The following is a 57,671-nucleotide window of genomic DNA, read 5'->3' as shown; positions in this document are numbered from 1 at the left end:
GCCGTTCTCCCGCGGTCGTCAGTTCGCCGCTGCCCTCGACCACGCAGAGGAGCACGTCCAGGTCCGGCTCCACATGGACGACACCGCGGGTGCCGGGCAGGAGGCGGACGATGTTCGCGTCCAGTTGGCGCGCGACGGGATCGAGTCGCCAGACGGCGCCTGCCCGGTCGGCGGGAACGGCGAGCAGATCCGCCTTCCCGGCGAGCACGCCGGCCTTCGGGGGCACTGCCATGCCGTTCCTCCAGAACACGCGGACCACGGAGCCGGAACATCATTGCACGGTGCAATCCATGTACGTGACCGGTGGTGGCGTCGTACGTGACCGGTGGAGGCGGTGACGTGACCGGTGGAGGCGGCCCGGGAACGCAACCCTGACGCAGGAACGCCATGGACGCCCATCGGCCACATGATCATATATTTTCCGTCAGTGACCAGATCCGCAGTGAAATCCACCGCTTTGGCGGTCGTCGCCGCCGCCCTCGCCGGATGCGCCGCGTCCGTCCCCGGACCCGGCACCGCTCCGCGGCCCGCACCGCCCTCCGCCTCCTCCTCCCCCGCCACCCCGGCCGCCCCCGCCGCCGCCCCGACCATGGCTCCCGGACCCGGCGGACTCGCCCCGGTGTTCGCACGAAGCGCCGCGGACCCGGCCACGGCGGACAGGACGGTGGCCCTGACCTTCGACGCCGACATGACCGCCGGCCAGGGGCAGCGCGCCGCACGCGGCGAACGGTTCGACAACCCGGCCCTGATCGACGCCCTGCGGCAGCTGAAGGTCCCGTCCACCGTCTTCATGACGGGCCGCTGGGCCGAGGAGTACCCGGCCCAGGCCAAGGCCCTCGGCACCGACCCCCTCTTCGAGATCGGGAACCACTCCTACAGCCACCACGCCTTCAGTTCCCCCTGCTACGGGCTCCCCGAGGTCGGCGCGGAGGACATGCTCGGCGACGTCCGGCGGGCCTTCGCCGCGTTCGAGAAGGCCGGCGCACGCAATGTGGTGCCGTACTTCCGCTTCCCCGGCGGCTGTTACGACGACGCGGCGCTGCGCGCCGTCGCCCCGGCCGGGGTCACCGCGGTGCAGTGGGACGTCGTCAGCGGGGACGCGTTCGCCTCGGACGCGAACGCCGTCGCCGAGCAGGTGCTGGACGGAGTGCGGCCCGGTTCGCTGGTCGTCATGCACTGCACCCTGAGCGCCGCGCCCGCCACCGAGGCGGCGGTCCGCCGCATCGTGCCCGAACTCCGCCGGCGCGGCTACCGGTTCGTCAAGGTCTCCGAGCTCATGCGGGGATAGTCAGCAGGCGATCAGCCGGAACAGGCCGTGCGCTCCGCCTCGCGCCACTCGCAGACCGGGCACAGCGGCGCGCCCTTGACCGACGCCGGGTACTCGGTCGGCTCACGGCACAGTACGCATTCGGCGAAAGGCTCATCGGCCGTTGCCGTGGCCGGCTCGGCCACCGTGTGCTCCGCGGTCCCGCGGTACGGCTCGTGCTCGTCCATACATACGATTCTAGTGCTGTGACCGGACAGGTTCACGGGCTCGCGGCTCTCCCACCGTCCGCATCGCGCAGGGGCGCCAGTGCGGACGCGAGGCCGACCGCCGCGGCCGCGAGCACCGCCGCAGCGAGCAGGGACACCAGCGGCAGCGTCACCGTCCCGGTCCGCGAGCCCGTGACCAGGCAGGTCACCGCGTACCTGGCGGGCGATCCGCCGACGACCAGGGCCAGCAGCGCCAGCAACGCCGTTGCCGTCAGCGACCAGCCGCGTGCGTGCAGCAGCGGCCTGGTGCACAGGGCGCCGACCGCCGTCCCCAGCAGTACGCACACCGCGGCGGCGAGAAGCCCGGCGGCCGCAGCGGACGGCCGTGGCACCGCGACCCGGTGGTCGGCGCTCGCCGGATCGCTGATCAGCGTGACGACGGCCACGGCCACCGCCCCCAGCACTGCCGCACAGACACCAGCGGTGATCAGCGAGGCCAGATGGGCGCGGCGCGCGCCGCCGGCCGCGGCCGTGACGCTGCGCGCGGCCGCCGGCTCCTGCGTGGCGCAGACCCGCACGAGCCAGGCCGTGGCCGGCAGCAGTGCGGCGGCCGTCCAGCCGAGGGAGTCCAGGACCGGTCCGCCGCTCTGGACGCCCACACCGAGGGCGGCGAAGTACAGCAGCACAGGCGGCAGCCAGCGCTGGGAGCGCAGCAGCATGGCGAGGTGGTAGCCGAGGAGTGCGGTCATGCGGTCGTGTCCTGTCCGGTCGGACGGGCGGCCGTCACGGCGGCCACGTCCACCTGCCGGATGTGCCACGGCGGGCGGGCGGTCAGGAGCGCCCGCAGCAGCGCGTCCGAGTACACGGCCTCGACGGTCAGCACGGTGCCGCCGTCCTCGCCCGCGGTGTGCTCCGGGTAGCCGGGCAGATCGCCGGGCACCGGGGCGCCGGGGGGCCTTACCGCCACGATCCGGACAGGCGGCCCCGGTGGCCGTTCCGGCGAGGGACGGTCGGCCGGCCGCTGCTCCAGCGTGCCGTCCCGTACGTGGAACACGGCGTCGGCCGCGCCTGCCAGGCGGCGCGGGTCGTGGTCGACGTACACGACGGCCGCCCCTGCCGCGACCCGCTCCGCGACCGCCAGGTCGAACTGCTCGCGCGCCGCGGCGTCCAGACCGGTCCACGCCTCGTCGAGCACCAGCAGTCGCGGCTCGGCGAGCAGCGCCTGCGCCACGGCGACCTTCTGGCTGGTGCCCTTGGAGAGTTCGCCGAGCGGGGTACGGGCGTGGGTCGCGGCCCCGAGGCGTTCGAGCCACTCGGCGGCACCGTCGGCCGCGGCCCGCCGTCCCATGCCGTGGATGCGGCCGAGGTGCGTCAGATAGCCGACCGCCGTGAACGGAAGGGCGGCGGGGAAGCGTTCGGGTACGTGGGCCGTGCGGGGGCGGCCGGTGATCCGGCCCTCGGTCGGGGCGTCGATGCCCGCGAGCAGTCTCAGCAGCGTCGACTTGCCGCTGCCGTTCGCGCCCTGCACCCGGACCAGGCTGCCCGGGCACAGGACGAGGTCGACCCCACGCAGCACCCACGGGCCGCGGAGGCCGTACCGGCGGCCGACCTGCCGGAGTTCCAGCGCGGCCGCCGTCAGCTCTGCGCCGCCTTCTGCGGGCTGAGCTCGCTCGGCCGGACGATCACGAAGCCCTCGCCCTCCAGCTTGAGCTGCACCGCTTCGCCCGAACCGCCGCGGATCATGGAGCCGACGGACTGCGAGCGGTGCAGCGAGGTGTGCAGATGGGCACTCCAGCCGACGACGGCGTCCGTGTCGACGAAGACCGGTTGCTGGTGGGAGACCGGAATGACGATCGGGCTGCCGTCGCAGATGACGCCGAGCTTTCCGTAGCCGGTGAAGAGGCTGTTGAACAGGCCGCCGCCGGTCATGCCGGCGCCCTTGACCGTCTTGATCTCGTACGACAGCGTCGGGTCGAAGCAGAGCACGTTGCGGCCGTTTATGGTCAGCGCGTCGCCCTGCTCGATGTCGACGATGAAGCAGTTGGCCGCCTCGTGCGCGAACCACGCCTCGCCCTGACCGCGGACGGCCATCAGCGGCAGGCCCTCGCCGGTGACGGCGCGCTTGAGCATCCCGCCGATGCCCTGGCCCTTGCGTTCGAACTGGAGATTGCCCCGGAAGGCGATCATCGAGCCCTGCCGTGCGTGCATCTCGCCGTTGACCGCGTATTTGATCGACTTCGAGTTCTGCAGCGTCATTCCGGGCACGGTGGCCTGCTGTGCCATGTTCTCCGTGGAGAAAAGATCGCTCTTCATGGGATGCATCGTCGCCCGGAGGGATCCATTCCGCCAACATCCCTCCGCCCGGCTGCTGGCAGACTGGCCGCGTGAGCAGCGAAGAACCCCGTGAAATCTCGTCCGACAGCCCCTTCGGCCACGCGCGGACGTCCCGTGACGCGGCACCGCAGTTCGTGCTTCCGCTGGTGGTGCGCATCGAGAAGACGGCACCGCCGGTCCGTACGGACGCCCTGGAGACGGCCGCACGAGCGGTGCTGGAAATCCTCGCCGACGAGCGCTCCACCGGCGACGGAGAGTGGGCCCGGGCGATGCGGGACTGGCAGGACACCCGGATCCGCAAGGTCGTGCGACGGGCGCGGGGCGCGGAGTGGCGCAAGGCGACCACCCTGCCCGGCATCACGGTGACGGGCCGGAGCACCGACGAGGCGGGCCGGATGCCCGCGGAGGTACGGGTCTTCCCGCCCGTCCCGCTCGACGGCTGGCCCAGGGAACTGGCCAAGCTCCAGGTGTCCGGCACGGAACTCGACGACCCGGAGCCGCCCGCCGCCCCCGACCCGGCACACCCCGTCCTGTGGCTGAGCCCCGAACTCGAGATGTCGGCCGGCAAGGCCATGGCGCAGTCCGGTCACGGCGCCCAACTCGCGTGGTTCGACCTGTCGGAGACGGACCGTGCGGCATGGCGCGAATCGGGCTTCGCGCTGTCGGTCCGCACGGCGGAACCGGCACACTGGGGCGCGCTCACGGCGGGCGGCCTGCCGGTCGTGCGCGACGCGGGCTTCACGGAGATCGCTCCCGGCTCGTGCACGGTCGTCGCCGACCATCCGTCGCTGCGGGGGCGTGCCGTCCGTTGAGCCTCAGGTGTGTCCTCTGGTGCGCATCCGGACGTGCGGTCCGTTGAACAACACGGCCCCCGGCCGCGTACTTCCGGGTACCGCCCAGTAGTTTGACCGGCTAAGTTCGACCGGCAGTCGGCCGGCGGGCTGACCGGCCATTCAGTTGGCGGTTGGTTGCCGTGTAACGCATCGGCTCTGGAGGCACATTGTTGCGGCGCATCAACGGAACAGCACTCATCATCGCGGCCCTGGTCGTCACGGTCGGCGCACTCGCCTTCCCCGTGTGGTCCTACGCCGACCGTTCCGGCACCGGTCAGGACAATCTCAACGCCTCGAGTGTGGCGACACAGTGGGGCCCGCTGTCCGCCACCGACCGCGACTTCCTCGTCAAGGTGCGGCTCGCCGGGCTGTGGGAACTGCCCGCAGGGCAGCAGGCCATCGAACGCGCGCCCACGGAGGCCGTCAAGGCCGCGGGCGACCACCTCGTCGTCGGCCACACCGACCTGGACAAGCGGGCGCGGATCGTCGCGGCGCAGCTCGGCGTGGAGCTGCCCAACCAGCCGACCGAGCAGCAGCAGGGCTGGCTGCGGGAGCTCTCCGCGGCACAGGGCGAGGAGTACGAGCGCAAGTTCGCCCAGCTCCTGCGTACCGCGCACGGCAAGGTCTTCGCGCTGATCGCCGAGGTCAGGCACACCACCCGGAACACACTCATACGACAGCTCGCGACGGACGCCAACCAGACGGTGCTCGACCACATCACCATGCTCGAGCAGACCGGCCGGGTCGATTTCGACGCCATCGCGGACGGCGAGGCGGCGGGAGCGACGGCCAGCCCGAGCGGCCCGCCGCCGCCGGACGGCAACCTGCCTCCGTCGCCGTCGGCGGCCGTGCCGACGGGCGACCAGTCGTTCACGTCCCTCCCCACACCGCAGCCGGGTGCGCCGACCGCGGTCAACACCGACCGCCCGGATCCGCAGGACCCGATCCCCGCCGGGTGACGGCACCGACGCGAGGTTCCGGCCACCGCGGCCGGAACCTCAAATCAACCTCTGAACGTCCCCTCCGACGGATTCACCGCGTCTCCCAGGGGTCATGACCCTGGCACCGTCACACGCGGTGCGTGGACGAGCGGAGGAGGGGGAGCATGGAACTCGGTATCGGAATCGGCTGGCGCCCGGAGATCTCGGACACGGTGGAACGACTGCCGGAACTCGACTGGGTCGAGGTCGTCGCGGAGAACGTCTGCCCCGGCCATCTGCCGCCCGCGCTGACGCGGCTGCGCTCGCGCGGCATCCGTGTGATCCCGCACGGCGTCTCGCTCGGACTCGGCGGCGCGGACCGGCCGTCGAAGCAGCGCCTGGCCGATCTGGCCGAGCGCGCCGAGGCACTGGGCGCGCCGCTCGTCACGGAGCACATCGCGTTCGTACGGGCGGGCGGTGCGCTGACCGCCTCCGCCGCGCTGGAGGCCGGCCACCTGCTGCCCGTCCCCCGCACCTGGGACGCGCTGGAGGTGCTGTGCGAGAACGTGCGCGTCGCGCAGGACTCGCTCCCCGTGCCGCTGGCGCTGGAGAACATCGCGGCGCTGATCTCCTGGCCGGGCGAGGAGCTCACCGAGGGCCAGTTCCTCGCGGAACTCGTCGAACGGACGGGGGTACGGCTGCTGATCGACGTGGCCAACCTCCACACGAACCACGTCAACAGGGGGGAGGACCCGTCCGCGGCGCTGGACGAACTCCCGGTCGAGGCGATCGCGTACGTCCATGTCGCGGGCGGCGTCGAACGCGACGGCGTCTGGCACGACACGCACGCCCACCCGGTCACCCAGCCGGTGCTGGACGTGCTGGCGGACCTCCGGGCCAGGGTCGACCCGCCGGGGGTGCTGCTGGAGCGCGACGACGACTTCCCGCCCGCGGCGGAGCTGGAGCGTGAACTGGACACGATCCGCAGGACGTTGACGACGGGCGGGGGCAGGGCCGGTGTCACGGGGCGCAAGCCTGCCCGGCCGGTGTTCGAAGCCACCGCGCGAAGCGAGGCAAGGGGTCCTGAGCCCGCCCCGGTTCCGGGAAGAAGCGGGGAGGGGACAGGTTCCGCGCAGCGGCCCCAGTCGCTCGGATCCGCCTCGCCGGAGACCGCCCCCACCCACCCGGGTACGGGTGCCGCCACTCCGGCGGCGGTGGAGGGGGCGCCCCGCCAACGCGTGGCGCTCGCCCAGGCCGCGCTGCTGTCCGCGCTGGTCGCCGAAACCCCCGCCCCCGAGGGCTTCGACGCCCGCCGCCTGCGCGTACAGCGCCGTGCGCTCACCGCCAAGCGGGCCGACGTCGTCGCGAAGGTCGCGCCCGAGCTGCCGGAGATCCTCGGCACGGGCTACCGTCCCGCGTTCCTCGCGTACGCCGCGAACCGTCCCATGCACGCCGGGTACCGGCGCGACGCCCTGGAGTTCGCCGAGCACCTGCTGGCCGCCGGCCGGCCGGCGGACGACGTCCGGGCCCGTCGCAGGCTGACGCTCTGGTGGCAGGAGCGGACCGCTCCGCGGCCGCCGCGCAGAGCGTCCCGTATGGTCCGGGCGGCCCGTGCCGCACTCGTGGGGAGGTGAACGGCATGACGACACTCCTCGCTCTCGCCGTGTACATCGCTGTCGGCGTCTCGTCCGTCCTGCTGATCGTCAAGGTCTCCGCCGCGCGGCCCTCCGGCCCCTCCACGGCGGCGCATGTGCACGATGTCTACGAGGTGGCCTTCCTGGCGGGCGGCCCGGGCCGGGCCGTCGACGCCGCGCTCGCCGCGCTGCACGCGGACGGCCGGATCGCCGTCGGCGGGCCCGGCGTGCTCTCCGTGCTGCGGCCGGCCGCCCACGACCCGGTGGAGCGCGCGGTCTTCGCCGAGCTGGCGGCCGCTCCGAACGGGGCGCTGCACGTCGTACGGCTCCGGACGATGCGCAGCGCCGCGGTGCAGGAGATCGGCGACGTGCTCGCCGCCCGCGGCCTGATGACACCGCCCGGCAGCGGTACCCGGCTGCGCACCTGGGGCAGGACCCAGGCCGTGCTCTGTGCGGTCGGCCTGCCGCTCGCGTTCGTGATCACCGTCGTCGAGGTTGTGGGCGACGCCTCCTACGATCCGACGCTGCCCTTCGTGTTCGTGGTCCTCCCGGCTCTGGTGGCCGGCGCCGTGATCGGTGCTCTGCAGGCGGGCCGTGCCCGTCGTCGTGTCACACCGGCGGGGCTCAGGGCGCTGCGCCTGTACCGGACCCTGCATGCGCAGCCGCGGACACCGGCCGAGCGGGTGGCCCGGTACGGCCCTCGCGGTGTGCAGGATCCGGGGCTGCAGGCGCAGCTGAACGCCGCGGCCCGGTTCCGTACGGCGCCGCCCGCGCGCGGCGGCTCCTCGTCGGCCGACTTCCACCTCGTGGGCGTCGAGCCCGTGTGGTGCGCCGGATCGTCCTCCGACTCCGGGGGTTCCTCCGGGGGCTGCGGGGGTTCCGGTGGCTGCGGCGGCTCCGGCGGCGGCTCGAGCTGCGGCGGTTCCGGCGGATCGGGTTCGAGCTGCGGCGGCGGTTCGAGCGGGGGTTCCAGCTGCGGCGGCGGTGGAGGCGGTGGCGGCGACTGACGGACCGGCATCGGGGTCATAGACCCCGACACCGCCGAGCCGGTGCTTTACTTCGCGATCCGCCCCTGCCAAAGATCCCTTTCGTCCTGTGGCCGCTGCCGGCCGGCCCGCGCACGAAGGGAACGCGATGAGAAGATCCGCGAAGTACGGGGCCGTGGCGGGCCTCAGCTCCTTGGTCCTCACCTCGGTCGCCGTCGCTCCCGCCGACGGAACGACCACCGCCGACGCCGAGTCCCGCGGCACGGCGGTGGCTGCCGAGCGTGCCGCCGCGGCCGGTGTCGACTTCGGCCGCTGCCCCGCCGTCGAACAGCTTCCCGACTCCGTCGAGTGCGGCACCGTCGAGGTCCCGCTCGACTACGCCGACCCTTCGGGGCCTCGGATCCGGCTGACCGTCAGCCGCGCGGAGGCGACCGGGGGGAAGGCCGAGCGGCAGGGCGCCCTCGTCTACAACCCCGGTGGCCCCGGCGCCTCCAGCATGTCCTTCCCGCTGGCGGTCGAGGTGCCCGAGTGGAAGCGGATCGCAAAGGCCTACGACATGGTGGGGTACGCGCCCCGCGGCGTCGGCCGGTCAGCCCCGCTGTCGTGCCAGGACCCGAAGGACTTCCTCAAGGCGCCCACCCAGGCCCCGACCCATCCCTCCCTCTCGCACAAGAAGGAGCGGATCGCGCAGGCGCGGGCGTACGCGCAGGGCTGCGCGGACCGGAACGGGCCGGCGCTGCGCCACTACACCTCGCTGAACAACGCCCGCGACCTCGACGTCCTGCGGGCGGCCCTCGGCGAGAAGAAGCTGACCTTCATGGGCGCCTCGTACGGCACCTACTTCGGCGCCCTGTACGCGACGATGTTCCCGTCCCACGTCCGCCGCATGGTCTTCGACTCCGCGGTCGACCCGGACCCCGAGCAGATCTGGTACCGCAACAACCTGGAGCAGTCGGAGGCCTTCGAGAGCAGGTGGGCCGACTTCCGTACCTGGGTGGCCAAGCACGACAAGGCGTACGGGCTCGGTGCGACCGCCGATGACGTCGCACGCAGCTACGAGGAGGCACGCGCCCGGCTCGCGAAGGAACCCGCCGGCGGGAAGGTGGGGCCCGGCCAGCTCCATGCCGCGTTCCTGGGCACCGGCTACTACGACGGCTACTGGCCGCTGCGGGCCGACGCGTTGTCCGAGTACCTGAAGGGAAACCCGAAGCCGCTGATCGCCCAGGCGGCTCCCGACCCGGGGAGTGCGAAGTCCGCCGAGAACGGCAACGCCGTGTACACGGCGGTCGAGTGCAACGACGCCCCCTGGCCGGAGGACTGGCTGACCTGGGACCTCGACAACACGCTGCTGGCGCAGCGCGCGCCGTTCGAGACCTGGGACAACGCCTGGATGAACCTGCCGTGCGCGTTCTGGTCCGCGCCGAGGCAGGAGCCGCTGGACGTCCGCACCGCGCCGGGAGAGCTGCCCACGACGCTGATCCTCGCCGCCGAGCGGGACGCGGCCACACCGTACGCGGGAGCTCTGCGGCTGCAGCGCCGGCTGGCGGGCTCCGTGCTGATCACGGAGGAGGACGCGGGCACGCACGGCATCGGCGGCGGCAGCAACACCTGCGTCAACGACTACTTGGAGGACTATCTGCTGCGGGGTGAGACGCCGGTGCGGCGCGCATCATGCGCGCCGCACCCGGAGCCGGACCCGGTGTCGCTGGACCGGCGTGCTGAGCAGCGGAAGCTGCCGCACACCGTCTGATCTTCCGGGTCACATGGACGGCTGGGTTTCCGCACAGGCGATGCGGAAACCCGGCCGTCAGGTTATTGGGGAAACGCTACGCCAGCCCGGCCACCAGGTCCGCCACATCCTTGCGGCGGCCGGTGTAGAACGGAACCTCCTCGCGCACGTGCATACGCGCCTCTGAGGCGCGCAGGTGACGCATCAGGTCCACGATGCGGTACAGCTCGTCCGCCTCGAAGGCCAGGATCCACTCGTAGTCGCCGAGCGAGAACGAGGCGACCGTGTTCGCGCGGACGTCCGGGTAGCCACGGGCCATCTTGCCGTGGTCGGCGAGCATCCGGCGACGGTCCTCGTCGGGCAGCAGGTACCAGTCGTAGGAGCGCACGAACGGGTACACCGAGATGTAGTCGCGCGGCGTCTCGTCGGCCAGGAAGGCCGGGATGTGCGACTTGTTGAACTCGGCGGGGCGGTGCAGCGCCATGTTCGACCAGACCGGGTCGAGGGCGCGGCCGAGGCGGGTGCGGCGGAAGCGGTTGTACGCGTCCTGCAGTTCGTCCGCGGTCTCAGCGTGCCACCAGATCATCACGTCGGCGTCGGCGCGCAGCCCGGAGACGTCGTACGTGCCGCGCACGGTGACGTCCTTGGCGGCGAGCTGGTCGAACAGCTCCTGGACCTCTTCGGCGTAGCCGGAGCGGTTCTCGGGCAGCACATCGCGCAGCTTGAAGACGGACCACAGCGTGTACCGGATGACCTCGTTGAGGTCCTTGGCCTTCTTGCCTGCGTTCGGGATCTTTTCTGGCGCACTCATACGGCTATTGTCCCGCCTCGGGTTCCGTGCCCCGCGCCAGGGTCGGCGTGGCGAGGATCTCGTCCGCGGCGCGCTGTCCGCTCGCGATGCAGGCGGGAATGCCGACACCGTCGTACACGGCGCCGCACACCCGCAGACCGGGCAGCTTCGCGACCTCGTCACGGACCCGGGCGACGCGCGCGAGGTGGCCGACGGGGTACTGGGGCAGGCCGCCGGTCCATCGGGTGACCTCCGCCGCGACCGGCCTGGCGGTGAGCCCGACGGCCGCGCCGAGATCGGTCAGGGAGACGTCGACGAGCTCGGCGTCCTCGCGTTCCAGGGCCTGCTCCTCGCCGTAACGGCCGACGGAGGTGCGCAGCACGAACAGGTCGCCCGCGCCCCGTCCGACCCAGCTCCACTTGTTCGAAGAGAACGTGGACGCCTTGATGGTGCGGCCCTCGACGGGCGGGACGAGGAAGCCGCTGCCGGCCGGCATGCCGGCCACGTCGGCACGCCGGAACGCCATGGTCACCAGCGCCATGGAGGCGTACTCGACCCGCCCGAGCTCGGCCGCCGCGGTCGGCGACTCGTCGGTGAGGAGCGCGGAGGCGGACCACGCGGGCGTCGCCAGCACGACGGCGTCGGCGGTGAGCGTCTGCCGGTCGGTGCGGACGCGCCAGCCGGCGGCGGTTCGCGCCAGGCCGAGTACGGGCGTCCGCGTGCGGATGTCACCGCCCTGGGCGCGCACGGACTCCGCGACGGCGCCCGGCAGTGTGCCGATGCCGCCGGCGAGGCCCATGAAGACCGGTCCGCCGGTCTGCCGCCCCGCGGCCCTGGCCTGGATGTCGCGCACGCCGTCGAGCAGCGAGCCGTGAGCCCTGGCGGCCTCGAACAGCTGGGGCACGGCCGCCCGCATCGAGATGCGGTAGGCGTCTCCCGCGTACACGCCGCCCAGCAGCGGTTCCACGAGCCGGTCGACGACCTCACGGCCGAGGCGCTCCGCCACGTACGCGCCGACGGCCACGTCGTCGCCGACCTCGGCCGGCGGCAGGTCCTTCTCCTGCCCGATGCGGGCGAGCCCTTCGGGCGAGAGCAGCCCGGCCAGCGCGGAGGCGTCGCCCGGCACGCCCATCACATGGCCCTTGGGCATGGGTCGCAGGGCGCCCTGGGTCCACACGGCGGAGATGGCGGTGGCCGGCGGTTCGAGGCGGTCGCCGAGGCCGACGGCGCGGGCGAGGCCGGTGCCCTCCGTACGGCGGGCGAGCATCGACTCGGCGCCCAGGTCCACGCGTACGCCCTCGATCTCCCCCGATCGCAGCTTGCCGCCGACCCGGTCGGTGGCCTCAAGCAGGGTGACGCGCACGCCGGAGGCGAGCAGCCGGTGCGCGGCGGCGAGACCGGCGATGCCGCCCCCGACGACCACGACGTGACGCGCTGGTGTGTCCACGTTCATGGTCCAACTCTCTCAAACGCCGTTCCGAGTCCCGACCGTGACCGCTTCGGGACCGGATTCGGGCAACCCCGGGCGGGGCCCCGTACGTCGAACCGGCGATTCGTCAGCACACTTCCCCCGGGGGGCCCGCATGCGTCCAGGACGCACGTTCGCCGTACTTGTTCTCACCGCCTCGCTCGGCCTGGCCGGCTGCGGGGCCGGTGCTTCCGACTCCTCCGGCGACGCGAAGAGCGCGGCGAGACCCGCGGAGCGGGAGGCCGCCGAGGGGGCGGCGGGCTCCGGCTACGCGGCTGACGAGGCCGCGACAGGAGCGGCGGCCGACGGCCGCAAGGGCGAGGGCGCCGCGAAGCCGTCCGCCGCGCAGAAGGCCCACGTCATCCGGACCGCCACGCTCGAAGTGGAGGTCGCGAACGCCACGAAGGCACTCGCCGCCGCCCGTACGACGGCCCTGGACGCCGGCGGTCACGTGGAGAACGAGACCACGGAACGCGTCGACGAGACCCATGTGAGCTCGCAGGTCGTGCTGCGCGTCCCGCAGGAGCGGTACGACGCCGTGCTGGCCGAACTGGCGGGCGCGGGGAAGCTGTTGTCCCGCAAGGCCGGCGCCGAGGACGTCACCGACAAGGTGGTGGACGTGGAGAGCCGCATCGCGACGCAGCGGGCGAGCGTGGCAAGGGTGCGGGAGCTGATGGAGCGGGCGACGAGCCTGTCCGACGTCGTCACGCTGGAGAGGGAGCTGAGCAGCCGTCAGGCGGACCTGGAGTCGCTCCTCGCGCAGCAGGCGTCCCTGAAGGACCGCACCTCGCTGGCGACGATCACGCTGACGCTGTTGGAGATGGAGCGGGAGGAGCCCTCGGAGAAGGACGACGACCCCGGCTTCCTGGACGCGCTCGGTGGTGGCTGGGCCGCGCTTGTCACGACCCTGCGGTGGCTGGCGGTCGTGCTCGGGGCGGTCGCGCCGTTCGCGGCGGTGGGTGCGGTGCTCCACGCGGCGTGGCGGTGGCTCGTACGGCCCCGGCTGCGCAGGCGCCCGGCCCCGCACGCCGAACCTCCGGCCGCGCACGCCGGACCGTCGGCGACGCAGGACTGAACAGCCCCTTCCCCGTAGCGTGTTCCCCATGGGATCTACCGAACATCTCGTGATCATCGGGGGCGATGCGGCGGGCATGTCCGCCGCATCGCAGGCACGCAGGATGAAAGGGCCGGACGAACTGGAGATCGTCGCGTTCGAGCGCGGCAACTTCAGTTCGTTCTCGGCGTGCGGCATCCCGTACTGGGTGAGCGGCGACGTCGGCGATCGCGACGAGCTGATCGCCCGCACACCCGAGGAGCACCGCGAGCGCGCCATCGACCTGCGGATGCGCACCGAGGTGACGGAGATCGACGTGGCGGGCGGCCGGGTGCGCGCCCGCGACCTGGCAAGCGGCTCCGAGTCCTGGACCGGCTACGACAAGCTGGTGGTCGCCACCGGCGCCCGGCCCGTGCGCCCCGGGATCCCGGGCATCGACGCCCCCGGTGTGCACGGCGTGCAGACCCTCGACGACGGCCAGGCGCTGCTCGACACCCTCTCCCGTACCGAGGGACGGCGCGCGGTCGTCGTCGGCGCCGGCTACATCGGCGTCGAGATGGCGGAAGCGCTCATCAAGCACGACTACGAGGTCACGCTCGTCAACCGCGGCGAGCAGCCGATGGCCACCCTCGACCCCGACATGGGCCGGCTGGTCCACGAGGCGATGACCGGCATGGGCATCACCACGGTCTCGGGCAAGGCCGTCACCGCGATCCTCACCGGCGACGACGGCCGGGTCCGGGCGGTCGCGACCGACGACGCCGAGTACCCGGCGGACGTGGTCGTCCTCGGTATCGGCGTCGAACCGGAGACGACACTCGCCCGCGCGGCCGGACTTCCGCTCGGCGACCACGGCGGTCTGCTCACCGACCTGGCGATGCGTGTCCGCGGGCACGAGAACATCTGGGCGGGCGGCGACTGCGTCGAGGTTCTCGACCTCGTCTCCGGCCGCGAACGCCATATCGCGCTCGGCACGCACGCCAACAAGCACGGCCAGATCATCGGCGCGAACGCGGGCGGCGGTTACGGAACCTTCCCGGGCGTCGTCGGCACGGCCGTCAGCAAGATCTGCGAACTGGAGATCGCCCGCACCGGTCTGCGCGAGAGGGACGCCCGCGCGGTGGGCCTGCGGTACGTGAGCGTGACCATCGAGTCGACGAGCCGGGCCGGCTACTTCCCCGGCGCGGCCCCGATGAAGGTCAAGATGCTCGCGGAACGCCGCACCGGCCGCCTCCTGGGCGTCCAGATCGTGGGCCGCGAGGGCGCGGGCAAGCGGGTGGACATCGCGGCCGTCGCCCTGACGGCGGGCATGACGGTCGAGCAGATGACGGCCCTCGACCTCGGCTACGCCCCGCCGTTCTCCCCCGTCTGGGACCCGGTCCTGGTGGCGGCCAGAAAGGCCACGGCGGCGGTCCGGGAAACGGGGTCGTGACGCGCCGGCTCCGTTTCCGCGTCGAGCGGTTCCTCCGCCCACAGGTCGGGGAACCGCTCGCGCGCGAGCGACGGTCGGGTCGGCGGGGACGGTGCGGCCGTCCCCTGTGAAACCTGGTGCCGTGACCGGCGATGTCTGCCCGTGAAGGAGCGTCACGACAGGGCGGAGCCTGCCGGGAGGGGCACTAGCGTGCGGTCGACTCGTGGACGTCGGCGACCAGGCGCGTCAGTGCGTCCGGGTTCGTCGTCGGCAGGACGCCGTGGCCCAGGTTGAAGATGTGACCCTCCAGGCCCGCCGCGGCGTCCAGCACCTCGCGGGTCTTCACGCGCACGGCCTCGGGCGAGGAGAAGAGGACCGCCGGGTCCAGGTTTCCCTGCAGCGCCTTGCCGGGTCCGACCCTGCGCACGGCCTCGTCGAGCGGGACGCGCCAGTCGACGCCGACCACGTCCGCGCCCGCCTCGCTCATCAGGCCCAGCAGCTCGCCCGTACCCACGCCGAAGTGGATGCGCGGGACGCCGTAGGAGGCGACGGACTCGAAGACCTTCGTCGACGCGGGCATCACGGAGCGCCGGTAGTCCGCGGGAGCCAGCGCGCCGACCCACGAGTCGAAGAGCTGCACGGCGGACGCGCCCGCCTCGATCTGGACCTTGAGGAAGGCGGAGGTGATCTCCGCGAGGCGGTCCAGCAGGTCGGCCCACAGCTGCGGGTCGCCGTACATCATGGCCTTGGTGTTCTCGTGGTTGCGCGAGGGACCGCCCTCCACGAGGTAGCTGGCGAGGGTGAACGGCGCGCCCGCGAAACCGATCAGCGGCGTGGACCCCAGCTCACCGGTCAGCATTCCGATCGCCTCGGTCACGTACGAGACGTCGTCCGGCGTCAGGTCCCGCAGCCGTGCCAGGTCGGCCCGCGTACGGATCGGGTCCGCGATGACCGGGCCCACCCCCGGCTTGATGTCGAGGTCGACACCGATCGCCTTCAGCGGCACCACGATGTCGCTGAAGTAGATCGCGGCGTCCACCTTGTGCCGGCGCACCGGCTGCAGCGTGATCTCGGTGACGAGCTCGGGCCGCATGCACGACTCGAGCATCGGGATGCCCTCACGGACCTTGAGGTACTCGGGCAGTGAGCGGCCCGCCTGACGCATGAACCAGACCGGCGTGTGCGGCACCGGCTCACGGCGGCACGCCTTCATGAAAGCGGAGTCGTACGTCTTCGAGTGGTGGCCCGAGGGGCTGTGGTTGGCGCTCACGCACTGAATCTTCGCATGTGCGCGGGAAGTGCCTGCCCCGGCATGGGTGTCCCTCCCTGCGCGAAGCGCGCGTTCCGCCTACTCTTCCCCGCATGGCTGCGGCTCAGGGACATTTTTCCGATCATTCCAAAAGCGCTGACGACAAGGGGAGCGCCGATCCGAGTGCGGAACCAGGTGCCGTCCCACGCGCGTTCCGGCAGGCGGTCGAGGCACTGAGGTCGGCCCGGACGCGGCCGGAGATCGAGATCGATCCGACGCGGCCTCCGCAGCGGCTCGCACCGCACGCTTACGCACTGGAGGCGGCGGTCGTCGACGGCGAGGACGACCTCGCGGATGGGCGCCTCGTTCTGCTGCACGAGCCCGCCGGCCACGAGGCGTGGCACGGGACGTTCCGGCTGGTGACGCTGGTGCGCGCCGAACTGGAGCCGGAGATGGCGGCGGACCCGCTGCTTCCCGAGGTCTGCTGGTCGTGGTTGACGGGCGCGCTGGAGGCGCGCGGGCTGTCGTACGGGGAGCCGAGTGGCACCGTCACCCGCGCGGGGTCTCACTATTTCGGTGGACTCGCCGAGCGCCGTCCCGCGACCCAGATCGAGATCCGCGCGTCATGGACCCCGAGGGAGGGGCCGGGGGGTGTTCCGGACTCGGCCGCACACCTCGCGGCCTGGTGCGATCTGCTCTGCCAGGTCGCCGGGCTGCCCCCGTCACCGGCCGGTCCCGCGGACAACGCGACGGGCGTGGTGACCCTTCCGCAGCGCCGCGGTCCGCAACAGCCCTGAGCCGAGGACGGCCGCGCCCCCTGTGAGGATGGGCGCGGCCGTTCCCGTGTGTTCACCCGTAGGGCCCACTTGAACGGTTCGCTCGTAGGATGATCGATCGCCTGTCCGAATTGCCCCGATAATTACTCACCAAATCGTGATCATTCTCTAAAGGCGGACGGGTTCGGTGCCGAAGAGGTCAATGACCCAACTGCACGGTTCGCCCCGGCTTCCTTCCCCCCAGCCGGCGTCCCGCACCTTTCCAGGAGGCCTGGTGTCCGTTCTTCTCGAGCAGCCCGCAAGCCTGGTCGCCTACCGCCCGAACAAGCCGACGGCCATGGTCGTCGTGGCCGACCCGCGTGTCCGTTCCACCGTCACCCGCCACCTGTGGGCACTCGGGGTCCGTGACGTGATCGAGGCGTCGTCCATCGCGGAGGCCCGCCCCCGCGTCGGCAACCCGCGCGACATCTGCGTTGCCGACGTCCACCTGCCCGACGGTTCCGGGCTGACCCTGCTGTCCGAGACCCGCGCGGCAGGCTGGCCCAACGGCCTGGCACTGTCCGCCGCCGACGACATCGGCGCGGTGCGCAACGCGCTCGCCGGCGGCGTGAAGGGCTATGTCGTCACCGGCACCCGTACCAACATCGGCCACCCCACCCGCCCCGGCGCCGCCCCCATCGGCGCCGCGGCGAACCGTATGCACCGCCGCCCCCCGGGTGCCCCGAGCCACCCGGGCGGCTACCGCGAGCTCTCCGGCCGCGAGGTCGAAGTACTGCGCCTCGTGGCGGAGGGCCAGTCCAACAAGGCGATCGGCGTCTCGATGGGGCTGTCCGCGCTGACCGTCAAGAGTCACCTCGCACGCATCGCACGCAAGCTGGGCACGGGCGACCGCGCCGGGATGGTGGCCGTGGCACTGCGCACCGGAATCATCCACTGACGGCTTCGCATTCCATACGCGCCCGTCGACGGAACGTTCCGTCGACGGGCGCCTTCCGTTCACAGATACGCTTGACACGTGACCGACGCCCAAGAGACCGCAGCAGAGACAGTACTGCCAACCACCGGGGGCGCCCCCTCGGACGACGACGTACCTGCGGCAGGGCTGCCGATCCCGCTGCTGGAACCAAGAGAGGGCATCCCACCGGTGGTCGCCGACGAGGAGGCCCTCGCCGCGGTGATCGCCGCGTTCGCGGCCGGCACCGGCCCCGTCGCCGTCGACGCCGAACGCGCCTCCGGCTACCGGTACGGCCAGCGCGCGTACCTCGTGCAGCTGCGCCGCGAGGGCGCCGGCACCGCGCTGATCGACCCCGTCGGCTGCCCCGACCTGTCGGCGCTCGGCGACGCGCTCGCCGACGCCGAGTGGATCCTGCACGCGGCCACCCAGGACCTGCCGTGCCTGCGCGAAATAGGCATGGTTCCCAGCCGCCTCTTCGACACCGAGCTGGCCGGCCGGCTCGGCGGATTCCCGAGGGTCGGGCTCGGCGCGATGGTCGAGGGCGTCCTCGGCTACGCCCTGGAGAAGGGCCACTCCGCCGTCGACTGGTCCACCCGTCCGCTGCCCGAACCCTGGCTGCGGTACGCGGCGCTCGACGTGGAGCTGCTCGTCGACCTGCGTGACGCGCTGGAGAAGGACCTCGACCGCCAGGGCAAGCTCGAGTGGGCCCACCAGGAGTTCGACGCGATCGCGTCCGCCCCGCCGCCGCCCCCGCGCCGGGACCCGTGGCGTCGCACGTCCGGGATGCACAAGGTGCGCCGCCGCCGCCAGATGGCGGTGGTGCGGGAGATGTGGACGGTCAGGGACCGGGTCGCCCAACGGCGCGACATCTCCCCCGGCAAGGTGCTCGGCGACACCGCGATCATCGAGGCGGCGCTCGCCCTGCCGGCGAACGTGCAGGCGCTCGCCGCCCTGCCCGGATTCGGGCACCGGACCGGTCGGCGCCAGCTCGAGCAGTGGCAGGCCGCGGTCGACCGTGCGAAGGCCCTCCCCGACTCCGAGCTCCCGCAGCCCGGCCAGCCGCTGAACGGCCCGCCGCCGCCGCGTTCCTGGGCGGACAAGGACCCGGCCGCGGCTGCCCGGCTATCCGCGGCACGCGCGGCGGTCTCCGCACTGGCGGAGGAGCTGAACATGCCGCAGGAGAACCTGATCACGCCGGACACGGTGCGGCGCGTCTGCTGGGAGCCGCCGTCCGAGGTGACGGTGGCGTCCGTCGCGGACGCGCTGACAGAACTGGCGGCCCGCCCGTGGCAGGTGGAACAGGTCGCGCCCCTGCTCACGCGCGCACTGTCCGCGGACGCGGAGTAGCCGCGCGTCGTTCGCCTTCGCGGCGGCGCCCCGCGCCGGGGCGCCATGTCCGCATGCCCGGCGCACGGGCGGCCCACGGGCGCCACCCCTCACCCACCCGCGCCCGTGTGACGTTCACCGCTCCCGCCCCCGGGGCTGTGCACCCCGGTTACCCGCAAGTAGCATGAGGGAAGCAAGCGCACGCTCAGCCGTGCGTGCCGCAGCAGTGCAACCCCGCACCCTGGAGGAGAGCCATCGTGCCTCGTACCGTCAGGGACGTCGTCTTCGTCGACGGCGTCCGCACCCCGTTCGGCAAGGCGGGCCCGAAGGGCATCTACCACGAGACCCGTGCCGACGATCTCGTCGTCAAGGCCATCCGGGAGCTGCTGCGCCGCAACCCGGCCCTCGACCCCAAGAAGATCGACGAGGTCGCCATCGCCGCGACCACGCAGATCGGTGACCAGGGTCTGACCCTCGGCCGCACCGCCGGCATCCTCGCCGGTCTGCCGCAGTCCGTGCCGGGCTACTCGATCGACCGCATGTGCGCCGGTGCGCTCACGGCCGTCACGAGCGTCGCCGGCTCCATCGCCTTCGGCGCGTACGACGCCGTCATCGCCGGCGGTGTCGAGCACATGGGACGCCACCCCATGGGTGAGGGCGTCGACCCGAACCCGCGCTTCGTCAGCGAGAAGCTGGTCGACGAGTCCGCCCTCTTCATGGGCATGACCGCGGAGAACCTGCACGACCGCTACCCGCACATCACCAAGCAGCGCACCGACGAGTACGCCGTGCGCTCGCAGGAGAAGGCCGCCAAGGCGTACGCCGACGGCAAGATCCAGCAGGACCTCGTGCCGGTCTCCGTGCGCCGCACCAACCCCGAGGCCGGCGAGACCGGCTGGGGCCTGGTCACCGCCGACGAGCCGATGCGCCCGGGCACCACGCTCGAGTCCCTCGCGGGCCTGAAGACGCCGTTCCGCGTCCACGGCCGTGTCACCGCCGGCAACGCCGCGGGCCTGAACGACGGCGCCACCGCCTCGATCATCGCCTCCGAGGAGTTCGCCCGCGAGAACAACCTCCCGGTCAAGATGCGCCTCGTCTCGTACGCCTTCGCCGGCGTCGAGCCGGAGGTGATGGGCTACGGCCCGATCCCGTCGACCGAGAAGGCCCTCGCCCAGGCCGGCCTGTCGATCGAGGACATCAACCTCTTCGAGATCAACGAGGCCTTCGCCGTCCAGGTCCTGGCGTTCCTCGACCACTACGGCATCGCCGACGACGACCCGCGCGTCAACCAGTACGGCGGCGCCATCGCGTACGGCCACCCGCTGGCCTCCTCCGGTGTGCGTCTGATGACGCAGCTGGCCCGCCAGTTCGAGGAGCAGCCCGAGGTCCGCTACGGCCTGACCACCATGTGCGTCGGCTTCGGCATGGGCGCCACGGTCATCTGGGAGAACCCGCACCACAAGGACGCCGGAGGCGACAAGTGAGCACCACCGCTGAGCTGTTGAAGGGCGCGGCCGAGCTCTTCCCCGACGAGGTCGTCACGAGCGCGCACGTACGCCACCTCGACCTCCCCGCGGGCGCCGGGCGCTTCGCGCTCATCACCCTGGACAACGGCCTGGACCACACCAAGCCGACCACCATCGGCCCCCAGTCGCTGGCGAACCTCGACGCCGCCATCGACCAGGTCGAGAAGGAGGCGTCCGAGGGCGCCATCGTCGGTGTCGGTGTCACCGGCAAGCCGTTCATCTTCGCGGTCGGCGCCGACCTCAAGGGCGTGGAGCTGCTCAAGCAGCACTCCGACGCGCTGGCCATCGGCAAGGGCGGCCACGACGTCTTCAAGCGTCTGGCCGGCCTGGCCGTGCCGACCTTCGCCTACTACAACGGCGCCGCCATGGGCGGCGGCGTGGAGATCGGTCTGCACTGCCGGTACCGCACCGTCTCCCAGGCGATCCCGGCGTTCTCGCTGCCCGAGGTCTTCCTCGGTCTCGTCCCGGGCTGGGGCGGCTGCACGATCCTGCCGAACCTGATCGGCGCCGAGCGCGCGGTCTCGGTCGTCATCGAGAACTCGCTCAACCAGAACAAGCAGCTCAAGGGCAAGCAGGTCTTCGAGCTCGGCATCGCCGACGCGATCTTCGAGGGCGCCGACTTCCTGGAGCAGTCGCTGATCTGGACGGCGTCCGTCCTCAAGGGCGAGATCGCCGTCGAGCGCCCCGAGGTCGACCGCGGCGAGGCCTGGGACCAGGCCGTCGCCAAGGGCCGCTTCGTCGCCGACTCCAAGGTGCACGGCGCCGCGCCGGCCGCCTACCGCGCCCTCGACATCATCGAGGCCGCCAAGGACGGCGACCTGCAGAAGGGCTTCGACGCCGAGGACCAGGCGCTGGCCGACCTCATCATGGGCGGCGAACTGCGCTCCGGCATCTACGCCTTCAACCTGGTGCAGAAGCGCGGCAAGCGCCCCGCCGGCGCGCCGGACAAGTCGCTGGCCCGCCCGGTCACCAAGGTCGGCGTCGTCGGCGCCGGTCTGATGGCCTCGCAGCTGGCGCTGCTGTTCCTGCGCCGCCTCGAGGTGCCGGTCGTGCTGACCGACATCGACCAGGAGCGCGTCGACAAGGGTGTGGGCTACGTCCACGCCGAGATCGACAAGCTGCTCGGCAAGGGCCGCGTCAACCAGGACAAGGCGAACCGCCTCAAGGCCCTGGTGACCGGTGTGCTCGACAAGGCCGAGGGCTTCGCGGACGCGGACTTCGTCATCGAGGCCGTGTTCGAGGAGATGTCCGTCAAGCAGAAGGTGTTCGCGGAGGTCGAGGCCGTCGCCCCGGCGCACGCGATCCTCGCCACCAACACCTCCTCGCTGTCGGTCTCCGAGATGGCCTCCAAGCTGAAGCACCCGGAGCGCGTGGTCGGCTTCCACTTCTTCAACCCGGTCGCGATCCTGCCGCTGCTGGAGATCGTCCGCGGCGAGCAGACGGACGACGCGTCGCTGGCCACCGCGTTCGGCGTGGCGAAGAAGCTGAAGAAGACCGCGGTCCTCACCAAGGACGCCCCGGCGTTCGTCGTGAACCGCATCCTGACCCGCTTCATGGGCGAGATCCAGAACGTCATCGACGAGGGCACCCCGGTCGCCGTCGCCGAGAAGGCCGTCGAGCCCCTCGGTCTGCCGATGTCGCCGCTGGTCCTGCTCGAGCTGGTCGGCCCGGCCATCGGTCTGCATGTCTCCGAGACCCTCAACCGCGCCTTCCCGGACCGCTTCAAGGTCTCCGGGAACCTGGCCGCGGTCGTCAAGGCCGGCAAGCGCGGCTTCTACGTCTACGACTCCGGCAAGCCGGAGCTGGACCCCGAGGTCGCCGCGCTCCTCGAGCAGGGCGATGTCGTCCTGACGGAGGAGCAGACCCGTGACCGCGTCCTCGACGCCGTCGCGCAGGAGATCGGCCTGATGCTCGAAGAGGGTGTCGTGGCCGAGGCACAGGACATCGACCTCTGCCTGATCACCGGTGCCGGCTGGCCCTTCCACCTGGGCGGCATCACGCCGTACCTGGACCGTGAGGGTGTCTCGGAGCGCGTGAACGGCAAGCGGTTCCTGGCGCAGGGCGTGGCGAGCGTCCCCGCGTAACGCGAGGTCCTCGGACCGTCGACACGGGCCGTACGGGAGTTGTCCCGTACGGCCCGTGTCTTTTCGCGCGCGGTCTTTTCGCACGCGGTCCTTCGCGTGTGGTCCTTCGCGTGTGGTCCTTCGCGTGTGGTCCTTCGCACGCGGTCCTTCGCGTGTGGTCCTTCGCGTGTGGTCCTTCGCGTGTGGTCTCTCGCACGCGCGTCCCGCCCGAGCCGTGGGATCGTCCGGGCCACCGACACGACCGGCTTCGTGAGTACGCCGTGGCATTGTGGTGCCATGCCCATCGACGTACGCCCCGCTTCGGACTTCGACGACGTCCGCGCCCTGCTCGGCCCGAAGTCGCCTTCGGCCAACGTCTGCTGGTGCCTGACCTACCGGATCCCCTCCAGGCTCAACAACGAGCTTCGCGGCCCGGCGCGCGGTGAGTACGTGGCCGAGCTGTGCCGTACCGGCCCCCCTCCGGGCGTGCTCGCCCACGACGACGGCGAGCCGGTCGGCTGGGCCGCTGTGGCGCCCCGCGCGGACACGTCCTTCGCGCGCAACCGGAAGATCCCGCATGTCGACGACCTGCCGGTGTGGTCGCTGTGGTGCATTCGCGTACGCCCCGGTCACCGGAAGAAGGGGATCTCGCACGCTCTCATCGCGGGTGCGGTCGAGTTCGCCCGCGCGGGCGGCGCGCCGGCGATCGAGGCGTACCCACTCGACAACGGCGACGCCAGGGTCGACATGACGATGGCGTACGCCGGGATCCGCAAGAACTTCGAGCGCGCGGGGTTCACCCACGCCGCGGACACGACCTCGGTCCTGGCCGGCCATCCGCGGGTCGTCATGCGGCTCGACCTGCGTTGACGGGCCGGCCCTGTGCCGGGGCCGGCGCCGCGTCCGACGGCAGAGACGCCGTCCGTCCGCGGCCCGCCGGCCCCGGCACCGCGGTTCACCGCAAGGGCTTCCAGCTCCCGAGGGCGAGGCCGTCGCCGTCGGTCTTCCGGCGGGTGACGACCGGTTCGCCGGAGCTCGAGAGAGCCATGGCGATCAGCCCGTCCTCGCCCTGCTTCTGCAGGGCCAGCGGCGTCCGGCCCGCGCCGGTCTTCGTGTGGGTCCACCATCCTCCGGCCGACTCGTCCTCGGAGGGGTAGGCGGCGAAGGAGACCTGCCCCTGCGCCGCGTCCTGGGCGAGGACCGTGCAGTCGTGGCCCTCGATCGTCAGCCGGGACAGTGCCAGGGGGCCGTCGCCCGCGGCCTTCATCAGCGGGCGGGGAGCCGCTTCCCGGCTCGGTGACCAGACCTGGATCATGCCGTCCTCGTCCGTGAAGAACAGGGACACGGTGCCGGAGGCGGTGGCGGTCGCGGAGAAGGCGCCGGGCGCGGCGGCCCTGGTCTCCAGCCGCTCCGACAGCGCGAAGGGGGCGCCCGGCTTCTCCTGGGTGAACCAGCGGATCGCCTTGCCGTTCGGGACGAAGAGCTCCACGCGCCCGTCGGCGTCGGTGGCGGCCGCCAGGTGCGTCGTCCCGGTGTCGCCCAGGTCCTGCCAGTTGCCCCACCCGCCGGTGGCCCCCTGGATCCGCAGGCTCACGCCCGTGCCCCCGTTGCGCGTGAACACGCAGAGCCGGCCTTCGCCGTCGACGGCGGTCGCCGGGTCGCCGGTCCAGGGCCCGGTCTTGTTGGAGTGTCCGAGCGACCGCCAGCCGAGCAGCGGCCGGCCCGTCTGGAACTGCACGGCGTGCACCAGTTCCACATGCTGCTTGTCGGTGCCGGTGTCGGTCCGGCGCAGGCCGATCAGATGGACGTATCCGTCGGCGCCCTGCGCGACGCTCAGCACAGGGAGCAGCCCGGGCACGTCGATCCGCTCCACGCCGCCCCAGCCGGAGGGTGTCTCGGTCCAGCGCAGTACCGCGCCGTCGGCCGGTGCGTAGGCCGTGAGCAGGCCTTCCCTGCCACGGATCAGCCAGTTGCCCGAGAGCCGTGCCGCCTCGGCACGGTCTTGGTCTCGAAGCGGTGTCACAGGCGCAGTTGCCATCGGAAGTCCAGTGCGTCGGAAGGGGCGTCGGGGGCTGTTCAGCCTCCGTTCATTCTTTCAGCACGGGTGACCGGGGCCCAGGCGGGTCCCCCGTACCTGCGACCCTGACGTCATGGACACGCTTCCCGTAATCCTGGTCGTCGACGGTGCCAACGTCGTCGGCTCGGTCCCCGACCAATGGTGGCGCGACCGGCGCGGCGCGGCGGAGCGGCTCAGGGACCGGCTCGTCGCCCTTGCGTCTGCCGGGATCGCGGGGTATCCGGGTCCCGTGGAGATCGTGCTCGTGGTCGAGGGCGCGGCCCGGGGCGTCGGGTCCGTGCCGGGCGTGCGGGTGGAGTCGGCGGCCGGGAGCGGTGACGACCTGATCGTCGAGATCGCGGCTGCCGCGGCCGGCCGGACGTGTGTCGTCGTCACGGCCGACCGGGAGCTCCGGCGACGCGCGCAGGCGCACGGCGCGCGGTGCGTGGGGCCGCGCGCCGTGCGCCCCGCGGAGACGGGCCGGTGATCCTTCCCGGCATCAGGACTCGGCGTCGCGGCCCATCCGGCCGAGACGGCTGTGCGCGCGCCCGTAGAGCGCGTACACGACGAAGCCGAGCAGCATCCAGACGGCGAAACGGAACCAGGTCTCGCCGGGCAGGTTGAGCATCAGCCACACGGAGGCCGCCACCGACAGGACGGGCACCAACGGCACCAGCGGGGTGCGGAACGCGCGGTGCAGGTCGGGACGGGTGCGGCGCAGGATGATCACGCCGAGGGCGACGACGACGAACGCGAAGAGCGTGCCGATGTTCACCAGGGTCGCCAGCTCGTTGATGCTGGTGAAGCCGGCGACGATCGCGATGATCACGCCGAGCAGGATGGTGGGTCGGTACGGGGTGCGGAACCGCGGGTGGGTCTTGGAGAAGAACCGCGGCAGCAGGCCGTCGCGGCTCATGGCGAAGAACACCCGGGTCTGCCCCAGCAGCAGGATCATGCACACGGTCGTCAGGCCGACCGCCGCGCCGAAGCTGATGATGCCCGCGAAGAGTGGATGGCCGGTGGCCTTGAAGGCGTCGGCGAGCGGTGCGCTGGTCGACAGTTCGGTGTAGTGCTGCATGCCGGTCACCACGAGGGACACGGCGACGTAGAGCACCGTGCAGATGAGGAGCGATCCCAGGATGCCGCGCGGCATGTCGCGCTGCGGCAGCTTGGTCTCCTCGGCTGCGGTGGCCACCACGTCGAAGCCGATGAAGGCGAAGAAGACGACCGAGGCGGCGGTGAAGATGCCCATGACGCCGAAGTTGGTCGGCTCGTAGCCGAACAGCAGCTGGACCAGCGGCGCGTCCCAGCCGCTGCCCTCGATCTGCCCCTGCTTCTCGGGGATGAAGGGGTCGTAGTTGGCGGCCTTGACGAAGAAAAGGCCCGCGACGATCACGATCAGTACGACGCCGACCTTGATGGCCACGACGACGGCCGTGATCCGTGCGGACAGTTTCATCCCCACGACGAGGATGGCGGTCAGCGCAAGGATCAGCAGGAACGCCAGGAGGTCGAAACTGCCGTCGGGTACGTCGGGTCCCTGCAGCGACACGGGCAGGTGCCAGCCCACATTGTCCATCAGGGAGCGCACATAGCCGGACCAGCCGACGGCGACGACGGCGGTGCCGAGCGCGAACTCGAGCACGAGGTCCCAGCCGATGATCCAGGCGGGCAGCTCGCCGAGCGAGGCGTACGAGAAGGTGTAGGCCGAACCGGCCACCGGGACCGTCGAGGCGAATTCCGCGTAGCACAGTGCGGCAAGCGCGCAGACGACGCCTGCGGCCACGAACGCGAGTGCGGTCGCGGGGCCCGCGGTCTCCTTGGCGACCTTGCCGGTGAGGACGAAGATTCCGGTGCCGATGATGACACCCACGCCGAAGACCGTGAGGTCGGTGGCGGAGAGGGACTTCTTGAGCGCGTGCTCCGGTTCCTCCGTGTCCCTGATCGACTGCTCGATCGATTTGGTACGGAGGATTCCGCCCCGGCCGACCGGGGGCTCTGTTTCTGTACTCACCGCTGCACCTCCACGCTTGACGTCCCGGACCATGATCGGAACGGTGGGCGGTCCGAGCGGCGCCGGACGGGTGGAGTTCAACCGAATGGGCCGGTGGGACCACCCTTACAGGTTGTCCCTCCGGCCCCTGGTCGGCACGTCGTGCACACGATCGGTCCCGTTCGTCCACGGGACCGGTGCACACGGGCGCGGCGGATCAGTCGCGGGCGGGTTCCACCGCTTCGCTGTCGATACGGCCGTCGAGCTTGGAGACCAGTCCGGTGACCTGGCGGGCGATGTCCGGTGCGGTCAGGCCGATCTCCGCCATGACCTCCTTGCGGGAGGCGTGGTCGAGGAAGCGCGGCGGGATGCCGAAGTCCCGCAGCGGTACGTCCACGCCGGCGTCCCGGAGCGCCTGGGCGATCGCGGAGCCGACGCCGCCGGCCCTGCTGTTGTCCTCGACGGTGACCACCACGCGGTGCTGCTCCGCGAGCGGCGCGAGCGCCTCGTCGACGGGCTTGACCCAGCGCGGGTCGACGACGGTGGTGGAGATGCCCTGGGCGTCGAGCAGGCCGGCGATCTCCAGGCACATGGGGGCCAGGGCGCCGACGGAGACCAGCAGCACGTCGGGACGCTCGGCCTCGGCGTGGCGCAGGACATCCATGCCACCGGCCTTGCCCACGGCCTTCACGGCCGGGCCGACCGCGCCCTTGGAGAAGCGGACCACGGTCGGCGCGTCGTCGACCTCGACGGCCTCGCGGAGCTGGGCACGGACCTGGTCGGCGTCACGCGGTGCGGCGATCCGCAGGCCGGGGACGACCTGGAGGATCGACATGTCCCACATGCCGTTGTGCGAGGCCCCGTCGGTGCCGGTGATGCCCGCCCGGTCGAGCACGAAGGTCACTCCGCACCTGTGCAGGGCGACGTCCATGAGGACCTGGTCGAAGGCCCGGTTGAGGAAGGTGGCGTAGACGGCGAAGACGGGGTGGACGCCGCCGGTGGCCAGACCCGCCGCGGACACCGCGCCGTGCTGCTCGGCGATGCCGACGTCGTAGACCCGGTCGGGGAAGGCCTTGGCGAACCTGTCGAGGCCGACGGGCTGGAGCATCGCGGCCGTGATGGCGACGATGTCCTCGCGCTCCTTGCCGAGCTTGACCATCTCCTCGCCGAACACGGAGGTCCAGTCGAGGCCCGAGGTGGAGATCGGCAGACCGGTGTCGGGGTGGATCCTGCCGACGGCGTGGAAGCGGTCCGCCTCGTCCTGGAGGGCGGGCTGGTAGCCGCGGCCCTTCTCGGTGAGGCAGTGCACGATGACGGGCCCGCCGAAGCGCTTGGCGCGGGCGAGCGCCGACTCGAGCGCCTCGATGTCGTGGCCGTCGATGGGGCCGACGTACTTGAGGCCGAGGTCCTCGAACATGCCCTGCGGGGCGATGAAGTCCTTGAGGCCCTTCTTGGCGCCGTGCAGCGTGCCGTACAGCGGCTTGCCGACGACGGGGGTGCGCTCGAGGAGGTCCTTGCCGCGGGCGAGGAAGCGCTCGTAGCCGTCGGTGGTGCGCAGGGTGGCCAGATGGTTGGCGAGGCCGCCGATCGTCGGCGCGTAGGAGCGCTCGTTGTCGTTGACCACGATGACCAGCGGGCGGTCCTTGGCGGCGGCGATGTTGTTGAGCGCCTCCCAGGCCATACCGCCGGTGAGTGCGCCGTCGCCGATGACCGCGACGACGTGGTCGTCCTTCTTCAGCACCTCGTTCGCCTTGGCGAGGCCGTCGGCCCAGCCGAGCACGGTGGAGGCGTGCGAGTTCTCGATGACGTCGTGCTCGGACTCGGCCTGCGAGGGGTAGCCGGAGAGGCCGCCCTTCATCTTGAGCCTGGAGAAGTCCTGGCGACCGGTCAGCAGCTTGTGCACATAGCTCTGGTGCCCGGTGTCCCAGAGGACCTTGTCCTTCGGGGAGTCGAAGACCCGGTGGAGGGCGATGGTCAGCTCGACCACGCCGAGGTTCGGTCCGAGGTGTCCGCCGGTCTTGGAGACGGCGTCCACCAGGAAGGTCCGGATCTCTGCGGCCAGCTGCTCCAACTGCTCCGGGGCGAGCCGGTCCAGGTCACGCGGTCCGCTGATACGGGAAAGCAGTCCCCGCCCGTCACCCACCACCGCCCTTGCAGGACGCGCTGCGCGCGGCTGTGTCACCGGTGCCTCCTTGCGTTCGAGCTGCCTTCGAGCTGATCGTGCGTTGCCGATTGCCCGAGTCTAATGTTCCGTGCACGCGCGCGGTCATCGGGCGGTGCGTTCTGTGTCACGGTCATGACCTGGACACAGCAGTGCCCGGCACCGTCGCACGGTGCCGGGCACTGGCCGGTCGTGCTACGCGCGACCTGCGGTCTTCTGCGTCTTGCGGGTGATCGAGTCGATCACCACGGTCGCCAGCAGAACTCCACCGGTGATCATGTAGACCACCGGGGTCCTGATGCCCTCCAGGGCGAGTCCGTACTGGATGGAGACGATCACCAGGGCGCCGAGCAGGGCGTTCCAGGTGCGGCCCCGGCCACCGAAGAGGCTGGTGCCGCCGATGACGGCCGCGGCGATGACGTTCATCAGCAGTTCACCGGTACCGGCGCTCTGGTTGGCCGCGGCGATCTTGGAGGCCCAGAACAGACCGCCGACCGCCGCGAACAGACCCGCCACGGTGAACACGGAGATCCGCACCGCGGTGACGTTGATGCCGGCACGCCGCGACGCCTCGACGCTGCCGCCGAGGGCGAAGATCTTGCGACCGTAGGCGGTGCGGCGGAGCACGAAGTCCGTGATCACCAGCGCGGCCAGGAAGAGCACCAGCGCGAGCGGCAGGCCGCGGTACTGGTTGAAGACGGCCGCGGCGCCGAAGGCGACGGCGGCGAGCAGCACCGTGCGCAGCACGGTGTCGGACAGCGGCCGGGACGGCACGCCGGCCGCCTCGCGACGGCGGTTGTCGAAGAACGACGAGAGGAAGAACACGGCCACGGCGACGGCGGCGAGACCGTAGGCGGCCGCCACGTCGGAGAAGAAGTACGTGGTCATCTTGCCGACCACGCCCTCCGAGTCCAGGTTGATCGTGCCGGTGTCACCCAGCATCTGGAGCATGAAGCCCTGCCAGAACAGCAGGCCCGCGAGCGTGACGGCGAAGGCCGGGGCGCCGATCCTGGCGAAGAAGAAGCCGTGCAGGGCACCGATGAGCGCGCCGCCGACGAGGGCGACGAGAACGGCGAGCCATTCGTTCATCCCGTTGGTGACGCTCAGCACGGCCACGAGTGCGCCGGAGACACCGCTGACGGCGCCGACGGACAGGTCGATCTCGCCGAGCAGCAGCACGAAGATGATGCCGACGGCCATCATGCCGGTGCCGACCATCGTGACGGAGATGTCGGTGAGGTTCTTCGCGGAGAGGAACTGGGAGTTCATGCTCTGGAAGATGACGGCGATGACGATCAGGCCGATGATCACCGGGATGGAGCCCAGGTCTCCGGCGTGCATCTTGCGCTTGAACTCGGACCAGTAACCCTTCAGCCCCTGCTCGCGCACGAGGAGGCGGGGGTCGACCGCGGTGACCGCGTCGTGGGCCGCGTCCGGGTTGACGACGGGCGCGTCGGGCGCGTCGGGCGTGGAGGTCTTCTGGGTGCTCACTTCTGAACCTCCGCGTTGCGCGCCGCACGGCGGGTCACGGCGTTGTCCGTGGCACCGGTGATGGCGGAGATGATCTCTTCCTGCGAGGTCGACTTGACGTCGAAGACGCCGTTGTTGCGGCCCAGCCGCAGTACGGCGACCTTGTCCGCGACGGCCTTGACGTCGGCCATGTTGTGGCTGATGAGGATCACGGCGTGGCCGCGCTCCCGCAGTCGCTCCACGAGGTCGAGCACCTGTGCGGTCTGCTCGACGCCGAGGGCGGCGGTGGGCTCGTCGAGGATGACGAGCTTCGGCTCGCCGAGCATCGAACGGGCGATGGCCACGGTCTGGCGCTGACCGCCGGAGAGCGAGGCGATCGGGATACGGACGCTGGGAATCCGGATGGACAGCGTCTTGAGGAGCTCCAGGGCACGGCGCTCCATCTCGACCTCGTCGAGGACGCCGCGCTTGCGCAGTTCCCGGCCGAGGTAGAGGTTGCCGACGACGTCGATGTTGTCGCAGAGCGCGAGGTCCTGGTAGACCGTCGCGATGCCGAGGTTCTGGGCGTCGTGCGGACGGTTGATCGATACGCGCCTGCCCTCCCATTCGAGGGCGCCCTCGTCGATGGGATGCACGCCGGCGATCGTCTTGACCAGCGTGGACTTTCCGGCACCGTTGTCGCCGACCAGGGCGACCACCTCACCGGCATGGACCTCAAGCTCTACGTCGGTGAGCGCCTGGACGGCACCGAACCGCTTGGAGACCCCGCGCAACGCCAACACGGGCGTAGCGGACACGTGAACCATCTCCTTCGCCGCCTGACCGGCGGGGATGCCGCACCGCCGGGGTGGGCGGCGCGGAGGCTGAGCAGTATGGGCGATAAATACGAATCAACGAGCGGGTGTTCCATCCGGTGCCCCGCCCCGGCGGGGGCTGGTTGGGGGCGGGGCACCGGAAGGTTTCTGCGGGACGCCCGCCGCCGGAAGGGCGTCAGCGCCCCGGCGGCGGGACCTCGCACATCCCCGGCGGGACCGCGGGGCCCGTGGCGGGGCCTCGCACGTCCCGGCGAGCGGGCCGGAGCTCCGGTGGGACCGGTGGCTCCGACGGGCTCGGACCGGCCTTGGCGCCGGTCACGGCACTACTTCAGGCCGAGCTTGTCGCACGCGGCCTTGAACTTCGGGGTGCAGATCTCCTGGACCGTGTAGACGCCGTCCTTGACGACGGTGTCCTTGATGTTGTCCTTGGTCAGCGAGACGACCGGGACCAGCACCGACGGAACACCCTGGGTCGTGGGGCTGTCGACCTTCTCCTTGGCGATCGCGTCGATCGACTCGCCCTTGGCGAGCGCCACGGCCATCTCTGCGGCGGCGGCGGCCTCCGGCGCGTACGGCTTGTAGACGCTCATGAACTGCTCGCCCGCGACGATGCGCTGGACACCGGAGATCTCGGCGTCCTGGCCGGTGACCGGCGGCAGGGGCGAGACACCGGCGGCCTTGAGGGCGGTGATGATGCCGCCCGCCATGCCGTCGTTGGCGGAGTAGACGCCGATGATCTTGTCCTTGCCAATGGCCGAGATCGCGGCCTCCATGTTGGCGTTGGCGTTCTCCGGCTTCCACTCCTTGGTGTCGTACTCCTTGCCGACGTTCACCTTGCCGTCGAGCTCGGAGTGGGCACCCTTCTTGAACAGCGCGGCGTTCGGGTCGGTGACCGAGCCGTTCATCATGACGATCTGGCCGTCCTTGGCCTTGTCGCCGAGGGCCTCCACGAGGGCCTTGCCCTGGACCTTGCCGACCTCTTCGTTGTCGAACGAGGTGTAGGCGTCGATCGGACCCTCGGCGAGGCGGTCGAAGGCGACGACCGGAATGCCGGCGTCCTTGGCCCTCTTCACGCTGCCGGCGATCGCCTTGGCGTCCACGGCGTCCAGGATCAGGGCGTCCACCTTGTTGGTGATCATGGTGTCGACCTGCTGGGACTGCTGCGTGGCGTCCTGCTTGGCGTTGGCGTAGACGACCTTCGCCTTGCCGTTCGTGAGCTCGCTGATCTTCTTCTCGATGAGCGGCTTGTCGAACTTCTCGTAACGAGCGGTCTGGTTCTCCGGAAGGAGCAGGCCGATCGTGATGTCGTCGCCCTTCTTGGGGGTCGACTCGCTCGAGCTCTCGCCCGAGTCTCCGGCCTTGCCGCAGGCGGCCAGCGATACGGCCATCGCAGAGGCAGCGACAGCAACAGCGGCACGACGCAGATGTGCGTTCACGATGAGAAACCTCCCTGACGAGGCCGCGTCGCTGCGGCCGAGGTGGCTGGAAGTCAACTCGGCCCCGCCGTCAGCGTCAAGGAGTAAATCCTTAACGAGATGACAACGGTGCCATTCGTTATCTAAGTGAAGGCGGGCGCCCCGACAGGCGACGCCGCGTCAGATCCCTGCAAAAGCGTTGAATCACCCATCTCGCTGAGCACGAGGGCCAGCGCGCCGAGCACTTCGGCACGCCCGCCCAGGGCTCCGGGAGCCACCGAGAGCTGCCTCGCCGCACTGGGGATGGCGTAACGGGAGACCGACTCGCGGATGGGCCCCAGTACCAGCTCTCCAGCCTCCGCCAGATCGCCTCCGAGCACCACCCGGCTGGGGTTGAGGAGGTTGCAGAGGTTCGCCACGCCGCTGCCGATGTGGCGGCCCACGTCGGCCACCACACGGCGGCAGCCGGGGTCGCCCTCCCGGGCGAGCTGCACGACGCGTTCCATGGTCAGTTCGGCCCCGTGGCTCGGCTGGAGCAGCGGCAGCACGTACCTCGCCGCCGCGAACGTCTCCAGGCAGCCGCGGTTGCCGCAACGGCAGACCGGACCCGACTCGTCGAGCGTGATGTGCCCGATCTCGCCGGCCGTGCCGCCGGGTCCGCGGTAGATCTGGCCGTCTATGACGAGCCCAGCGCCGACACCGCTGGCGACCTTGATGTAGGCCAGGTCCTTGACGCCCCGGCCGCTGCCCCAGACCAGCTCGCCGAGCGCGCCGAGGTTGGCGTCGTTGTCGACGTGCACGGGCACTCCCAGGCGGGCGGAGAGCTCCTCGCTGGGGTTGATGCCGGTCCAGCCCGGCAGGATCGCGGTGGACCCGAGCGTGCCCGACTCCACGTCGATGGGGCCCGGCACGCCGAGGCCGACTCCGACGACCTTGCCGATACTGATCCCCGTCGCCTCGATCAGCCGGTTGACCAGCGCCTCCGCCCGTCCGAAGCCCTCGGCGGAGGACGCGTCGACGTCGAGCGGCTCCGCCTCCTCCGCGAGCACCTGATGGGCGAGGTTGCCGACGGCGACGCGCAGGTGGGTGTGGCCGAAGTCGACGCCGATCACGATGCCGGCGTCGCCGCTCAGTGAGACGCTGCGGGCCCTGCGGCCGCCCGCCGAGGTGGGAGTCACCTCGACCGTGCCGCCGTCCTTCAGCTCACGGACGATGTTGGAGACGGTGGCCGCGGAGAGGCCCGTGCTCCTCGCGATCTCCGCCTGCGTCAGCGACCCGGCCATGCGCACCGCGCGCACGACCCGCTCGAGATTGGCCCGGTGCAGAGATGTCTGCGATCCCGGAGTCTCCATTGACTCATCCACTCCTGCCCCCGGTGGGCGGCACGACGACCGCCCCCGGCCGGGGCGGCATGTGACAACCCCGGCATCTCTCCAACTTGTGAACTCTGAGTTCAACCTTTTGGGGCTTATCCCGTCAAGACCTTGAGCGGAGCCAAACTCCGATGAGCGCGGAGCCCTGGCGGAGCGGGACCGGAACCGGGCCGGAACCGGAGTGGAGTGGGACCGGAACCGGAGCGGAGTGGAGTGGGACCGGAATAGGAGCGGAGCGGGACCGGAGCAGGACCGGGGGCTCCCGATGACGCTGCCGGGGCCCGGCGAACGCCGGAGCGGTGCCGCAGCCCGTGAACCGCCACGCGAAAAGCCCGTCCGCCGCGCTGGTGCGCGGCGGACGGGCGGGGACGAGGGGGACGGCGCGGGGGTGTCGCTACTTGAGCGCCCCCGCGGTGAGACCGGCGACCACCTGCCGCTGGAAGATGATGTACGCCGCGAGGACCGGAAGCATCGCCATCACCAGGCCGGCGAAGAGCCCGGACCAGTCACCCTTGTAGCCCTGGCTCACCGCCAGCTGGACCAGTCCCTGGGACAGGACCTTCTTGCTCTCGTCAGTGTTCAGCACCGTCGGCAGCATGTACTGGTTCCACTGGCCCAGGAAGTTGAAGATGCCGACGCTGATCAGCCCCGGCTTCGCCATCGGCAGCATCACCTGGAAGAACGTCCTGGTGTGCGAGGCGCCGTCCACGAACGCCGCTTCCGCCACGGAGGTGGGCAGGGTCCGGAAGAAGGCGGTCAGGAAGAAGACCGTGAACGGCAGCGAGTACGCGATGTAGACCAGGATCAGGCCGTGGATCGTGTTGAGCAGCGCCATGTTGTTCAGCACGTAGAACAACGGGACCAGGGCCAGGATGATCGGGAAGCTCATCCCTCCGATGAAGAGGAAGTAGATGAAGCGGTTGCCGGGAAACTCGAAACGCGCCAGCACATAGGCGGCCATCGAGCCCAGCAGCAGTGTGCCGGTCAGTGAGCCGCCGACCACCAGAACGGTGTTCAGGAAGTAGTCGCTCATGTGCGCCTCTGTCCAGGCGCGCGACCAGTTCTCGAAGTGCAGCTTGTCGGGGAGCGCCCACGGCGAGGTGAAGATCGACCTGTCGTCCTTGAAGGACGTCATCACGGCCCACAGCAGCGGCATGACGACCATGAACGCCCAGAGGACCAGGACACCGTGCGAGAAGACGTTGAGCACCTTGCCCTCGCCGCGCTTGCGGGGCGGTGGTGGCGCGCCGTCCGTCTTGGCCACGGCGCCGCCGCCGTCGCCCGCCGACACGGCCGCGGGAGGGGTTTGTGTGGTCTTCATGTCAGTACTCCAGCCGCTCGCGCCGGCCCAGCCGCATCACGATCGCCGCGAACAGCAGCGTGACGAGGAGGAGGGCGACACCGATCGTCGTTGCGTAGGCGGCCTGACCGTCACGGAAGGCCTTCTGGTACACGTACAGCGGCATCACGATGGTCGAGTAGTCGGGACCGCCGCCGTTCGGGCCGACGGTCATGATCTGGACGACGGCGAAGGACTCCGCGCCGAGCGCGAGGATGCCCATGTACACCCAGCCGGACTGGACGGTGTCCCACAGCAGCGGCAGGGTGATCTTGAAGAAGGTCGTGATGCGGTTCGCGCCGTCGAGCAGCGCGGCTTCGTAGAAGTCGTTCGGGATGGAGGCCATTCCGGCGGAGAAGAGCACCACGAAGAACCCGACGGTGCTCCAGATGAGGACCGCCATCACACACCACAGGGCCAGATCGGGGTCACCCAGCCAGACCGGCTGGACGTCGTCCAGGCCCACGGCCTTGAGCGCCGAGTTGATCGCGCCGCTGTTGGGGTTGTACGCGAACTGGAAGAGCAGCGCGACGATCGCGATCGAGAGCACCTGGGGGAAGAAGTACACGATCTTGTAGAAGGACGACCCGCGCACTCCGGTGATGGCTCCGGCGTTCCTGGCGCCCTTCCGGCGCCGGCCGCCGACATTGAGCATGAAGGCGAAGAACAGTGCCAGGCTGAGCGTCACCAGCGGCAGCAGCAGCGCGAAGGTAAGGCTGTGTTGCAGCGACTTCCAGAAGACGTCGTCGTTCAACATCCTGCTGAAGTTGTCGAATCCGACCATCTCGAACTCGGGGCTGAGTCCCGTCCAGTCCGTGAACGAGTAGTAGATGGACTGGATGAACGGCCAGATGACGAAAAGCGCGTACAACGCCAGGGGTGCGGCCAGGAACCCCACGATGAAACGGTACTTGCCGTGCTGCATCCCTACCGACCCCGATCTTCCTGCCGCCGCCGCCGCTGGTGACGTCCGCTCACTGGTGCTTGTAGTGCTTGATCGAGTCGTCCTTGGCGGCCTCGTCGGCGAAGTCCTGGATCTTCTTGATCGCCTCGGCCGGGGTGAGACGGCCCGCCATCATCTCGCCGAGCCCGCCCACGCCGATCTTCTCCTTCTGCAGGGCGACGTACCAGTCCTGCAGGCGCGGGTTGACCACGTTCTCGCCGGCCTTCTCGAGCGCCGCGACACCGGACTTGAGACCGGGTGTCAGCTCGATGCCGTCGGTGCCTCCGTTGAAGGCCGTCAGCGACTTGACCTGGGAGGTGAAGTTCTTCGACGACGCCTCGCTGAGCATGATGCGCAGCTGCTCCATGCCGCCGGCCGTGTTCTTCGCGTTGGCCGGGACGATGAACGGCTCTCCGCCGGACGCCCACATGGTGCCGAAGGGCATCTTGTCGGAGCCGTCGATGCCGCTGGGCGCGGAGACGGCGAGGTCGAAGTCCTTGGGCATGGTCTTCGCGGCTTCGTTCTCGACCCAGGAACCGTTGGGGATGAAGAGCGCCTTGCCCTCGGTCCATGCGGTCTGGGACTGGATGTGGTCCAGCCCCGGGGTGCCCTGGAGGACGTAGCCCTTCTTGAAGAGCTCGTAGTACGCCTCGAAGCAGGTCTTGACGGCCGGGTGCTTCCAGGCGTTCGGCTCGAGGTTGTCGATCGCGTCGAGGACCTCGCGGCCACCGACCTTGGCGATCATCGGGTAGAGCGAGAAGGGGATGTAGTACGGGTGCTTGCCCGCGTACGTCCAACCCGCGATGCCCTTCTTCTTGGCCTTCGCGCAGAGGGCCAGCATCTCGTCCCAGGTCTCCGGGTACGCGGCGTCGAGGCCGTCCAGCGCCTTCTGGGAGTACCACACGCCGTAGACGGTGTAGGCGTAGTAGAAGACCCAGACGGGCGAGCCGTCGAACTGGCCCATCTCGACGATGCCGGGGCGCAGCGTGTCGCGGACCTTCTTGTTCGGGTCGTCCACCGACGCGGCGTCGAGCAGCGGAGTGAGGTCGGCGAGCTGCTTCTTGCCGACCAGGACACCCATGTCCATCTGCTCGGCACCCGAGTTGTCGATCAGGTCGGGCGGGCTGCCCTGGTTGAAGCGCGGCTGCAGAACGGACTGGATCTTCTGCGTGGCGGAGAACTTGACCTTGGGGGCCTTGGGGTACTTCTTCTCGAAGACCGCGACCGCGTCCTTGGCGTACTGCGTGCCGAAGCCGCCGTCGAAGATGACGACCTCCAGCTGGGCCGTCTCGTTGACCCCGAGCGGGTTCTCGGCGGTCTTCTCGCCCTTCTCGACCTTGTTCTCCGTGCCGCCGTCACCACTCGCGCAGGCGGAAAGGAAGCTCATCGTCGGAATCGTGAGCAGGCCGAGCGCAGCAGAACGCTTGATCAGATCGCGACGGCCGACGCCCTCGTTGTTGTGGGCGGAGGTGGATCCCATGCTCAAGTCCTCGCCTTCTCCAGGACTCAGGCGGTGTACCGGTCGCCCGTCCTTCTCGCCTCAGGCGAAGGGCCCCGCCACCGCGGTCAGTTGCTGCATTTTCCCCTAGGGAAACGCAGTGAAGCTCGGGTCGTGCACGGCTTCAGCGGGAACGGTGTCTCCACGGTCGGCGGTCGCGCGCTCCGCACGTGTCCGCCGTCCTTGTCCCCCCTGGTCCGCGGCCATGTGAAACAGCTATGCGGACGCCGACAGGTATAGTCCACTTCCGGCCGGGTGAGCAAGATCGAATGCAAGGTTGGGCGGCCATCTTTCCCGAGTTGAGACCTCCCGGACCGAGAAGCGCCGAAATCGCCCTTACAGCCACAGCATTCTTCGCGGACCGGCCGATTCTGCCCAAGCCGCCTCGTCAACACCCTTGACACCGTACGACACTTACCTCCCTACTGGTGCCTGCGCCTCGCGCCTGACAACGTTGTCCAACGCGACTTCCCTGGAGGAAGATCCGGGATGCAGCCCAGAATCAGACCCCGGCCCAGCCGAATCAACCCGGTCACCCTTGTGGTGGCCGCTTCCATGCTCGTGTTGACGGCCCCCTCCGCCGCCGTCGCGCTCCCCGCACAGCCCGGACAACCACCGTCGGCCGAGCGGGAATTCAGATCGTCATTCGAAGCGGACGAGACCCAGCCCGACTGGCGCAACACAGTCGAAGTGGGCAGTGACGGAAATAAGCGCTCATCGGGCGTCGACGGTGGCTTCGCCGGCGGAATACCCGGCAATGTCACCGACAAGGTCGTCGAACTGCGTGCCAGTGACGAGAACACCGGCGGCGGCGAGACCAAGGAGAATCTCGTCGACCTGCTGCCCAGCAGCAAATGGCTGGGATTCGAGCCGACCGCCTGGATCGAGTTCGACACCGACGAGCCCGTCAAGGTCGCGACGTACGCCCTGACGTCCGCCAACGACTTCGCCTCGCGCGACCCCAAGGACTGGAAGCTCAAGGGCTCCGCCGACGGCGAGAACTGGACGGTCCTCGACACCCGCTCCGGCGAGACCTTCGCCAAGCGCTTCGAGACCAGGACGTTCGACATCGGTGCCCCCTCCGAGGTGACGGCCTACGCCCACTACCGCCTGGAGATCACCAGGAACAACGGCGCGTCCGACGCCACCCAGCTGGCGGACGTGCAGTTCTCGAACGGTGACACCGACGCGCCCGTCCCCGACGACATGCGCACCCAGATCGACCGCGGCCCGAGCGGCTCCCCCACCGCGAAGGCCGGCGCCGGCTTCACCGGCAAGCGGGCCCTGAAGTACGCGGGCACCCACACGCCGGACGGCCGGGCCTACTCGTACAACAAGGTCTTCGACGTCGACATCGATGTCGAGCGCGACACCGAACTGTCGTACAAGATCTTCCCCGCGATGGCCGAGACGGACCTGAACTACCCCGCGACCAACGTGTCCGTGGACCTCGCCTTCACCGACGGCACCTACCTGAGCGACCTGTCGGCCACCGACTCGCACGGCGGTCTGCTGACCCCCCAGGGCCAGGGCGCCGCCAAGCGGCTGTACGTCAACCAGTGGAACGCCGTCGCCTCCGGCATCGGCACGGTCGCCGCGGGCAGGACAGTCGACCGGATCCTGGTGGCCTACGACTCCCCCAAGGGGCCCGCCAAGTTCCAGGGCTGGATCGACGACGTGACGATCGCGCCCAAGGCACCCGAGAAGCGGCTCGACCATCTGTCGGACTACGCCTCGACGACCCGCGGCACCAACTCCAGCGGCTCGTTCTCGCGGGGCAACACCTTCCCCGCCACCGCCGTCCCGCACGGCTTCAACTTCTGGACGCCGGTCACCAACGCCGGGTCACGGAGCTGGCTGTACGAGTACGCCCGCGGCAACAACGCGGACAACCTGCCCACCGTGCAGGCGTTCAGCACCAGCCACGAGCCGAGCCCCTGGATGGGCGACCGGCAGACCTTCCAGGTGATGCCGTCCGCCGCCGCCGGCACCCCGGACACCTCGCGGACGGCCAGGGCCCTGCCCTTCCGCCACGAGAACGAGACCGCCCGCCCCCATCACTACGGGGTCACCTTCGAGAACGGCCTCAAGGCCGAGATGACGCCGACCGACCACGCGGCGATGATGCGCTTCACCTACCCGGGTGACGACGCGAGCGTCATCTTCGACAACGTCACCCAGGAGGGCGGCCTCACCCTCGACCCGGCGACCAGCTCCTTCACCGGATTCTCCGACGTCAAGAGCGGCCTGTCCACGGGCGCCACACGGCTGTTCGTGTACGGCGTCTTCGACGCGCCGGTGACCGACTCGGCCTCCGAGGGTGTCACCGGGCGGCTCCGCTTCGACGCCGGCGACGACCGGACGGTCAACCTGCGGATCGCGACCTCGCTGATCAGTGTGGACCAGGCGAAGAAGAACCTCGCCGACGAGATCCCGGCCGGCACCCGTTTCGAGAAGGTACGGGGCAAGGCGCAGGGCGCCTGGGACGACATCCTGGGCAAGGTCGAGGTCGAGGGCGCCACCCGCGACCAGCTGGTCACCCTCTACTCCAGCCTCTACCGGCTCTACCTCTACCCGAACTCGGGCTTCGAGAACACCGGCAGCAAGCGGCAGCCCAAGTACCAGTACGCCAGCCCGTTCTCGCCGATGACCGGCCCGGACACCCCGACCCGCACCGGCGCGAAGATCGTCGACGGCAAGGTGTACGTCAACAACGGCTTCTGGGACACGTACCGCACGACCTGGCCCGCGTACTCCTTCCTCACCCCGAAGAAGGCGGGCGAGCTGGTCGACGGCTTCGTCCAGCAGTACAAGGACGGCGGCTGGATCTCCCGCTGGTCCTCCCCCGGCTACGCGGACCTGATGACCGGCACCAGCTCGGACGTGGCCTTCGCCGACGCGTACGTCAAGGGCGTCGACTTCGACGCCGAGGCGGCGTACGAGGCGGCCCTGAAGAACGCGACCGTCGTGCCGCCGTCCTCCGGCGTCGGCCGCAAGGGCATGGAGACCTCGCCGTTCCTCGGCTACGCCTCCACCTCCACCCACGAGGGCCTGTCCTGGTCGCTGGAGGGCTACCTCAACGACTACGGCCTCGCCGAGATGGGCCAGGCGCTCTACGAGAAGACGAAGAACGCCCGCTTCAAGGAGGAGTCCGAGTACTTCCGCAACCGGGCCCAGGGCTACGTCAGCCTCTTCGACTCGAAGGCCGGCTTCTTCCAGGGCCGCAGCCTCAAGGGCGACTGGCGGGTGCCGTCCGACAAGTACGACCCGCGGGTGTGGGGCTACGACTACACCGAGACCAACGGCTGGGGCTACGCCTTCACCGCCCCGCAGGACAGCCGCGGCCTCGCCAACCTCTACGGCGGCCGCGCCGGGCTCGGCGAGAAGCTGGACACCTACTTCGCCACACCGGAGACGGCGTCGCCCGAGTTCGTCGGCTCGTACGGCTCCGTCATCCACGAGATGACCGAGGCGCGTGACGTCCGGATGGGCATGTACGGCCACTCCAACCAGGTCGCCCACCACGCGACGTACATGTACAACGCGGCGTCGCAGCCGTGGAAGACACAGGAGAAGGTCCGCGAGGTCCTCTCCCGCCTGTACACCGGCAGCGAGATCGGGCAGGGCTACCACGGCGACGAGGACAACGGCGAGCAGTCGGCCTGGTACCTCTTCTCCGCGCTCGGCTTCTACCCGCTGGTCATGGGCAGCGGCGAGTACACCGTCGGCTCACCCCTGTTCACCAAGGCGACCGTGCACCTGGAGAACGGCCGCGAGCTCGTGGTCAAGGCCCCGAAGAACAGCGCGAAGAACATCTACGTGCAGGGCCTGAAGGTCAACGGCAAGCAGTGGAACTCCACCGCCCTGCCGCACGACATGCTCGCCGAGGGCGGCACGCTGCAGTTCGACATGGGCCCGGAGCCGTCCACCTGGGGCACCGGCAAGAACGCCGCCCCCGTCTCGATCACCCGGGACGACGAGAAGCCCGCGCCGCGCCGCGACGTGCTTCCCGCGGGCGGCCCGCTGTTCGACAACACCTCGGGCACCTCGGCCACCTTCACCTCGGTGAAGCTGCCGGTCGCATCGGCGACCAGGGCCGTGCAGTACACGCTGACGTCCGCAGGCAAGGCCAAGGCCCCGTCCGGCTGGGTGCTCCAGGGCTCCGCCGACGGCACGTCGTGGACGGACCTCGACAAACGGTCCGGCGAATCCTTCGACTGGGACAAGCAGACCCGCGTCTTCAGCATCGACGAACCGGGTTCCTACGAGCACTACCGGCTGGTCGCCACCGGCGAGGCGACACTCGCGGAGGTCGAGCTGATCGGCTGACGACGGCGTCCAACGGCGGTCCCGGCCGCAGCGATTCCGGGCGACCGGGGACCGCACTCCTTCCGAGGAGTGCGGTCCCCCTGCTCGTCGGCAGAGCCCGGTGTCACCCACTCGGGTCGGCTTTCCCCGGGACGCGTACGCCGCGCCACCGGCTGGCTACGCTCGCTCCCATGTCCCGACCGAAGGAACTGGATCCCTACCACAACCCGCGGGCCTTCTACGGCGCGGAGCTGCGCCGGCTGCGCGAGCGCGCCGAGCTGTCCCAGGAGCAGCTCGGGGAGCGGGCCTTCTGCTCGGGCTCGTACGTCGGGCAGTTCGAGGCGGCGTCGCGCAGACCGCAGCTGGAACTCTCCCAGATGTTCGACCAGTTGCTGGGCAGCGGGGAGCACCTCCAACGGCTGTGCCGCCTCGCCAGGAAAACGAACGTGGCGGACTACTTCGCGGACGCGGCGGAGTTGGAGCGCCTCGCCGGAACCATCTGCGAGTACGCCCCCGTCCTGGTGCCGGGCCTGCTGCAGACGGAGGAGTACGCCCGGGCCATCACCCGCACCGCGAACCCGTTCGCTCCCCAGGAGCATGTGGAGGCTCTGGTCCGCGCGCGGATGGACCGGCAGCGCATCCTGGACGGCTCCGACACGCCCGTGCTCTGGGCCATCCTGCACGAGGCGGTGCTGCGGGCGCCGATGGGCGGCCCCGAGGTGACGCGCCGCCAGCTCCTGCATCTGGCTGAACTGGCCCGGCGGGAGCGGATGGTGGTCCAGGTGCTTCCCTTCTCCGCCATGGCCGAAGCATTCATCGCAAGCATGCTCTCCGTCATGACCTTCGCCGACTCCCCCGCCGTCGTCTACACCGAGGGTGCGGGCAGCGGACAGCTGATCGAGGATCCGGCCCTGGTCGAGCACAGCGCACGGGCATACGATCTCGCCAGGGCCGCCGCCCTGTCACCGGCGGCGACCCTGGAGTTGCTCGCATCGATGGCGAAGGACTACGAGAACCCATGAGCCCCACACAGGATCTGAGCCAGGCGGTCTGGCGGAAGTCGTCCTACAGTGACGGAACCGGCGGCAGCTGCGTCGAGGTCGCGGACGGGTTCCCCGGTGTGCTGCCGGTGCGGGACAGCAAGGTGCCCGACGGGCCCGCCCTGTTCTTCCGCCGGGCGGGCTGGGACGCCTTCGTCACCGCCGTCCGGCACGACGAGCTCTGACGCTCCGCACCCGGCCGCCGGCCGCGCCGAAGGGGCCGCACTCCCTTGCCGGGAGTACGGCCCCTTGGCCTTGCGCCGGCCCGTCCGCCGCGGTGATGTCCATCCGCGGATGAGGTTCGGCAGCACGCACTGGACCACGCCCGCTCGCCGCTGCGAGCGCCATCGCCGTACCAGATACCTGGCGGACGGCCACTTTCCGCGAGCCCCTGCCCGGCCGATTCCCCTCCGCGCGAATCATCGGCCGTGAGAGGGTCACGCCGAGCCTGCGGCACACCTCTGCGAACTCCTTCGACGCGTACTGGACGGATCCAACTGATCGTCGCAACACCTTGATCGAGAGGTGGAGCGATGGGCTCTGTGGAGCGGCACAAGCGGGTTCGTGCGTATCGGGGGTTGATGCCGTCGCCGGGCAGGCCGTCGGTGGCCTGGCGTGGGGACAGGGTCAGGTTCTGGACGGCGATCGCTCGGGGTGCCAAGACCGAGGATGCATGCAGTGCTGCCGGGGTGTCCGGGCCGGTGGGATTCCGCTGGTTCCGGCACGCTGGTGGCGTGAATCCGTGTCTTCCTGATGAGGTGTCCGGGCGCTACCTGTCGTTTCCTGAACGGGAAGACATCGCCGTCTGGCATGCCCAGGGCGCCGGCGTCCGCGAGATCGCCCGAAGGCTCGGACGGGCGCCGTCGACGGTCTCCCGTGAGCTGCGGCGCAATGCCTCTACTGGGACCTACAAGCTGGACTACCGGGCCTCGACCGCGCAGTGGCACGCTGAACGCCGAGCCCGGCAGGAAACAAGTCTCGATCAAATCCGGAACGGTTCACGATCCGTCCGTCGGCCGCCTTCGGGAGCGGCAGGCCGGCCAGCGCGCGGCGCAACCGTGTCGGCTCCAGCCAGCCCCGGTCCAGGGCTGCGTACAGCGCGCCGTGCCCGCGCCTGTGCTCGACCGCCAAGGAGAGCTCGACCAGGGTTTTCACCGGCCCGTCCGCGCACAGCACCGCGTCGGTGAGCTCGAAAAGTGCGTCCGCGCGACGGTAAAGGCAGTCGTAGAACTCGACACGAAAGTGGGACAGGACGCCCAGTGCGGCGTCGGCGGTACCTGCAGGAGCGAGACTCTTCACCAGCGGCCGTTCCTTCACGCGACGTTGCTCGACACTTCGAAGCGTGAAGAACGGCCGTCCTGCTGTCCCTCGAAGAACACGAGATCAGCGGGTCGAGTGAACCGGCGAGGTTAAACGCCAAGCTTAGAATCCGACCACCCCGGAACCAGCAGGCCAAAGCCCGACGGGCCGCATCATGTCATTGCTGACATGATGCGGCCCGTTTCACAGACCCCCTCGCTCACCTCTTGATCGAGGCGACTTCGGGAGACTCAGTTCAATCCGTCCGCCTGAGAGGACCGAAGCGGGACGGGGACATCGCGGTGCCTTCGTCCTCGTGCCATTCACAATGGGTGGCATAGAGGTACCCCTTCCCCGAATTGAGGGTGTACCACTGCCCACGAGTACCGGCCGGAATCTCCACCTTCGGCGGATCAAGGACTTCTCCCGTACGAATCTCAAGTCGTGAACACGTCGTTGGCATCTGAAGAAAGAAGACATTCGAGAAAAGAACATCCACTCGAGCCGGAGAGGCGTCATCACGGAGGCTGCGAAGCAGCAGCGAGTTGAAGCTCACCGAGAAATGCCACATTCGGAATGGCCTCTCCCAGGCCGCGACCAAGGCCACTACGAACCTCCTAGGTACTTGGAACCCTTAAGGACCTCCGACGTGATGTTACTACCTCCCAGATAGAACCTGAGTCGACTACTGTCAAGGTTCCCCACCCGGAAGGCTCGCTCCAGGAACGCCATCTCCCGTTGCGTTGTAAGCCAGTTGTCGCCGTGCCCCTGCTGCACTGCGTAGTCGAATACCTCCGCCGCATTTCCCGACCTTCTGTTCTCCAGCGTGAACCCGTCGAGACGTACATGGATGATTGCCTCAGGGTGGTAATTCATCGCATCTGCGGCACTCGATATGGAACCATCACGCGTCTCCCCCATGAAATGGGTGTAACCGTTTTCCTTCGCCCAGTCCTCCAGCCCGTTGTCCGACGTTCCGAGGGCAACATCGGTGAGCTTCTTGCCACAGTTGTGGACCAGGACCGGAGTGGCCCCCGCCAGCACATAGTACGTGTGGGCGTCCGAGACGGTCAGGTTGTGGACCGTTGCGCCCGGGCTGGTCCAGCGCTTGATCGCCGCGACCTGGACGTAGGTGCCGGCGCTGGTGCGCAGCCACTGGCCCGGCTTGAGGTCGGTGGCGTCGATCCACTTGCCGAGTTCGGGGACCCAGAAGGGGTGGCCGTCGGTGGCTGTGACCTCGGCCGTGGCCTTGCCTGCCGTGCCGTCGGTGTCGATCGTGACCTTGACGAGGTGCTTGAGGCCCTCGCCCTTGATCTCGGCCGTGACCGTCTCGACGCGCGTCTCGCCCGTCTTCTCGTCGGTCGCGACGACCTTGTCGCCGCCCTTGACCTGCTCGATCGGCTTGGTGGTGCCGTCGGCCATCAGGACCTTCGTGCCCGGCACGAAGCTGTTGTCGACGGAGCAGGAGCCGCCGCTGGTGCCGCCGTTGGAGCGGGAGGAGGCGCCGGTGGAGCCGCCCTTGCCCGAACCGCCTCCGCCGGACGACTTCCCCTTGCCCGCGCCCGACGACTTGGCGGCCGAGGAGCGTGGTGCGGCGGATGCCTGGGACGACTTCTGTTTTCCGTTGCCGGTTTTGCGCGCGTCGTGGGAGGCGCGATTGCTGGTTGTCTGTTTCTTCTGCGCGGCCTGCTTCTTTTTCTGTGCGGCCTTCTTGCGTGCTTCCTCGCGCTTCTTCTTCGCCTGCTTCGCCTTGTCGATGGCCGCGTTGGCCTTGGCGATGACCTTCTTCGCCCGTTCCTTGGCCGTGCGCCAGGCGCTGACCGCGGACATGACCCTCTTGACCGCCGAGTAGACCTTCTTGCTCATCGAGAGGGCCTTGTACCAAGGGATCAGGTCCAGGACGACTTCGGCGCAGGACCATACCGAGCCGCCGATGCAGCCCATGATCGGGTCGAGGAAGTCCTGCAGGAGGGCGCCGGCCGCGGAGATGACGATGGAAGACATGGACCGGTTGAGGTCGCCCTTGGCCGCGGCCACCATCGCCGGCGAGAGTCCGGCACCCGCCAGTGCCAGGTTGATCTCCTTCTGCGAGAGGGAGACGGACAGGCCGGTCGGGTCGCTGTAGGTGATCGGGTTGTTGTGCGCGTAGGCGTAGCCGCCGCGCTGCATCGGGTCGGCCAGGTCCAGTACCGGGTCGGCGGACAGGAAGCGGCCTGTCAGCGGGTCGTACAGACGCGCGCCGAGCATGGTGTAGCCGGTTGCGTCGTCGCGGGAGGCACCCAGGAAGCCCTGGTGGGTCGTCGCGCGGGACGCCGTCCCACCGGCCAGGCGTTCCCCGCCGAACGGGTCGGTCTTGCGGATGCGGGTCTCCATCCCTTCCTGGAGCGCGATCTCCGCGTAGGGACTGCCCTGGTGGTCGTAGGTGATCGCGGCCAGGTTGGAGTAGCCCGGTGTGTAGGTGCCGGTGGCGGTGCGCAGGATGCTGCCGCCCGGTACGGCATAGGTCCGCTGGACGTCGACCATCGTGCCGCCGGCCCGGACCGACAGCTCGGCCTCGCCGAGGTGCAGGGTGGCCTGGTCGCCCTTCAGGGTCAGCAGCCGTGCGCCGCCGGGGGCGTAGATGTAGCGGGCCTCGGCCTGTGCGGTGAAGGACTGGGCCTGGGAGGTGGCGTCGCACGCGGCAAGCACCAGGTCGGTGCCATTGGTGGTCGAACCGTCCTTGACCGCCAGACACAGCCCGGACGCGGCGTGCTTGAAGTGTCCTGCGTCGTCGCGTACGAGCTTCTGGTCCGCCGTACCCGCGCACGGGCGGATACCGACCGCCGCGCCGGCCGTCGCTCCGGCCGGCGTGGCGCACCAGTCGCCCACCGCCCTCAGGCTGCCGGTGTCGGGGGCAGTCGTCGGGTCGTCGGGCACGAAGGTGAACTTCTGTGCCGGGGTGTTGTTGCACGGATAGATCTGCAGCGGCTGGTCGTTCTTGGCCCAGCCGGTCTGCAGGTCGAGGCAGGCACCGGAGGGCGTCACGTAGGCGGTCTTGCCGTTCGTACCCTGACCGGAGACGGTCTCCGGGAGCCCGTCGTAGGTCCAGGTCAGGGTCTGGGCGTCACCGGTGTCGCCGGTGATCTGTGTCGTGTTGCCCGACTGGTCGTAGATCCGCTGCAGTGTCTGCTTGACCTGCGCGCCGGCCTCGGTGGTGTACTCGCGCACCAGAGAGGTCAACGCGTGCGGGCCGGCCTCTCCCGCGCCGTACGTGTAGGTGGTCTTCGTGTCCTTGGCCGTGGCGCCCAGCAGGTCGTGCTCGACCATGGAGGTGCGTTCCGAGGACAGCCCGGCGTACGCGTAGTCGGTCCAGTAGCCCGAACCGTCCTCACCCAGGGCCACGTCCGCGGCGGCGGTGGCGCCGCCCGCCTTGCAGGCGGTCTGGTCGGCGGACGTCCAGGCCTCGTTGAGGCGGCCGACCGGGTCGTAGCGGAAGCACTGCCGTTCGCGGATGCCCGCGGCGCCCTGCTGGATGGAGGTGACGTTTCCGGCGGGGTCGTAGGAGTAGGACGTGTCCGAGACCTTGTTGCCGGTGACCGCGCCGTCCGTGCCGGCCTGCTCACGCCAGGTCTGCATGCTGGTCAGCTCGCCCGACGCCTCGTCGTACGAAGCGGTGGACCACACCCGGTAGGGGTTGTCGCCCAGGGTGGAGCGCAGCATCTGTCCGTACGGGGAGTACAGCGTCTGGGAGCCGTACCAGTCGTGTCCGGAGACCGACTGGGCCAGGCCCTCCTCGTTGTACCGGGTGATGACCTCCTCGGCGGGCAGCGTGCCCACCGCGGGCAGTCGGGTGGAGTGCGGCAGTCCGGTGTCGGTGTAGGTCTGCGCGTACGTGTAGCGGTAGGCGAGGCCGTACTGGTCGGCCAGGTCCTTCGGCAGCGCGGTCGAGGACACCGTCGGCTGGTAGTCGGCGGTGTAGCCGCTGATCATCGTCTGCGCGGCGTCGCCGGTGTCGGTGTAGCGCAGTGCCGTGTACGGCATGCCGATGCCGCCGCCGGCCTGGTCGTAGGAGTACGCCCCGAGCAGTTTGCCCACGGAGGAGTTCTCGCGGGTCAGGATCGGGCGGGACAGGATGTCGTAGCCCGTCCAGACCGCCTTGCCGCGCGCGTCGGTCGAGGTGACCGGACGGTTCAGGTCGTCGTAGGTCGACTTGGTGGTGCCGGTGTCCGGGTCGGTGGCCTCCACGACGCGGCCGATGGTGTCGTACTTCCACGTCCAGGCCGTGCCGTCGTCCTGCTGCGCCGTGGTCAGCTGGCCACGGGAGTCGTAGGTGAAGCGGATCGACTCGAAGACGGTACGGGTGGGGTCGGTGAACGTGTCGACGCGGCTGGTGCGGCCCAGGGCATCGGTCCAGGTCCGGTACGAGGCCGTGCCGTACGGGTTGATGACCGTGGAGTGGTCGAGGCCGTACTCGTAGGCGGAGCGTCGGCTTTCCGCGTCCGCGCCGTCCAGGACGGGGGTCTCCGTCAGGACGCGGCCCGAACCGTCGTACGTGTAGCGGGTGGCGTTCGGCACTTCGCCGGCCGTCTTGGGGAAGAACAGGACCGGCTCGGGCTCGCCGTCGGCGAGATAGGCGTTGTTGGTCTTCCACACCTCGCCCGAGGCGTTGTACAGGGTGTCGGTGATCAGGCGGCCCTGGCCGGTCGCGGGCTCCTGGGTCTGCCGTACCCGGCCCAGGCCGTCGAAGAGGGTGACCGAGGTCTCCACCCGGTCCTCGTGGGCGCGGGTGCGGGAGATGACCGCGGTGGGCTCGCCCGCCTGCAGGCGGTATTCGACCTGCAGGTCGGGGACGCTGTGGGTGGACGGATCACGGCCCGGACCCCACGCCGTCACCACGCGGCCCAGCTCGTCGTAGACGGCCTTGCTGGTGTGGCCGTTGGCGTCGGTGGTGGTCAGGGCGGCGCCTCGGCCGGGTTCCACCGTCTGCACGGAGGTGTGGCCGAGTTCGTTGGTCTCGGTCACCTTGAACGGCATGCCGGTGGACGGCTCGTATGTGATCGTCGCGGATGCGGTCTGGCCGGGCTGGGTGGCCTTGACCGTGCGGCCCAGCGCGTCGTAGCCGGTGGTGCCGTTCGACGTGAAGCCGGAGCCGTCGCCCTTGAGCGTCCATGTCTCGGTCGGCAGACCACGCGTCGGCGCGGTGCCGTAGGCGCCGCCGTCGTAGGCGACGCGGGACGCACCGGTCAGCGAGGTGAGCGTCCCGAAGGTGGCGGCCGCGCAGGTGGTCGGGGACGTGAGGATCTGCTTGGTCAGGCCGAGCAGGTGCTTGTCGGTGTCGGCGACGTACTCGTTCCGGGTGCAGGACTCGTCGCCGGTCTTGCCGGTGTCGCCCAGCATCTCCACCTGGGTGGGGAAGCCGTCGGCGTTGTAGGCGGTGCTGGAGACGACCTCGCGGATCGCGCGGGCGTCGTCGCCGACGCCCGAGGACTTCGTCCAGGACTTGTCGCCGGTCTCCACCACGCGCCAGGCGATGAGGTCCTTCAGGCCGTCGCCGAGTACGCGGCGCGCCAGCTCGGTCGCGGACAGCTTGCTTGTGGTGCGGCTGGTCCAGCCCGTCGTCGGGTCCGCGGTGGCCGACGGATAGTCGATCTGTTCCGCGATACGGCCGGCGAACGCCTCGTGGTCGGGGCCGATGTCGCCGCCCGCGATGTCCTGGACCGTGACGCCGGTGCCGAGACCGCGGTAGAAGCGGGTCATCGACTTCGAGCGCTTCGCCGACGTCGCCGTGTCGTCGGCGCCGGTGTACGTGGTCACCGTGTCGAACCCCGCGAACTTCGCCCACGTACGCGTCGATTTCTTGGAGAACTCCGACTCGGCGAGCTGCCAGGCCGGCGTGCCGTACTCGTACGCCGTCGCGGTCGCGGTCGCGCCGGAGACCGCGGGGAGTTCCTCGACCTGCGTGACGACGTATTTGTGGAACCAGTCGATCTCGTCGTCGACCGACGGGTCCGGATGCCAGGCCACCGGGTAGCACAGGCCGTTGTTCGACGTCTGCGCGGGCAGGCCCTCGCCGTTCGCGCAGGCACCGGTCGGCTTGGAGTAGGTGACGACGGTCTCGCCGCCGTACTCGTTGACGACCCGGCCGATGCGCTGGCGCGCGAAGCCGGGGCGCGGGTCGTCGGCGCCGCGCAGTACACGGTTGGGCATGTAGTCCGGGTGGGCCTGGAAGGTGACCGGGGGGAGCGCCGAGTACTTGCCGCCCGCGACGCCGCCGGTCCCGTAGCCGGTGCGCTGGATCGACTCCAGCCACAGGGCGGTGTTGGCGCCGGTCGTCATCGTCGGGAAGGACTGCTTGAGCTGGTAGACGTCGACCGTGGCGCGGCCGGAGCCGGCGGTGCGCTGCGCGGACGTGGAGATCTTGTCGAGGCGCTTGCGGGTGAAGAACGACGGCGCGGCGTTCCAGCAGTCGCCGGTCGTCTTGCACTGCAGCGATACGGGGGTGTCGTACCAGATGCGGTAGTCGCCCGGGTCCTTGGAGGTGAAGTTGGCGTCGGTGCAGGCCAGGGAGCCTTCGGCGAAGCAGCGCTCCTCGACGGTGAAGAAGACGCGGGCGGGGGCCTCGGCGAAGAGGGCGTCGGAGCGCAGGCCGTAGTCGATGCGGCGCAGATAGCCGCCGCGCTCGTACGAGACGGGCTTCTTGAACTGCCAGTCCTTCGCGTAGCGGTTGGTCTCCGCCTGCCACCACAGGGTCATGGCGTTGCCTGAGGGGTCCACGACGTAGTCGAGGTTCCACTGCCAGGCCTGATCGCAGAAGGAGTTCTTGAAGTCGCCGGCCTTGTAGCAGGGCTCGCCGGCGTGGTTGCCGAAGACGGGCACGGTGAAGACCGAGCCGGTCTCGGGCTTGCCCTCGCTCCAACCGGGGAGGCGGTTACGGCCGAAGTAGTACTGGGTGCCGTCGCGGGTGGTGACCTTCCAGTACTCGCCGTCCGCGTCGCCGTTGCCGAGCGAGGTGTTCTTGAGCAGCTCCACCTTGGAGCCGTCGCCGGAGGACGTGGTCCAGCCCTTGCCCGATTCCCATACGAGGCTGACCGTCTGGCCGCTCAGGGTCATCGTGGCGTTGTTCGAGCCGTAGCAGAGGTCGTGCGTGGGGTGGTTGGCGTTGTTGGCACCGGAGTTGGCCTTGGCGTCCTGCTTGCAGTTCACATAGCCGCGGGTGATCGAGCCCGGCTGGTAGTCCCAGCCGTCGCCGACCCAGGAGGCCTGGTTGTTCGAGGCGCTGGTACGGCCGTCCACGGTCTGCGACGAGTAGCCGAGGCTGACCTTGGGCATCAGACCGCCGGGCACCTCGGGCGGCTGGATGTCGTACGCATAGGTGAAGGCGCCCGAGGACGAGCCGCTCGCCCAGTCACCGGAGGACGACAGCGGTGTGGCGGTGAAGTCACCACTGTGCGACGCGCCCATGTCGAGCGCGCCGAGGACTCCGGCCGACGCGCTCGACATGGGCTCGGCCATCCTGGCCGAGGTGAAGGAGGCGGGCTTCACGCCGGCCGAGGTGTCCGACTCCGCGGAGTTGGTGCTCCCAGGGGTGCTCGTGGCCTCCGGGTCCGAAGGCTCCCCGGACGTCTGCGGCTCCTGAGGTGTGGCCGAGGAGGACGGGCCACCGGTCTTCCCCGACCCCGCGGTCTTCTTCGGCTCATCGGTCGCTCCGGCCTTCGGGGACTTCTCACCCGTGCCCGGCTCGATCGACCGCTGCCCCGCCGCCTGCTTGGTGGCGCCGATGAGCATCGCGACCGGCACCACGCCGGTCAGGTGCCGCTTCGTCTCCTTGGCTCCCGCCTCAGTGGTGCGAGCACCCTTCGCGGGCCGGGTGACCTCCACGCTCGACGGCAGCTCCACGAACGTCGCCGTGGGGTCGTCCTCGTCGGCGGAGACGGTCTGGGTGGCCAGGCCGTCGTCGGCGGGGCAGTCCAGGGTCGAGGTGTCCGGCAAGGAGCAGCCTTCGAGCAGGGTGAGCCGGAACCGGTCGGCCGCCTGAGTGCCGAACAGGTCGGCGAACTCGGCGTGGTCGACCTCCACCGACACCGAAGCGGCCGGGTCGACCTCGGCCGGCGGGGTGACGGACATCAGCATGCCCGGCACGTTGGCCTGCGTGGAGGCGGTGACCGAGGCGAGGTCGACGTGCCACGTTCCCGCCAGGGCGGCCGGGTCCTGCCCCTCCGGCACGCCCAGGCGGACCGGTGTGGTCCCCACCGGCACCGTCTGGCCCTCGGTGACACCGGTCAAGTCAGCGGTCTGGTCGGCCGCGGCCTGCCATGGCGTCACATACGCGGGGACATATTCCTCGACCGGCACATCGACCGGACGCGAAAGCGCGGTCGGCTCATCCGTGTCCCGGTCGACGACGGACGCCTCGTCCGGCTCGGGCAGGTCCACGTTCGCGTTCGACGTGCGGTCCATGTCGGGGCCGGGCAGCGCAACGGCCGTACCGCTCAGCGAGGTGATGGTCAGCACGGACGACAGCAGCACCACCAGCGCCGTCCGCCGTCGCCGACGGCTGGCACGCACCGAGGCCGATTCGGCCAGCCGTCCATGTCCGGACCAGGACAGCCCCACCCGACGACGCATCTCGCAACTCCCCCACCCCACGCCCTGCTCGGGCGCGCCGGCGAACACCTACAGATCCGGCACGCAGACAAGTCATGCACGTGCCGAGCACGGGAGTCTTCACGAAGTCCACGCAGGACGCACAGCTCACACACAGTTATCGATCACAGATCGAGCACAGTTGCGCGCCGCATTTTCAATGCCCTATCCCCCGTAAGACTAGGAGAGTTGACATTAGCGGTGAATCAGCAGATCAGAGCCATACTTCGCACTGAAATATGCCCCTCAGGGCTTCAAGGACACAAACCGGGCGTCGCACTGAGTGAGAAGAGCTAACTGGTCACGATTCGATTGCAGCCAAAAGGCTCGACAAACACACGTGCGTCCAGGCAACTTGTGCGGGCCCGCGCCCGAAGCTGCCCAGGTCGGTGACAAGTTCATGACCTGCGGCGCTCCGGCACCTTGCTAGCCGCGTTCTGGGGAGTCCCTCGCCGTGTCCGCCCAACCATCCGCCGTCCTCAGCCACTTCGCGGGCACACGCGCCCGGATCGCCACCTTCGTCGCGCTGCTCTGCGCTGCGCTGGTGGCGGGGCTCGTCGTCTGGGCGCCTTGGCAACACGAGGCCTCTTCCTCGGCGGCTCCGAAGCCCTCCGGTCCCCTGACCGCCGACGAGGCCATGCGGAAGGCGCAGACACAGCAGCGGGAGGTCGTCGTGGAGGCGGAGACCACACAGACCTCCCGCACCGTCGCGCTGCCCGACGGAACCTGGCGCAGTGAAATACACGCCGCACCCGTCCGGGAGAAGCAGCCGGACGGCACCTGGGCTGCGATTGACGCGGGCCTGCAGCGGAGCAAGGACGGCACCCGGCTGCGCCCGAAGAACACCGCCGGCCAGGTGGAGTTCGCGGCTGCGGCAACCGGCTCCGCGAGCCGGAGCACCAGTTCCAGGGCCGCGGACACGTCACGGTCGGCGCCCAGCTCCAACGGCGCGGTGCACGCGGCGCTGTGGCGACCGGCGCGTGCACACACCGCCGCCGGCACGGTGGAACAGCAGCCGGTGCCGAGCGAGTCGTTCCTGGCCTCGGCCACGCACGCGGGCCACAGGATCACATACACCTGGCCGGGGGAACTGCCCGACCCCGTGGTCGACCGCAACCGGGCGCTGTACCGCGAGGTGCTGCCCGGCGTGGACCTACTCCTGGTGGCGCGCGAAGAAGGCGGCTTCGGCCAGCTGCTCATCGTCAAGAACGAACAGGCCGCCCGCCAGGAGGCCCTGCGGACCGTGTCCTACGGACTGCGCTCCGACACAGCCGAATTCGCCGTCGACACCACCACCGGCGGTGTGGCCATCACGGACGCCGACGGCAAGCACGTCGGCGCCATCCCGACCCCGCTCGCCTGGGACTCGGCCGGCGTGGCGAACCCCGAGGACCCGGCCGCCGAGCCGTACATCGACACCACCACTGCCAAGACCACCTTCGCCCTGACCGGTCTGACCGGTCCCGAGCCGGGGGCGGCGAGTGCCGTGCTGCCCGCTTCCTTGGACGGCGGTGGAACCGGGCGGGCCACTCTCAAGCTCGACGCGGCGGCGACGGGCCTGCTGACCGGCGAGAAGGTCGACGCCGGGAAGGTCCTCTTCCCCGTGTTCGTCGACCCCACCCTTGAGCTGCAGGAGAAGGGCTGGACCATCGCGTACAAGCCCTACCCCAACGCCAACTACTACGACGGCACCAACTACTCGGGCGGCACGAGCGAGGCACGGGTCGGCTACGAGTCCGAGAGCGGCGGCCTGGCGAGATCGTTCTGGAAGATGGGCATCTCCAGCAGCATCCACGGCTCAACCGTCCTGTCGGCGAGCTGGAAAATCAAAAACACGCACTCGTGGTCCTGCGAGGCCCGGCAGATCGAGCTGTGGCTGACCGGCGGGATCTCGACCTCCACCACCTGGAACAACCAGCCTTCCTGGGCCCGCGAGTTGGACGCCCGGTCCTACGCACACGGCAACGAGCAAAAAGGCTGCACCGACGCCTACGTCGGCTACGACGTCAAGTCCGGGGCCCAGGACGCCGCGACCAAGAAGTGGGGCTCGCTCACCCTGGGGCTCCGCGCGAGCACCGAGACCTCCCCGTACACCTGGCGCAAGTACAGCGCCGGCAGCGCCGTCCTGACGATCAGCTTCAACCGGCCGCCCAACCAGCCGGTCAACGGCGACATCACGCCCGGCGAGTGCAACACCGTCATCGGCGAGGAGGTCATCGGTCTGACCGATGTCGTGCTCAAGGCATCAGCCACCGACTACGACAGCAACCTCAAGGGCATGCGTTTCCGCCTGTGGGAGACCGGCGCCAGCACGAAGATCCTCGACAAGGTCATCACGGGCACCGGCGGCAGCAAGACCCAGACCGCGTCAGTCACCGTGCCCTCGACGCAACTCGCCGACGGCAAGACCTACTCCTGGGACGTCCGCGCCGAGGACACCGAAGGCGAAGTGTCCGACTTCTGGCCGAACGGCACCGATCCCTGCCGCTTCACGGTCGACAACACCTCCCCCGCCGCGCCGACCATGACCTCCGAGGACTACCCGCAGGCCAACTCGGCCGGCACCAACTGGGCGGTCAACGCCCCGCACGGCACATCCGGCACCGTCACCCTCGCCTCGGGCCCTTCCACGACCCACTACGCCATCGGCTTCAACGCCATCAACTACACGCACGTCTACCTCGACGACACCGCCGAGGGGCAGACGTTCCGCATCGTCCGGGACCCCGCCCAAGGCCATCTCATCGAGTCAGTCACCCGGGCCGCGAAGGGCCAGCCCATCACCGTCACGCTCAAGGCCCCGACAGCCGGCCCTCTGCATCTGCACGGCTACGCCTATGACACAGTCGGCAATCGCTCCCAGCGCTCCGCCATCCGCACGTTCGTCCCCGCCGGGCGCTCCACCGATGGCCCGGGCGACGTCACCGGTGACGCCCACCCCGACATGGTGGTCATCAAAAGCGACGGCACCCTCTACACCTACCCCGCCGAAAAAGGCGGCGAGGTCTACGGCGGCATGGTCACCTCGTACAACGGCAAGGGCGATCAGAACCAGAAAGACCACTGGTACGACCCAAACTCCACCGCCACGTCGAAGAAGCACGCCCTGATCTCGAAATGGGGTGACTACTACCCCGGCGACGGCCTCACCGACCTCCTTGCCCGCACCCCCGACGGCAAGCTCTGGATCTACCAGGGCGACGGCTACGGCGGCGTCAACGTCGACGAACGCGTCCGCGTGCTCCTGCCCGACAACGCCCCCGACCCCGCCACCTGGGACGAGATGCGCGCCACTCCTGACGTGACGGGCGACGGCAGGCCCGATCTGATGGTTGTCACCGACGGCGGCCAGCTGTGGTTCCTCGGCGGCTACACGGCGGGCGCCTTCAGTGAAGCGGTACTGCTGCTCGGCGACAGCACCTGGGCGGCCCGGGACCTGATCTCCCTCGCGGACATCGACCTGGACGGCACCGCCGACCTGCTCTGGCGCAATCCCGGCAACGGCAACATGTACATCCGGCACGGCAAGCCCGACAGCAGCGGGTCCGGCCTCGACCCGATGTCCATCGCACTTGCTGCCGACTCCCGGGAAGGTGTCGACACGCCATACGGAACGAGTTGGACCGCGGACGCCATCGATCAGGTCATCTCCCTGCCCGACACGAGCGGCGACGGCATCCCCGACCTGTGGGCCCGCGAAACCACAACAGGCCAGATCCGGGTCTACCACCCCAGCAAGACCAACACCAACCCCTACGTCAAGATCGTCATGACTGCCGACTGGAGCTCTTTCCTCGCCTTGACGTGACCCCGCAACCCAGCCTGCCGCAAGTCCCACCAGGTGACCGGAAGCGACCATGGACACCATGCACTCCCTGACACAGACCATCCGAACCCACCCGAAGACAGCGGGCGCAGTGACCGCCGCCCTGCTCATCGCCGTCGCCCTGGCCGCGTACTTCCTCAGCACCGGCCCCGTCCGCCCGGACGCGGCCAAGTGCCGCGAGGAGGCGACGGCGCAGGTCGAGGCCGCCGTTGCCGACGGCACGGAACTCAGCACCAGCTTCCCGCTGCACTGCCAGGGTCTCCCCGCGAAGGAACGCGACCGGATCTTCGCCGAGAGCGCCGACGACGCCATCGCCGACGAGATGGAGAAGGCGAGAGCAGACATCGAGCGGCTCGCAGGCGATACGGGCTACGAGAGCGATTAGCCCGTATCCTCGCCACCGGCGAGGACGGGCGACCCGTACGCTACGAAGCCGACACGGAACTCCGCCGCTCGAAGACAACGAACGCCAGCAGCTGACCGGGGCCGTTCGCGGTGGGAGTCCCCGCCCCATGAAGGGCAACGGGCAAGTCGCCCGCTCGTAGGGAGGCTCCCACCACACCCGTGGGCGCCTGGCGGCGCTCGGTCGCGACCCGCCCGCAAGGACAGAGGAACCTCGCAGTCCGGCGGGGCTCCATATGCATCATGGCTACCGATCCGCCCGCACCCGGAAAACCTTGCCGCCCTTGATTGCGTCAGGCTGCGCACGAGCGCCGGCGCATACGTCCAGGTACCCAGAAGGGGTGGCCGTCGGTGGCTGTGACCTCGGCCGTGGCCTTGGCTGCCGTGCCGTCGGTGTCGATCGTGACCTTGACGAGGTGCTTGAGGCCCTCGCCCCTGTTGCCGAGGGAGCAGGAGCCGCCGCTGGTGCCGCCGCTGGAGCGTGAGGAGGCGCCGGTGGAACCTCCCTTGCCCGAACCGCCTCCGCCGGACGACTTCCCCTTGCCCGCGCCCGACGACTTGGCGGCCGAGGAGCATGGTGTAGC

39 protein-coding genes and 2 pseudogenes (1 of these 41 running past the window's edge) are annotated in these 57,671 nt (G+C 70.0%); 21 read left to right on the top strand and 20 right to left on the bottom strand.

The annotated features are described in order from the left end of the window. Positions 1-232, bottom strand: partial view of a cupin domain-containing protein gene (locus ACFYV1_RS01740; RefSeq protein WP_389393341.1) — the 5' end (the start) only. Its footprint begins 263 nt before the window's first position; 232 of the gene's 495 nt are visible here — the first part of the coding sequence; the start codon lies at positions 230-232; its stop codon lies beyond the left edge, outside the window. A gap of 174 nt (positions 233-406) precedes the next feature. On the opposite strand from ACFYV1_RS01740, the gene ACFYV1_RS01735 reads away from it, so the two are divergent. Beyond that, on the top strand, positions 407-1,288 hold the full coding sequence (locus tag ACFYV1_RS01735; RefSeq protein ID WP_389393340.1) for a polysaccharide deacetylase family protein: 882 nt from the start codon (positions 407-409) through the stop codon (positions 1,286-1,288). Positions 1,289-1,299: 11 nt separating this feature from the next. Here ACFYV1_RS01735 and ACFYV1_RS01730 read toward each other — a convergent pair whose 3' ends face one another. From ACFYV1_RS01730 to ACFYV1_RS01715, 4 genes are read right to left on the bottom strand one after another with little or no spacing between them, the layout of a single operon-like run. After that, positions 1,300-1,494, bottom strand: coding sequence for a hypothetical protein (locus tag ACFYV1_RS01730; RefSeq protein ID WP_389393339.1), 195 nt, complete (start codon positions 1,492-1,494; stop codon positions 1,300-1,302). Between the two features lie 32 nt (positions 1,495-1,526). After that, entirely contained in the window at positions 1,527-2,222 is a 696-nt protein-coding gene (locus tag ACFYV1_RS01725; protein WP_389393338.1) for an ABC transporter, read from the bottom strand. Continuing rightward, positions 2,219-3,097 (bottom strand): ATP-binding cassette domain-containing protein, encoded by an 879-nt coding sequence (locus ACFYV1_RS01720; protein ID WP_389394543.1) that lies wholly within the window; start codon positions 3,095-3,097, stop codon positions 2,219-2,221. The genes ACFYV1_RS01725 and ACFYV1_RS01720 overlap by 4 nt, the downstream gene beginning before the upstream one ends. 11 nt (positions 3,098-3,108) lie before the next feature. Continuing rightward, the gene (locus ACFYV1_RS01715) at positions 3,109-3,786 is read right to left on the bottom strand and encodes an AIM24 family protein (protein ID WP_389393337.1); all 678 of its coding nucleotides are present in this window, start codon (positions 3,784-3,786) and stop codon (positions 3,109-3,111) included. A gap of 71 nt (positions 3,787-3,857) precedes the next feature. On the opposite strand from ACFYV1_RS01715, the gene ACFYV1_RS01710 reads away from it, so the two are divergent. The 5 genes from ACFYV1_RS01710 (at position 3,858) to ACFYV1_RS01690 (ending at position 9,930) form a co-directional block, all read left to right on the top strand. Next, positions 3,858-4,619 carry a peptidyl-tRNA hydrolase gene (locus ACFYV1_RS01710; RefSeq protein WP_389393336.1) on the top strand — a complete coding sequence of 254 codons (762 nt, stop codon included), beginning with the start codon at positions 3,858-3,860 and terminating at the stop codon, positions 4,617-4,619. A gap of 191 nt (positions 4,620-4,810) precedes the next feature. Continuing rightward, the gene (locus tag ACFYV1_RS01705; protein ID WP_389393335.1) at positions 4,811-5,599 is read left to right on the top strand and encodes a DUF4142 domain-containing protein; all 789 of its coding nucleotides are present in this window, start codon (positions 4,811-4,813) and stop codon (positions 5,597-5,599) included. A 146-nt stretch (positions 5,600-5,745) separates the two neighbouring features. Further along, positions 5,746-7,194, top strand: a complete 1,449-nt coding sequence (locus tag ACFYV1_RS01700; RefSeq protein ID WP_389393334.1) for a DUF692 family multinuclear iron-containing protein — start codon at positions 5,746-5,748, stop codon at positions 7,192-7,194. 5 nt (positions 7,195-7,199) lie between these two features. Next, a complete protein-coding gene (locus tag ACFYV1_RS01695) occupies positions 7,200-8,201 on the top strand; it encodes a TIGR04222 domain-containing membrane protein (protein ID WP_389393333.1) in 1,002 nt (333 codons plus the stop codon). 127 nt (positions 8,202-8,328) lie between these two features. Beyond that, on the top strand, positions 8,329-9,930 hold the full coding sequence (locus ACFYV1_RS01690) for an alpha/beta hydrolase (protein ID WP_389393332.1): 1,602 nt from the start codon (positions 8,329-8,331) through the stop codon (positions 9,928-9,930). 76 nt (positions 9,931-10,006) lie between these two features. On the opposite strand, the gene hemQ is transcribed toward ACFYV1_RS01690, so the two are convergent. Both hemQ and hemG read right to left on the bottom strand, forming a co-directional pair. Further along, a complete protein-coding gene (gene hemQ / locus ACFYV1_RS01685) occupies positions 10,007-10,720 on the bottom strand; it encodes a hydrogen peroxide-dependent heme synthase (protein WP_389393331.1) in 714 nt (237 codons plus the stop codon). A gap of 4 nt (positions 10,721-10,724) precedes the next feature. After that, positions 10,725-12,152 (bottom strand): protoporphyrinogen oxidase, encoded by a 1,428-nt coding sequence (gene hemG / locus ACFYV1_RS01680; RefSeq protein ID WP_389393330.1) that lies wholly within the window; start codon positions 12,150-12,152, stop codon positions 10,725-10,727. A gap of 130 nt (positions 12,153-12,282) precedes the next feature. Here hemG and ACFYV1_RS01675 point away from each other — a divergent pair, with 130 nt between their 5' ends. Continuing rightward, positions 12,283-13,242, top strand: a complete 960-nt coding sequence (locus ACFYV1_RS01675) for a DUF4349 domain-containing protein (protein WP_389393329.1) — start codon at positions 12,283-12,285, stop codon at positions 13,240-13,242. 28 nt (positions 13,243-13,270) lie between these two features. Next, complete coding sequence (locus ACFYV1_RS01670) at positions 13,271-14,653, top strand: FAD-dependent oxidoreductase (protein WP_389393328.1); 1,383 nt, start codon at positions 13,271-13,273, stop codon at positions 14,651-14,653. A 184-nt stretch (positions 14,654-14,837) separates the two neighbouring features. On the opposite strand, the gene hemE is transcribed toward ACFYV1_RS01670, so the two are convergent. Then, complete coding sequence (hemE, locus tag ACFYV1_RS01665; protein ID WP_389393327.1) at positions 14,838-15,902, bottom strand: uroporphyrinogen decarboxylase; 1,065 nt, start codon at positions 15,900-15,902, stop codon at positions 14,838-14,840. 92 nt (positions 15,903-15,994) lie between these two features. On the opposite strand from hemE, the gene ACFYV1_RS01660 reads away from it, so the two are divergent. The 6 genes from ACFYV1_RS01660 to ACFYV1_RS01635 all read left to right on the top strand — a co-directional run bounded on the left by ACFYV1_RS01660 (position 15,995) and on the right by ACFYV1_RS01635 (position 23,397). Continuing rightward, a complete protein-coding gene (locus ACFYV1_RS01660; RefSeq protein WP_389393326.1) occupies positions 15,995-16,678 on the top strand; it encodes a DUF3000 domain-containing protein in 684 nt (227 codons plus the stop codon). A 253-nt stretch (positions 16,679-16,931) separates the two neighbouring features. Next, positions 16,932-17,594, top strand: a complete 663-nt coding sequence (locus tag ACFYV1_RS01655; RefSeq protein ID WP_005310513.1) for a response regulator transcription factor — start codon at positions 16,932-16,934, stop codon at positions 17,592-17,594. A gap of 78 nt (positions 17,595-17,672) precedes the next feature. Then, the gene (locus ACFYV1_RS01650) at positions 17,673-18,959 is read left to right on the top strand and encodes an HRDC domain-containing protein (protein WP_389393325.1); all 1,287 of its coding nucleotides are present in this window, start codon (positions 17,673-17,675) and stop codon (positions 18,957-18,959) included. A 236-nt stretch (positions 18,960-19,195) separates the two neighbouring features. After that, the gene (locus ACFYV1_RS01645; protein ID WP_389393324.1) at positions 19,196-20,422 is read left to right on the top strand and encodes a thiolase family protein; all 1,227 of its coding nucleotides are present in this window, start codon (positions 19,196-19,198) and stop codon (positions 20,420-20,422) included. Next, on the top strand, positions 20,419-22,548 hold the full coding sequence (locus ACFYV1_RS01640) for a 3-hydroxyacyl-CoA dehydrogenase NAD-binding domain-containing protein (protein WP_389393323.1): 2,130 nt from the start codon (positions 20,419-20,421) through the stop codon (positions 22,546-22,548). The genes ACFYV1_RS01645 and ACFYV1_RS01640 overlap by 4 nt, the downstream gene beginning before the upstream one ends. Before the next feature lie 276 nt (positions 22,549-22,824). Beyond that, entirely contained in the window at positions 22,825-23,397 is a 573-nt protein-coding gene (locus tag ACFYV1_RS01635; RefSeq protein ID WP_389393322.1) for a GNAT family N-acetyltransferase, read from the top strand. A gap of 85 nt (positions 23,398-23,482) precedes the next feature. Here the strand turns inward: ACFYV1_RS01635 and ACFYV1_RS01630 are convergent, their stop codons facing one another. Next, a complete protein-coding gene (locus ACFYV1_RS01630) occupies positions 23,483-24,550 on the bottom strand; it encodes a hypothetical protein (protein WP_389393321.1) in 1,068 nt (355 codons plus the stop codon). Between the two features lie 127 nt (positions 24,551-24,677). On the opposite strand from ACFYV1_RS01630, the gene ACFYV1_RS01625 reads away from it, so the two are divergent. Beyond that, positions 24,678-25,070, top strand: coding sequence for an NTP pyrophosphohydrolase (locus ACFYV1_RS01625; RefSeq protein ID WP_389393320.1), 393 nt, complete (start codon positions 24,678-24,680; stop codon positions 25,068-25,070). Between the two features lie 12 nt (positions 25,071-25,082). On the opposite strand, the gene ACFYV1_RS01620 is transcribed toward ACFYV1_RS01625, so the two are convergent. The 9 genes from ACFYV1_RS01620 to ngcE form a co-directional block, all read right to left on the bottom strand. Continuing rightward, complete coding sequence (locus ACFYV1_RS01620; protein WP_389393319.1) at positions 25,083-26,597, bottom strand: amino acid permease; 1,515 nt, start codon at positions 26,595-26,597, stop codon at positions 25,083-25,085. Positions 26,598-26,793: 196 nt separating this feature from the next. Beyond that, positions 26,794-28,701 (bottom strand): 1-deoxy-D-xylulose-5-phosphate synthase, encoded by a 1,908-nt coding sequence (gene dxs / locus ACFYV1_RS01615; protein WP_389394542.1) that lies wholly within the window; start codon positions 28,699-28,701, stop codon positions 26,794-26,796. A gap of 231 nt (positions 28,702-28,932) precedes the next feature. Next, on the bottom strand, positions 28,933-30,228 hold the full coding sequence (locus ACFYV1_RS01610; RefSeq protein ID WP_389393318.1) for a sugar ABC transporter permease: 1,296 nt from the start codon (positions 30,226-30,228) through the stop codon (positions 28,933-28,935). Then, entirely contained in the window at positions 30,225-31,013 is a 789-nt protein-coding gene (locus ACFYV1_RS01605) for an ATP-binding cassette domain-containing protein (RefSeq protein WP_389393317.1), read from the bottom strand. The genes ACFYV1_RS01610 and ACFYV1_RS01605 overlap by 4 nt, the downstream gene beginning before the upstream one ends. Positions 31,014-31,345: 332 nt before the next feature. Then, positions 31,346-32,446, bottom strand: coding sequence for a substrate-binding domain-containing protein (locus ACFYV1_RS01600; protein WP_389394541.1), 1,101 nt, complete (start codon positions 32,444-32,446; stop codon positions 31,346-31,348). 134 nt (positions 32,447-32,580) lie between these two features. Continuing rightward, positions 32,581-33,789: an ROK family protein gene (locus ACFYV1_RS01595; protein WP_389393316.1), complete on the bottom strand. Its 1,209-nt coding sequence runs from the start codon at positions 33,787-33,789 to the stop codon at positions 32,581-32,583. A 415-nt stretch (positions 33,790-34,204) separates the two neighbouring features. Continuing rightward, a complete protein-coding gene (locus ACFYV1_RS01590; RefSeq protein ID WP_389393315.1) occupies positions 34,205-35,131 on the bottom strand; it encodes a carbohydrate ABC transporter permease in 927 nt (308 codons plus the stop codon). Position 35,132: 1 nt separating this feature from the next. Beyond that, positions 35,133-36,074 (bottom strand): carbohydrate ABC transporter permease, encoded by a 942-nt coding sequence (locus ACFYV1_RS01585; protein WP_389393314.1) that lies wholly within the window; start codon positions 36,072-36,074, stop codon positions 35,133-35,135. Between the two features lie 49 nt (positions 36,075-36,123). Further along, the gene (gene ngcE / locus ACFYV1_RS01580; RefSeq protein ID WP_389393313.1) at positions 36,124-37,572 is read right to left on the bottom strand and encodes an N-acetylglucosamine/diacetylchitobiose ABC transporter substrate-binding protein; all 1,449 of its coding nucleotides are present in this window, start codon (positions 37,570-37,572) and stop codon (positions 36,124-36,126) included. A 507-nt stretch (positions 37,573-38,079) separates the two neighbouring features. Here ngcE and ACFYV1_RS01575 point away from each other — a divergent pair. The 4 genes and pseudogenes from ACFYV1_RS01575 to ACFYV1_RS01560 form a co-directional block, all read left to right on the top strand. After that, positions 38,080-41,919, top strand: coding sequence for a GH92 family glycosyl hydrolase (locus tag ACFYV1_RS01575; protein ID WP_389393312.1), 3,840 nt, complete (start codon positions 38,080-38,082; stop codon positions 41,917-41,919). A gap of 170 nt (positions 41,920-42,089) precedes the next feature. After that, on the top strand, positions 42,090-42,920 hold the full coding sequence (locus ACFYV1_RS01570) for a Scr1 family TA system antitoxin-like transcriptional regulator (protein WP_389393311.1): 831 nt from the start codon (positions 42,090-42,092) through the stop codon (positions 42,918-42,920). Continuing rightward, entirely contained in the window at positions 42,917-43,123 is a 207-nt protein-coding gene (locus tag ACFYV1_RS01565) for a DUF397 domain-containing protein (protein ID WP_389393310.1), read from the top strand. The genes ACFYV1_RS01570 and ACFYV1_RS01565 overlap by 4 nt, the downstream gene beginning before the upstream one ends. Before the next feature lie 348 nt (positions 43,124-43,471). Beyond that, positions 43,472-43,907: pseudogene (locus ACFYV1_RS01560) on the top strand (helix-turn-helix domain-containing protein); the annotation flags it as partial. A 30-nt stretch (positions 43,908-43,937) separates the two neighbouring features. Here ACFYV1_RS01560 and ACFYV1_RS01555 read toward each other — a convergent pair. Next, positions 43,938-44,198: pseudogene (locus ACFYV1_RS01555) on the bottom strand (transposase); the annotation flags it as partial. 645 nt (positions 44,199-44,843) lie between these two features. Then, complete coding sequence (locus ACFYV1_RS01550; RefSeq protein WP_389393309.1) at positions 44,844-52,841, bottom strand: polymorphic toxin-type HINT domain-containing protein; 7,998 nt, start codon at positions 52,839-52,841, stop codon at positions 44,844-44,846. 472 nt (positions 52,842-53,313) lie between these two features. On the opposite strand from ACFYV1_RS01550, the gene ACFYV1_RS01545 reads away from it, so the two are divergent. Both ACFYV1_RS01545 and ACFYV1_RS01540 read left to right on the top strand, forming a co-directional pair. Continuing rightward, on the top strand, positions 53,314-56,667 hold the full coding sequence (locus ACFYV1_RS01545; RefSeq protein WP_389393308.1) for an FG-GAP-like repeat-containing protein: 3,354 nt from the start codon (positions 53,314-53,316) through the stop codon (positions 56,665-56,667). Positions 56,668-56,725: 58 nt separating this feature from the next. Beyond that, positions 56,726-57,070, top strand: coding sequence for a hypothetical protein (locus ACFYV1_RS01540; RefSeq protein ID WP_389393307.1), 345 nt, complete (start codon positions 56,726-56,728; stop codon positions 57,068-57,070). Positions 57,071-57,671 lie beyond the last annotated feature (601 nt).

Source organism: Streptomyces sp. NPDC003023 (genome assembly GCF_042888225.1).
Lineage (GTDB): Bacteria > Actinomycetota > Actinomycetes > Streptomycetales > Streptomycetaceae > Streptomyces.
This window is presented reverse-complemented; position numbering and strand designations above follow the sequence as displayed.

Coding starts and splice junctions, on each gene's coding strand:
- ACFYV1_RS01735 (WP_389393340.1), top strand. CDS start 407: ATGATCATATATTTTCCGTCAGTGACCAGATCCGCAGTGAAATCCACC.
- ACFYV1_RS01730 (WP_389393339.1), bottom strand. CDS start 1,494: ATGGACGAGCACGAGCCGTACCGCGGGACCGCGGAGCACACGGTGGCC.
- ACFYV1_RS01725 (WP_389393338.1), bottom strand. CDS start 2,222: ATGACCGCACTCCTCGGCTACCACCTCGCCATGCTGCTGCGCTCCCAG.
- ACFYV1_RS01715 (WP_389393337.1), bottom strand. CDS start 3,786: ATGAAGAGCGATCTTTTCTCCACGGAGAACATGGCACAGCAGGCCACC.
- ACFYV1_RS01700 (WP_389393334.1), top strand. CDS start 5,746: ATGGAACTCGGTATCGGAATCGGCTGGCGCCCGGAGATCTCGGACACG.
- ACFYV1_RS01695 (WP_389393333.1), top strand. CDS start 7,200: ATGACGACACTCCTCGCTCTCGCCGTGTACATCGCTGTCGGCGTCTCG.
- ACFYV1_RS01690 (WP_389393332.1), top strand. CDS start 8,329: ATGAGAAGATCCGCGAAGTACGGGGCCGTGGCGGGCCTCAGCTCCTTG.
- hemQ (WP_389393331.1), bottom strand. CDS start 10,720: ATGAGTGCGCCAGAAAAGATCCCGAACGCAGGCAAGAAGGCCAAGGAC.
- hemG (WP_389393330.1), bottom strand. CDS start 12,152: ATGAACGTGGACACACCAGCGCGTCACGTCGTGGTCGTCGGGGGCGGC.
- ACFYV1_RS01675 (WP_389393329.1), top strand. CDS start 12,283: ATGCGTCCAGGACGCACGTTCGCCGTACTTGTTCTCACCGCCTCGCTC.
- ACFYV1_RS01670 (WP_389393328.1), top strand. CDS start 13,271: ATGGGATCTACCGAACATCTCGTGATCATCGGGGGCGATGCGGCGGGC.
- ACFYV1_RS01660 (WP_389393326.1), top strand. CDS start 15,995: ATGGCTGCGGCTCAGGGACATTTTTCCGATCATTCCAAAAGCGCTGAC.
- ACFYV1_RS01635 (WP_389393322.1), top strand. CDS start 22,825: ATGCCCATCGACGTACGCCCCGCTTCGGACTTCGACGACGTCCGCGCC.
- ACFYV1_RS01625 (WP_389393320.1), top strand. CDS start 24,678: ATGGACACGCTTCCCGTAATCCTGGTCGTCGACGGTGCCAACGTCGTC.
- ACFYV1_RS01605 (WP_389393317.1), bottom strand. CDS start 31,013: ATGGTTCACGTGTCCGCTACGCCCGTGTTGGCGTTGCGCGGGGTCTCC.
- ACFYV1_RS01595 (WP_389393316.1), bottom strand. CDS start 33,789: ATGGAGACTCCGGGATCGCAGACATCTCTGCACCGGGCCAATCTCGAG.
- ACFYV1_RS01590 (WP_389393315.1), bottom strand. CDS start 35,131: ATGAAGACCACACAAACCCCTCCCGCGGCCGTGTCGGCGGGCGACGGC.
- ACFYV1_RS01585 (WP_389393314.1), bottom strand. CDS start 36,074: ATGCAGCACGGCAAGTACCGTTTCATCGTGGGGTTCCTGGCCGCACCC.
- ngcE (WP_389393313.1), bottom strand. CDS start 37,572: ATGGGATCCACCTCCGCCCACAACAACGAGGGCGTCGGCCGTCGCGAT.
- ACFYV1_RS01575 (WP_389393312.1), top strand. CDS start 38,080: ATGCAGCCCAGAATCAGACCCCGGCCCAGCCGAATCAACCCGGTCACC.
- ACFYV1_RS01570 (WP_389393311.1), top strand. CDS start 42,090: ATGTCCCGACCGAAGGAACTGGATCCCTACCACAACCCGCGGGCCTTC.
- ACFYV1_RS01565 (WP_389393310.1), top strand. CDS start 42,917: ATGAGCCCCACACAGGATCTGAGCCAGGCGGTCTGGCGGAAGTCGTCC.
- ACFYV1_RS01550 (WP_389393309.1), bottom strand. CDS start 52,841: ATGCGTCGTCGGGTGGGGCTGTCCTGGTCCGGACATGGACGGCTGGCC.
- ACFYV1_RS01540 (WP_389393307.1), top strand. CDS start 56,726: ATGCACTCCCTGACACAGACCATCCGAACCCACCCGAAGACAGCGGGC.